52 protein-coding genes, 1 rRNA gene and 1 riboswitch (1 of these 54 only partly in view) are annotated in these 55,701 nt (G+C 64.1%); of the genes, 30 read left to right on the top strand and 23 right to left on the bottom strand.

The features are described from left to right. The 5 genes in view from JJE66_RS06570 to JJE66_RS06550 are tightly spaced (at most 29 nt apart) and all read left to right on the top strand, a layout consistent with a single transcriptional unit that may run on beyond the window. Positions 1-1,477, top strand: partial view of a peptide ABC transporter substrate-binding protein gene (locus JJE66_RS06570; RefSeq protein WP_200513268.1) — the 3' portion only. It extends 314 nt beyond the left edge of the window; the window shows 1,477 of its 1,791 coding nt (coding positions 315-1,791); its start codon lies beyond the left edge, outside the window; the stop codon is at positions 1,475-1,477. A 29-nt stretch (positions 1,478-1,506) separates the two neighbouring features. Next, entirely contained in the window at positions 1,507-2,466 is a 960-nt protein-coding gene (locus JJE66_RS06565; RefSeq protein WP_200513267.1) for an ABC transporter permease, read from the top strand. Beyond that, positions 2,432-3,349, top strand: a complete 918-nt coding sequence (locus JJE66_RS06560; protein WP_200513266.1) for an ABC transporter permease — start codon at positions 2,432-2,434, stop codon at positions 3,347-3,349. The genes JJE66_RS06565 and JJE66_RS06560 overlap by 35 nt, the downstream gene beginning before the upstream one ends. Beyond that, positions 3,349-4,344 carry an ABC transporter ATP-binding protein gene (locus tag JJE66_RS06555; RefSeq protein ID WP_200513265.1) on the top strand — a complete coding sequence of 332 codons (996 nt, stop codon included), beginning with the start codon at positions 3,349-3,351 and terminating at the stop codon, positions 4,342-4,344. The genes JJE66_RS06560 and JJE66_RS06555 overlap by 1 nt, the downstream gene beginning before the upstream one ends. Continuing rightward, positions 4,341-5,309, top strand: a complete 969-nt coding sequence (locus JJE66_RS06550) for an ABC transporter ATP-binding protein (protein WP_200513264.1) — start codon at positions 4,341-4,343, stop codon at positions 5,307-5,309. The genes JJE66_RS06555 and JJE66_RS06550 overlap by 4 nt, the downstream gene beginning before the upstream one ends. 21 nt (positions 5,310-5,330) lie before the next feature. On the opposite strand, the gene JJE66_RS06545 is transcribed toward JJE66_RS06550, so the two are convergent. Continuing rightward, entirely contained in the window at positions 5,331-5,552 is a 222-nt protein-coding gene (locus JJE66_RS06545) for a dodecin (protein ID WP_200513263.1), read from the bottom strand. Between the two features lie 235 nt (positions 5,553-5,787). On the opposite strand from JJE66_RS06545, the gene JJE66_RS06540 reads away from it, so the two are divergent. Continuing rightward, a complete protein-coding gene (locus JJE66_RS06540) occupies positions 5,788-6,369 on the top strand; it encodes a DMT family transporter (protein ID WP_246756107.1) in 582 nt (193 codons plus the stop codon). A 51-nt stretch (positions 6,370-6,420) separates the two neighbouring features. Here the strand turns inward: JJE66_RS06540 and JJE66_RS06535 are convergent, their stop codons facing one another. The 5 genes from JJE66_RS06535 to JJE66_RS06515 all read right to left on the bottom strand — a co-directional run bounded on the left by JJE66_RS06535 (position 6,421) and on the right by JJE66_RS06515 (position 11,861). Beyond that, positions 6,421-6,978: an HNH endonuclease gene (locus JJE66_RS06535; protein WP_018316280.1), complete on the bottom strand. Its 558-nt coding sequence runs from the start codon at positions 6,976-6,978 to the stop codon at positions 6,421-6,423. A gap of 213 nt (positions 6,979-7,191) precedes the next feature. Continuing rightward, positions 7,192-8,169 carry a peptidyl-alpha-hydroxyglycine alpha-amidating lyase family protein gene (locus JJE66_RS06530; protein ID WP_200513262.1) on the bottom strand — a complete coding sequence of 326 codons (978 nt, stop codon included), beginning with the start codon at positions 8,167-8,169 and terminating at the stop codon, positions 7,192-7,194. Positions 8,170-8,186: 17 nt separating this feature from the next. After that, a complete protein-coding gene (locus tag JJE66_RS06525; protein ID WP_200513261.1) occupies positions 8,187-9,956 on the bottom strand; it encodes an NAD(P)/FAD-dependent oxidoreductase in 1,770 nt (589 codons plus the stop codon). Between the two features lie 78 nt (positions 9,957-10,034). After that, positions 10,035-11,120 carry a DUF2855 family protein gene (locus JJE66_RS06520; protein WP_200513260.1) on the bottom strand — a complete coding sequence of 362 codons (1,086 nt, stop codon included), beginning with the start codon at positions 11,118-11,120 and terminating at the stop codon, positions 10,035-10,037. Positions 11,121-11,195: 75 nt separating this feature from the next. Then, complete coding sequence (locus JJE66_RS06515) at positions 11,196-11,861, bottom strand: DNA-3-methyladenine glycosylase (RefSeq protein ID WP_200513259.1); 666 nt, start codon at positions 11,859-11,861, stop codon at positions 11,196-11,198. Positions 11,862-12,049: 188 nt separating this feature from the next. Between JJE66_RS06515 and gluQRS the strand changes: the two genes are divergently transcribed. Continuing rightward, positions 12,050-12,922 carry a tRNA glutamyl-Q(34) synthetase GluQRS gene (gene gluQRS, locus JJE66_RS06510; protein ID WP_200515281.1) on the top strand — a complete coding sequence of 291 codons (873 nt, stop codon included), beginning with the start codon at positions 12,050-12,052 and terminating at the stop codon, positions 12,920-12,922. 104 nt (positions 12,923-13,026) lie between these two features. Next, positions 13,027-14,313 carry an ATP-binding protein gene (locus tag JJE66_RS06505; RefSeq protein ID WP_200513258.1) on the top strand — a complete coding sequence of 429 codons (1,287 nt, stop codon included), beginning with the start codon at positions 13,027-13,029 and terminating at the stop codon, positions 14,311-14,313. Here JJE66_RS06505 and JJE66_RS06500 read toward each other — a convergent pair. Then, positions 14,240-15,133 (bottom strand): YihY/virulence factor BrkB family protein, encoded by an 894-nt coding sequence (locus tag JJE66_RS06500; protein WP_200513257.1) that lies wholly within the window; start codon positions 15,131-15,133, stop codon positions 14,240-14,242. The genes JJE66_RS06505 and JJE66_RS06500 overlap by 74 nt on opposite strands. A gap of 281 nt (positions 15,134-15,414) precedes the next feature. Between JJE66_RS06500 and JJE66_RS06495 the strand changes: the two genes are divergently transcribed. The 7 genes from JJE66_RS06495 (at position 15,415) to JJE66_RS06465 (ending at position 19,606) form a co-directional block, all read left to right on the top strand. After that, on the top strand, positions 15,415-15,609 hold the full coding sequence (locus JJE66_RS06495; protein WP_200513256.1) for a twin transmembrane helix small protein: 195 nt from the start codon (positions 15,415-15,417) through the stop codon (positions 15,607-15,609). A 2-nt stretch (positions 15,610-15,611) separates the two neighbouring features. Next, positions 15,612-16,208, top strand: a complete 597-nt coding sequence (locus tag JJE66_RS06490) for a cob(I)yrinic acid a,c-diamide adenosyltransferase (protein ID WP_200513255.1) — start codon at positions 15,612-15,614, stop codon at positions 16,206-16,208. A 123-nt stretch (positions 16,209-16,331) separates the two neighbouring features. Next, positions 16,332-17,081: an electron transfer flavoprotein subunit beta/FixA family protein gene (locus JJE66_RS06485; RefSeq protein ID WP_200513254.1), complete on the top strand. Its 750-nt coding sequence runs from the start codon at positions 16,332-16,334 to the stop codon at positions 17,079-17,081. After that, positions 17,081-18,031 carry an electron transfer flavoprotein subunit alpha/FixB family protein gene (locus JJE66_RS06480; RefSeq protein ID WP_200513253.1) on the top strand — a complete coding sequence of 317 codons (951 nt, stop codon included), beginning with the start codon at positions 17,081-17,083 and terminating at the stop codon, positions 18,029-18,031. Before JJE66_RS06485 ends, JJE66_RS06480 begins: the two co-directional genes overlap by 1 nt. Before the next feature lie 192 nt (positions 18,032-18,223). Further along, a complete protein-coding gene (locus tag JJE66_RS06475) occupies positions 18,224-19,105 on the top strand; it encodes a 3-hydroxybutyryl-CoA dehydrogenase (RefSeq protein WP_200513252.1) in 882 nt (293 codons plus the stop codon). Then, positions 19,023-19,352, top strand: a complete 330-nt coding sequence (locus tag JJE66_RS38835; RefSeq protein ID WP_409362795.1) for an Imm27 family immunity protein — start codon at positions 19,023-19,025, stop codon at positions 19,350-19,352. Before JJE66_RS06475 ends, JJE66_RS38835 begins: the two co-directional genes overlap by 83 nt. 59 nt (positions 19,353-19,411) lie before the next feature. Further along, positions 19,412-19,606: a hypothetical protein gene (locus tag JJE66_RS06465; protein ID WP_200513250.1), complete on the top strand. Its 195-nt coding sequence runs from the start codon at positions 19,412-19,414 to the stop codon at positions 19,604-19,606. Here the strand turns inward: JJE66_RS06465 and tlpA are convergent. After that, a complete protein-coding gene (tlpA, locus tag JJE66_RS06460; protein ID WP_200513249.1) occupies positions 19,603-20,268 on the bottom strand; it encodes a thiol:disulfide interchange protein TlpA in 666 nt (221 codons plus the stop codon). The genes JJE66_RS06465 and tlpA overlap by 4 nt on opposite strands. Positions 20,269-20,372: 104 nt before the next feature. Here tlpA and argH point away from each other — a divergent pair, with 104 nt between their 5' ends. The 3 genes from argH (at position 20,373) to lysA (ending at position 23,444) form a co-directional block, all read left to right on the top strand. Continuing rightward, positions 20,373-21,770 carry an argininosuccinate lyase gene (gene argH, locus JJE66_RS06455; protein WP_200513248.1) on the top strand — a complete coding sequence of 466 codons (1,398 nt, stop codon included), beginning with the start codon at positions 20,373-20,375 and terminating at the stop codon, positions 21,768-21,770. A gap of 93 nt (positions 21,771-21,863) precedes the next feature. Further along, positions 21,864-22,154 (top strand): LPS translocon maturation chaperone LptM, encoded by a 291-nt coding sequence (lptM, locus tag JJE66_RS06450; RefSeq protein ID WP_200513247.1) that lies wholly within the window; start codon positions 21,864-21,866, stop codon positions 22,152-22,154. 24 nt (positions 22,155-22,178) lie between these two features. Continuing rightward, a complete protein-coding gene (gene lysA / locus JJE66_RS06445) occupies positions 22,179-23,444 on the top strand; it encodes a diaminopimelate decarboxylase (protein WP_200513246.1) in 1,266 nt (421 codons plus the stop codon). 43 nt (positions 23,445-23,487) lie between these two features. Here the strand turns inward: lysA and JJE66_RS06440 are convergent, their stop codons facing one another. From JJE66_RS06440 to JJE66_RS06430, 3 genes are all read right to left on the bottom strand, one after another. Further along, positions 23,488-25,227: a tannase/feruloyl esterase family alpha/beta hydrolase gene (locus tag JJE66_RS06440; RefSeq protein ID WP_200513245.1), complete on the bottom strand. Its 1,740-nt coding sequence runs from the start codon at positions 25,225-25,227 to the stop codon at positions 23,488-23,490. Between the two features lie 140 nt (positions 25,228-25,367). Continuing rightward, positions 25,368-26,258, bottom strand: a complete 891-nt coding sequence (locus JJE66_RS06435; protein WP_200513244.1) for an NAD(P)-dependent oxidoreductase — start codon at positions 26,256-26,258, stop codon at positions 25,368-25,370. 202 nt (positions 26,259-26,460) lie between these two features. Then, positions 26,461-26,844, bottom strand: a complete 384-nt coding sequence (locus JJE66_RS06430; protein ID WP_014491654.1) for a carboxymuconolactone decarboxylase family protein — start codon at positions 26,842-26,844, stop codon at positions 26,461-26,463. Between the two features lie 189 nt (positions 26,845-27,033). Here JJE66_RS06430 and JJE66_RS06425 point away from each other — a divergent pair, with 189 nt between their 5' ends. Continuing rightward, complete coding sequence (locus JJE66_RS06425) at positions 27,034-29,658, top strand: TIGR02302 family protein (protein WP_200513243.1); 2,625 nt, start codon at positions 27,034-27,036, stop codon at positions 29,656-29,658. A gap of 166 nt (positions 29,659-29,824) precedes the next feature. Here the strand turns inward: JJE66_RS06425 and JJE66_RS06420 are convergent, their stop codons facing one another. Then, positions 29,825-30,199, bottom strand: coding sequence for a response regulator (locus JJE66_RS06420; RefSeq protein WP_200513242.1), 375 nt, complete (start codon positions 30,197-30,199; stop codon positions 29,825-29,827). A gap of 50 nt (positions 30,200-30,249) precedes the next feature. Beyond that, complete coding sequence (locus JJE66_RS06415; protein ID WP_200513241.1) at positions 30,250-31,128, bottom strand: MJ0042-type zinc finger domain-containing protein; 879 nt, start codon at positions 31,126-31,128, stop codon at positions 30,250-30,252. Between the two features lie 160 nt (positions 31,129-31,288). Between JJE66_RS06415 and ftsE the strand changes: the two genes are divergently transcribed. From ftsE to JJE66_RS06395, 4 genes are all read left to right on the top strand, one after another. Further along, a complete protein-coding gene (gene ftsE / locus JJE66_RS06410) occupies positions 31,289-31,948 on the top strand; it encodes a cell division ATP-binding protein FtsE (RefSeq protein ID WP_200513240.1) in 660 nt (219 codons plus the stop codon). After that, positions 31,941-32,909: an ABC transporter permease gene (locus JJE66_RS06405; RefSeq protein ID WP_200513239.1), complete on the top strand. Its 969-nt coding sequence runs from the start codon at positions 31,941-31,943 to the stop codon at positions 32,907-32,909. The genes ftsE and JJE66_RS06405 overlap by 8 nt, the downstream gene beginning before the upstream one ends. 167 nt (positions 32,910-33,076) lie before the next feature. Beyond that, a complete protein-coding gene (locus JJE66_RS06400) occupies positions 33,077-33,781 on the top strand; it encodes a YdcF family protein (protein ID WP_200513238.1) in 705 nt (234 codons plus the stop codon). A gap of 22 nt (positions 33,782-33,803) precedes the next feature. Next, positions 33,804-34,577, top strand: a complete 774-nt coding sequence (locus tag JJE66_RS06395; protein WP_200513237.1) for a 1-acyl-sn-glycerol-3-phosphate acyltransferase — start codon at positions 33,804-33,806, stop codon at positions 34,575-34,577. On the opposite strand, the gene JJE66_RS06390 is transcribed toward JJE66_RS06395, so the two are convergent. After that, complete coding sequence (locus JJE66_RS06390) at positions 34,574-35,185, bottom strand: gamma-glutamylcyclotransferase (protein ID WP_200513236.1); 612 nt, start codon at positions 35,183-35,185, stop codon at positions 34,574-34,576. The two genes, JJE66_RS06395 and JJE66_RS06390, sit on opposite strands and share 4 nt — an antisense overlap. A gap of 110 nt (positions 35,186-35,295) precedes the next feature. Between JJE66_RS06390 and JJE66_RS06385 the strand changes: the two genes are divergently transcribed. Further along, entirely contained in the window at positions 35,296-36,480 is a 1,185-nt protein-coding gene (locus tag JJE66_RS06385; protein WP_200513235.1) for a DUF2125 domain-containing protein, read from the top strand. 104 nt (positions 36,481-36,584) lie between these two features. Here JJE66_RS06385 and JJE66_RS06380 read toward each other — a convergent pair whose 3' ends face one another. The 3 genes from JJE66_RS06380 to JJE66_RS06370 are packed head-to-tail and all read right to left on the bottom strand — an operon-like array spanning position 36,585 to position 39,496. Then, positions 36,585-37,520: a prephenate/arogenate dehydrogenase family protein gene (locus JJE66_RS06380; protein WP_200513234.1), complete on the bottom strand. Its 936-nt coding sequence runs from the start codon at positions 37,518-37,520 to the stop codon at positions 36,585-36,587. After that, complete coding sequence (locus JJE66_RS06375) at positions 37,517-38,611, bottom strand: histidinol-phosphate transaminase (protein WP_200513233.1); 1,095 nt, start codon at positions 38,609-38,611, stop codon at positions 37,517-37,519. The genes JJE66_RS06380 and JJE66_RS06375 overlap by 4 nt, the downstream gene beginning before the upstream one ends. 36 nt (positions 38,612-38,647) lie before the next feature. Then, entirely contained in the window at positions 38,648-39,496 is an 849-nt protein-coding gene (locus JJE66_RS06370) for a chorismate mutase (RefSeq protein ID WP_200513232.1), read from the bottom strand. A 205-nt stretch (positions 39,497-39,701) separates the two neighbouring features. Continuing rightward, a riboswitch (SAM riboswitch) is annotated at positions 39,702-39,781 on the top strand. A 91-nt stretch (positions 39,782-39,872) separates the two neighbouring features. Here JJE66_RS06370 and JJE66_RS06365 point away from each other — a divergent pair. The 3 genes from JJE66_RS06365 to JJE66_RS06355 all read left to right on the top strand — a co-directional run bounded on the left by JJE66_RS06365 (position 39,873) and on the right by JJE66_RS06355 (position 42,298). Continuing rightward, a complete protein-coding gene (locus JJE66_RS06365; protein WP_200513231.1) occupies positions 39,873-41,075 on the top strand; it encodes a homoserine O-acetyltransferase in 1,203 nt (400 codons plus the stop codon). A 15-nt stretch (positions 41,076-41,090) separates the two neighbouring features. Then, positions 41,091-41,756, top strand: coding sequence for a methionine biosynthesis protein MetW (metW, locus tag JJE66_RS06360; RefSeq protein ID WP_200513230.1), 666 nt, complete (start codon positions 41,091-41,093; stop codon positions 41,754-41,756). Between the two features lie 92 nt (positions 41,757-41,848). Further along, positions 41,849-42,298, top strand: coding sequence for a YHS domain-containing (seleno)protein (locus JJE66_RS06355; protein WP_200513229.1), 450 nt, complete (start codon positions 41,849-41,851; stop codon positions 42,296-42,298). A 98-nt stretch (positions 42,299-42,396) separates the two neighbouring features. Here JJE66_RS06355 and JJE66_RS06350 read toward each other — a convergent pair whose 3' ends face one another. Next, entirely contained in the window at positions 42,397-44,277 is a 1,881-nt protein-coding gene (locus tag JJE66_RS06350) for an adenylate/guanylate cyclase domain-containing protein (protein ID WP_200513228.1), read from the bottom strand. A gap of 240 nt (positions 44,278-44,517) precedes the next feature. Continuing rightward, complete coding sequence (locus JJE66_RS06345; RefSeq protein ID WP_200513227.1) at positions 44,518-45,381, bottom strand: alpha/beta fold hydrolase; 864 nt, start codon at positions 45,379-45,381, stop codon at positions 44,518-44,520. A 204-nt stretch (positions 45,382-45,585) separates the two neighbouring features. On the opposite strand from JJE66_RS06345, the gene JJE66_RS06340 reads away from it, so the two are divergent. Beyond that, positions 45,586-46,242, top strand: coding sequence for a TIGR02594 family protein (locus tag JJE66_RS06340; protein ID WP_200513226.1), 657 nt, complete (start codon positions 45,586-45,588; stop codon positions 46,240-46,242). A gap of 154 nt (positions 46,243-46,396) precedes the next feature. Here the strand turns inward: JJE66_RS06340 and JJE66_RS06335 are convergent, their stop codons facing one another. Continuing rightward, a complete protein-coding gene (locus tag JJE66_RS06335; RefSeq protein WP_200513225.1) occupies positions 46,397-47,200 on the bottom strand; it encodes an MOSC domain-containing protein in 804 nt (267 codons plus the stop codon). Between the two features lie 247 nt (positions 47,201-47,447). Here JJE66_RS06335 and clpB point away from each other — a divergent pair, with 247 nt between their 5' ends. Further along, the gene (gene clpB / locus JJE66_RS06330; RefSeq protein WP_200513224.1) at positions 47,448-50,087 is read left to right on the top strand and encodes an ATP-dependent chaperone ClpB; all 2,640 of its coding nucleotides are present in this window, start codon (positions 47,448-47,450) and stop codon (positions 50,085-50,087) included. Positions 50,088-50,164: 77 nt separating this feature from the next. Here the strand turns inward: clpB and JJE66_RS06325 are convergent, their stop codons facing one another. The 3 genes from JJE66_RS06325 to JJE66_RS06315 all read right to left on the bottom strand — a co-directional run bounded on the left by JJE66_RS06325 (position 50,165) and on the right by JJE66_RS06315 (position 53,211). Beyond that, positions 50,165-50,425: a hypothetical protein gene (locus JJE66_RS06325; RefSeq protein ID WP_200513223.1), complete on the bottom strand. Its 261-nt coding sequence runs from the start codon at positions 50,423-50,425 to the stop codon at positions 50,165-50,167. Positions 50,426-50,611: 186 nt separating this feature from the next. Further along, positions 50,612-50,974, bottom strand: a complete 363-nt coding sequence (locus tag JJE66_RS06320; RefSeq protein WP_200513222.1) for an SPW repeat protein — start codon at positions 50,972-50,974, stop codon at positions 50,612-50,614. Positions 50,975-51,132: 158 nt separating this feature from the next. After that, positions 51,133-53,211 (bottom strand): M23 family metallopeptidase, encoded by a 2,079-nt coding sequence (locus tag JJE66_RS06315; RefSeq protein ID WP_200513221.1) that lies wholly within the window; start codon positions 53,209-53,211, stop codon positions 51,133-51,135. Between the two features lie 991 nt (positions 53,212-54,202). On the opposite strand from JJE66_RS06315, the gene JJE66_RS06310 reads away from it, so the two are divergent. Beyond that, positions 54,203-55,691: ribosomal RNA gene (locus JJE66_RS06310) — 16S ribosomal RNA — on the top strand. Positions 55,692-55,701 lie beyond the last annotated feature (10 nt).

Below are 55,701 nucleotides of genomic sequence, written 5' to 3'. Positions count from 1 at the left end.
CAATCTCAACCCGATTCTCGCCGCTGAAATTCCGTCGACCGCAAATGGCGGCCTCGCTGCTGACGGCAAGTCGGTCACCTGGAAGATCAAGCCCGGCGTCAAATGGCATGATGGCAAACTCCTGACAGCCGACGATTTCGTGTTCACCTGGGCATATGCCAGCGATCCCGCCACGGCGGCCGTTTCCATCAGCACCTACGCCGACATGACGGTCGAGAAGGTGGACGACCTCACCATCCGCATCCTGTTCAAGAGCCCGACGCCGTTCTGGGCCAATGCGTTCGTCGGCGCCTACGGATGCGTCATCCCGAAACATCTGTTTGCTGACTACAAGGGATCGAAATCCCGAGAGGCGCCGGCCAATCTCGCCCCGGTGGGAACGGGCCCCTACAAATTCGTCGAGTTCAAGCCGGGCGATCTGGTCCGCGGCGCGCTCAATCCCGACTACCACATGCCCAACCGTCCGCATTTCGACACGATCGATATGAAGGGCGGCGGCGATGCCGTCTCTGCCGCACGGGCCGTGATCCAGACCGGCGAGTTCGATTTTGCCTGGAACATGCAGGTCGAAGATGACATCCTGTTGCGTCTGGAGAAGGGCGGCAAGGGCAAGACGGTCTACGCGACCGGCGGCGACATCGAGTTCATCGCGATCAACTTCACCGATCCGAACACCGAGATCGATGGCGAGCGCTCCTCGATGAAGACCAAGCACCCGATCCTCTCGGATCCGAACGTGCGCAAGGCACTCGCCCTGCTCGTCGACCGCGAGTCCGTCAAGAAGGCGATTTACGGTCGCGCCGGCCGCACTACGGCCAACTACCTCAACGGCCCCGAAAAATTCGTTTCGAAGAACACGTCGTGGGAGTTCAACATCGAGAAGGCGTCGAAGATGCTGGACGACGCCGGATGGAAAGTCGGCGCGGACGGCATCCGCGAGAAAGACGGAAAGAAGTTCAAGCTCCTGTACCAGACCTCGACCAACGGTCCGCGCCAGAAGACCCAGGCGATCGTCAAGCAGGCCTGCCAGAAGGCCGGAATCGAGGTGGAGCTGAAGTCAGTGGTCGCCTCTGTGTTCTTCTCGTCGGACGTTGCCAACCCCGACACCTACCCCAAGTTCTATGCCGACATCGAGGAATTCCAGATCCCGATGACGCAGCCGGACCCGGCGCTGCATATGCGCCGCTACATCTCGGCCAATGTGGCCACCAAGGAGAACAAGTGGCAGGGCCCGAACTTCCCGCGCTATGTCAACAAGGACTATGATGCGGCCATTGCCGCGGCCGAGACCGAGACCGATCCCGTCAAACGCGCTACGCTCTACATCAAGTGCAACGACCTCTTATGGCAGGACACCGTGTTCATTCCGGTGATGCACCGACTGAAGGTGGAAGCCGCCGCCAATACGTTGCGTCCGGCGCTCAGCGGCTGGGCGAACGAGACCGATAACATTCAGGATTGGTACCGGGAGGCATGATCGCGCGGGCATAGACGGGATTCTTCCCCATGAGCCAGTATGTCCTGCGTCGCCTCCTGATCGCCATTCCGAGCCTACTCGGCATCTCGGCGGTGCTGTTCTTCGTGCTGGCGCTCGCGCCCGGCGATCCTTTTTCGGATTTGGCGACCAATCCGAACGTTCCACCCGAAGTGCAGGCTGCACTTCGGGCCAAGTTCGGCCTCGATGATCCGATCTATCTTCGTTACCTGCACTGGCTTTCGGCCATGGCGCATGGTGATTGGGGCTTCTCCTTCGTCAGCCGCATGGACGTCGACAAGCTCATCCTCCAGCGCCTGCCGACCACGCTCTACGTGATCGGCTCGGCGCAGATCCTGGCGCTCCTGATCGCGATTCCCGTCGGCGTTTATGCGGCGACGAGGCCCTATTCCCTATTCGACCGAATCGCGAATACGCTCGCCTTCGTCGGCTTCTCGCTGCCGACCTTCTTCACCGGTATCCTGTTCATCCTGATCTTCTCGGTCACGCTGGATTGGCTTCCCTTCGTCTACACCACCGACATCAAAGCCACCGGCATCCACTATGCGCTGGAAATGATCCGGCAGGCGATTATGCCGGTGGCGGTGCTTGGCCTGTTCCAGGCCGCGTCGATGACGCGCTTCGTGCGCTCGGCGATGCTCGACGTGATCCGGCTCGACTATGTGACCACGGCGCGTGCCAAGGGCCTTGGACAGGCCAAGGTCATCGTCAAGCATGTGATGCGCAACGCCATGATCCCGGTCGTCACGCTGATCGCGCTGCAGTTGCCTGCCGTGTTCGGCGGCGCGATCGTCACCGAGCAGATCTTCCGTATTCCCGGCATCGGCTCGCTGCTGATCTCCTCCATCCTTTCCAATGACACCCCGGTCGTGATGGCCGTGACCTTTGTGTTCGCCTGTCTGGTGGTGCTCTTCAATCTCGTCGCGGATGTGCTGTATGGCTGGCTTGACCCTCGCATCTCCCTCCGCTGAGCGGCGCGTCTACTCGCCCTGGCGCGAGACGTGGCGGCGCTTCAGCCGCCACAAGCTTGCCGTGGTCAGTGCATTCCTGCTCCTGATCCTGATTCTGGCGGTGGTGGTCGGTCCCTTCGTCTGGCGGGTCAAGATCGACGACATCGATATCGTGGCCGGTCTCCAGGGGCCGTCGCTCGCCCATCCCTTCGGCACCGACGATCTCGGGCAGGACATCCTCGCCCGTATGATCTATGGTGGCCGCATCTCGCTCGCGGTCGGGCTCGCCGCGATGCTGGTTTCGGTGTTCATAGGCACGCTGATTGGTTCGCTCGCCGGCATGTCGCGCGGTGCGGTCGGGCACGGACTGATGTGGCTCACCGATCTCTTTTTGTCGCTGCCGCAGCTGCCGCTGCTGCTGTTGCTCATCTATCTCTTCCGCGACGGGCTGAAGCAGGTGTTCGGCCCCGAGGGCGGCATCTTCATCCTGATCGTTCTCGTGATCGGCGGCTTGCGCTGGATGCCGGTGGCGCGCCTCGTCCGCGCGCAGTTCCTGTCGATCCGCGAGAAGGAGTTCGTCGAGGCCGCGCGGGCGCTTGGCGCCAGCCCGGTGCGGCAGGTGGTGAAGCATATCCTGCCCAACGCGCTCGGTCCGGTGATCATCGCCGGCACCATCGACGTCGCCGCTGCGATCATCGCGGAATCGACGCTGTCTTTCCTCGGCCTCGGCTTTCCGCCTGATACCCCGACCTGGGGGCGGTTGCTGTATGACGCCAAGGATTTTCTCGACATCGGCCCGCACTGGGCGCTGTTTCCGGGCGGCGCGATCTTCGTCGCGGTGGTCGCCATCAACTTCATCGGCGATGGTCTGCGTGACGCGCTCGATGCGCGACGGGTGATCTGATGGCGCCGCTGCTACAGATCAAGGGACTCAAGACTCACTTCTCCACCGATGACGGCATTCTGCAGGCCGTCGACGGCGTCGACATCACCATCAACAAGGGCGAGACGCTCTGCCTCGTCGGCGAATCCGGCTGCGGCAAGACCGTGACCGCGATGTCGATCCTGAAGCTGATCGCGATGCCACCGGGCCGGATCGCTGCGGGCGAGATCATCTTCGAGGGCCGCGATCTGGTGCCGCTGACCAGCAACCAGCTCGACGAAATCCGGGCCAAGGAGATCGGCTTCATCTTCCAGGAGCCGATGACCTCGCTCAATCCGGTGCTCACGGTCGGCGAGCAGATCGCCGAGAGCCTGCGCCGGCACGAGGCGGTGACCAGGAAGCAGGCGCTCGAACGTACCATCGAGATGCTGAAGCTGGTCCAGATCCCCAATGCCGAGGGACGCGTGCACAATTATCCGCACCAGTTCTCCGGCGGCATGCGCCAGCGCGTGATGATCGCGATGGCGCTCGCCTGCAAGCCCAAGCTGATCATCGCCGACGAGCCGACCACCGCGCTCGACGTCACCATCCAGGCGCAGATCCTCGATCTGTTGCAGGACATGAAGGAACGCTTCGGCATGGCGGTGATGCTGATCACCCATGCCATGGGCGTCGTCGCCGAAACCGCGCAGCGCGTCGTCGTGATGTATGCCGGCAAGGTCGTGGAGGAGGCCGGCGTCGACGATCTCTTCGCCGATCCGGGCCATCCCTACACGCAAGGCCTCATTCGCTCGATCCCGCGCATTGATCTCGATAGTGAGCACAAGACGCGGCTCGAGGCGATTGGCGGCTCGGTGCCGATCCTGATCAATCCGCCAGTCGGTTGCCGCTTCGCGCCGCGCTGCAAGTTCGCCATGAACGTCTGCACCGAGAAGGAGCCGCTGCTGCGCGAGATCGCACCGGGTCACCGCATGGCCTGTCACTTGGGAGATTCGCATCTGGGAGACGCGGCATGAGTGAACCCCTGCTGCGCGTCTCCGGCCTGAAGAAATATTTTCCGGTACTCGGCGGCCTGTTGTCGCGCCAACTCGGCAGTGTCTACGCGGTCGATGGCGTGTCATTCTCGGTCAATCGCGGCGAGACGCTCGGTCTCGTTGGCGAATCGGGTTGCGGCAAGTCGACGACGGGGCGCTGCGTGCTGCGCCTGATCGAGCCGACCGACGGCGAGGTCACCTTCGACGGCCAGGACGTGCGCCAGCTCAGCGGCACCGATCTGCGCGCGATGCGGCGGAACATGCAACTGGTGTTCCAGGATCCGTTCGCCTCGCTCAATCCGCGCATGACGGTCGGCTCCATCCTCGGCGAAGCCCTCATTATTCACAAGCTTGGGTCATCGGCCAAGGAGCGTGAGGATCGCGTCGCAAGCCTGCTCGTGAAGGTCGGCCTCAAGGCCGAGCACATGCGCCGCTACCCGCACGAGTTCTCCGGCGGCCAGCGTCAGCGTATCGTGATCGCGCGCGCGCTCGCGGTCGAGCCGAAGCTGATCGTCTGCGACGAGCCGGTGTCCGCGCTCGACGTCTCGATCCAGGCGCAGGTCATTAATCTGCTGGAAGATCTGCAGGCCGAGCTGAACCTCACCTATCTCTTCGTTGCGCACGACCTCTCGGTGGTCGAGCACATCTCCGACCGTGTCGCGGTGATGTATCTAGGTCGCATCGTCGAGCTTGCGAAGGCAAGCGACCTCTATCGCAATCCGCAGCATCCGTATACCAAGGCGTTGCTCTCCGCCGTGCCGGTGCCGGATCCCAAGCTCAAGCGCAATCGCATCCGCCTCAAGGGCGACGTGCCGAGCCCGATGAAGCCGCCGTCAGGCTGTCACTTCCACACCCGCTGCCCGATCGCCCAGCCGCGCTGCTCGGAGAGCGCGCCGGAGCTGAAGGAAGGCGCGGGCAGCCACTTCGTGGCGTGTCATCTGGCGTGAGGCTGCGGCGAGTGAGCGGGCTCACCCCTCCAGCGTGAACCCGACGCGCAATGTCACCTGGTAGTGCCGCACCGCGTTGCCCTCGATGTGGCCGCGGGTTTGCACCACCTCGAACCATTTCATGTCGCGAACGGTCTTGGCGGCGCGGCTGACCGCGTTCTTGATCGCATCCTCGATCGAGGTCTCGGACGATCCGACCAGTTCCAGGATCTTGTAGACGTGGTCCTTCTCGGCTGTCGGCATGGCGGGCCTCCCTTGCATGTGCCGCGGCACCTGCCGCCGCGTGGACTTCCACTTGAACGGGCGGCCTGCCTATCCGGTTCCGTTGTGCACCATACCCATCATACGTCAGCCGCGGTGGAGCGGACGCCGTCCGCCTGTTAAGCGCTGTCCATGGATTCGGCGCGGCGGCGACAGGACGATCGGCTTTCTCTGTCTTGCTGTGACGGCGGTCGGCTGGGCGCTGAACTGGCCGCTGATGAAGCTGTTGCTCCAGCAATGGCCGCCGCTGTTCGCGCGCGGCCTCGCCGGCATCTGTGCCTTGCTCATCCTCGCCACCCTGGCGCTCGCCCGAAAAGAGCATCTTGCCGTTCCGCGCGAAGCGATCGCGCGGCTGCTGTTTGCAACTCTGACAAACGTGTTTGCCTGGATGGGCCTCGGCACCGTCGCCATGAAATATGTCAGCGTAGGTGAAGGCGCCCTGCTCGCCTACACGATGCCGATCTGGGCCATGCTGTTCGCTTGGCCGGTGCTGCATACGCGCCCGACCGTCCGGGACATTTTTGGACTCGTCCTCGTCCTCGGCGTCGCCGGCGTGGTGCTGCTGCTGAGTGGCAATGGCTTTGCGTTCGGCGCCGACAAGCTGCTCGGCATTGGACTCGCACTGTCCTGCGCCATCCTGTTTGCGCTCGGCAACGTGCTCAACCGCAAGCCGCTGCCGATGCCGCCGCTCGTCGTCGTCGCCTGGCAGGTCGGCCTCGGCTGCGTCGTCATGCTGATCCTCGGCGTTCTCTTCGAACATCCGGATGTCACGGCAATCACCCCGCTGGGGCTCGGCTAGAAAACCGTTCTGACCGCAGCCGATCGTGATCAGCCTCGGGCTTATCAGCCCCTACGGATCCAGCTCGGTATCCCAGTAGAGATAGTCGAGCCAACTGTCGTGCAGATAATTCGGCGGGAACAGGCGGCCGTTGCGATGGAGCTGGTGCACGGTCGGGGCGAAGGCGTGCTGGCGCGGAAACATCTTGGCTTGCACCGGCGTCAAATTGCCCTTGCGCAGATTACAGGGCGAGCACGCCGCGACCACGTTTTCCCAGGTGGTCTGGCCGCCTTTGCTGCGCGGGATGATGTGATCGAAGGTGAGGTCTTCCGGCGAGCCGCAATATTGGCAGGCGAACCGATCGCGCAGGAAGACATTGAATCGGGTGAAGGCGGGATGGGTGGTCGGCTTGACGAAGGATTTGAGCGAGACCACGCTCGGCAGCTGCATTTGCAGCGTGGGGCTGTGAACCGCCTGATCGTAATGCGCGACGATGTTGACGCGGTCGAGAAACACCGCCTTGATCGCGTCCTGCCACGACCACAGAGACAGTGGGTAGTAACTCAGCGGCCGGAAGTCCGCGTTCAGGACCAGCACCGGCCAACTGCCTTGCGAGACATGTGCGTTCAAGTAACGCTCCCGGCCTCCAATATACGCTGCGAAGCAGCATGTATTGACATACTACATGCAGCGTGACGGGATTGTGAAGCCCGTTGAGCGACTTATTCAGGCGCAGGCAATGCGGCGGCCGGGTGGCAAACGCGCAAAAACGCCGCGATTTGGGGGGCGGGGAGCCGGCGCGGAACTACCTTTTGGCTGTGTATGGCGGCTTTGCCGTGACAGCTACTCCCTTACCCGCTCCAGCTTCTGCAAACACCGCGTCGCGCGGACTGCGGCCGGCATCTCCTCGTTCGGGAAGCTGGTCGTCCAATTGGTGACGCCGACTTCGCCGACGTAGATGTCGCCGCGTGAATCCAGCGCGACGCCGTGCGGTGCCAGGAATTTGCCACTCGCAACGCCGGGGCCTGCTTCGCCGCCGAGCCGCGCGATGCGTTTGCCCTGCGCGTCGACGATCGAGAGCCGCGGGCCGAGGTTGGGCACCTTGCGGTTGATGTCGAGGCCGGGGCCGAGTTCGCCGATGACGAAGGTCGGGCTCTTGGCCCCGCCGCAATAGCACAGAGCGCAAGGACGGTGCAGATTGTTCCACTGCGTCTCGTATTTGCCCTCGCCGTTGAACACCTGTACGCGGTGATTCTCGCGGTCGGCGACATAGACCCAGCCGTCGGCATCAGTGGCGATGTTGTGCACGATGTTGAACTGGCCGGGGTCGGTGCCGGGCTCGCCCCAGCTGTTCATCAGCTTGCCGTCGGGCGTGTATTTGTGCACGCGCGCATTGCCATAGCCGTCGGAGACGTAGATCTCGCCCTGCGGCGACAGCGCGGTGTGGGTACAACGATGAAAGGGCTCGCCACTCATGAACGGCGCGGGTTTTGTCGGGATGCCGATCGTCAGCAGCACGTTGCCGTCGGTGGTACATTTGCGCACGGTGTGGTCGCCGTCATCGGTGCAATAGAGATTGTCATCGGCATCGATATGCAGGCCGTGCGCGCGCGAGAACAGGCCCTCGCCGAAACTGCGCAGGAAATTGCCTTCGCGATCGAGCACCACCATCGGATGGACGCCGCGGTTGAAGACGTAGAGGCGGTCCTTGCTGTCGACCGCGACGGAAGCGACGTCGGTGAGCTGCCAGCCATCGGGAAGCTTCGCAAAGTTTTCGATGACGCGGTAGCGGTGCTCGCCGGTGCCGAGAATGGCTGGCATTGGTTCTTCCCCTCTCGTCATTCCGGGGCTCGCTCCAATATCCCTTCCTCGATCGCCTTGATCTGGAGTGCAAGATATTTCGAGTTGATCCGGCACTGCGCCAGGCTGCCGGCGATGAACCACAGGCCGGGCTGCTTGGTGCGGGCATACATGTTGCGCAGCTCGAGCCCGTCGCCAAAGCCCCAGACCGGGCCGACGCGGTCGGCGATGCCGTCGCCGAACAATTTCCGCACCAGATATTCCTGCGGCTTGTAGCCGGTCGACAGCACGATCAGATCGGCAGCGATGGTCGAGCCGTCCGTCATCCGCGCGCCATCGGCCGTGAAGCCTTCGATGTCCTCGAACTGCTTGAGTTTGATGGCGCCCTCGACGATCAGGTTGGAGCAGCCGACGTTGAAATAATAACCGCCGCCACGGGTGAGGTATTTGAACTGCCAGCCGGTGCCGGCCTCGCCGAAGTCGAGCTTGAAGCCGACGCGGCGGAGGCCGTCGAGCAGCTCCTTGTCGAGCTCCTTCGACTGCGCGGTCAGCATCACATGGGTCTTCTTCGCGAGCGGCGTCGGTATCGAGGTCGCGATCAAATCGTTGTCCTCGAGCGTGCCCTCATTGTAGGTCGCGTAAGCCAGCTGTGCCGACGGCTCGATATTGGTGACCAGCGTGGCTGAGCGCTGCACCAGCGTCACCTCGGCGCCGCTCGAATAAAGATCCTGCGCGATGTCGTGGCCGCTGTTGCCGGTGCCGATGACGACGGCGCGCTTGCCCTGCCAGCTTTCGCCGTCCTCGTAGCGGCTGGAATGCAGCAGCGTGCCCTTGAAATTCTCCAGCGTCGCAATATCAGGCATGTTGGCGATGCCGCTGACGCCGGTCGCCATCACCACATGGCGCGGATGCATGGTGCGCTTGCTGCCATCGGCGCGCCGCAGCGTCACGGTCCAGTGGCCCTCGGCCTCGTCATAGGTGCCGCCTTCGAACTCGATGCCGGTCCAGAAATTCAGCTCCATTGCATCGACGTAAGCCTCGAACCAGTTGGCGAGCTTGTCCTTGGGAATATAGGTCGGCCAGCTCGGCGGGAACGGCATGTAGGGCATGTGATTGACCTGCACCTGATTGTGCAGGGTGAGCGCGTGATAGCGCTTGCGCCAGACGTCGCCGACCCGCGTCCCGCGATCGACGATCAGCGTGTCGATCTGCAACTGCTTCAGCCGCGCCGCAATCGCAAGCCCGGCCTGGCCGCCGCCGACCACCAGCACGGTGGGGTCGCGGTCGGAATAGTCGCGCGATGCGTTGCGCAGATCGAGCCAGTTCGGCCCGCGGAAATCGCGCGAGTACGCCTGGCCACGTGGCCGCGATGTGCCGAGCCGTTCCTCAAATCCCTTGAGCTCGTCGAGCGCGGTGAGCAGCGTCCACGCCTTCAGGCAGTCGCGGTCGGCGGCATCGGGCACGAGCCGCACGATGCCGCCGCCGCGGCCGAACGTGGTCTCGAAATCGAAGATCGCCTCAACAGAGTTGGTGCCGGCGCGCATCACCCCGCGCGGCGGGGCGCGGTTCGGCGCGATCCTGAAGCTCGTTGGAGTAGCCTTGGGTGCAAGCGCTGCCAGCGCTTGTACAATGTCGTCGCGACCGGCGACGGTTTGCAGGTTCCAGCTCAGCGCCAGTACGTCGCGCCAGAACCCTTCTGCGACGAACAGGCGGTTGAGCGCGGTTGGCTCGGGCTTACCCAGCGTGCGCTCGAATTCGTCGAGCCACGCCTGCACGGCGACGGAAATATCCTGCGTCTTGTCCAGCATGCGCGACCTCGGGCCGTCTTCGCGGCGTTTCCTCTGAGATCGAAACGCTATACTGGATCGACGGACGTCAAAAGCGCTTTACCCGAGCAGCGAGAGCATGTGGCCCTGCTCAGGCGGAATGCGCCCCTTCAGCGTGTCGAGATAGACCTGTCGTACTGCCTCGGGCCCGCGGCTCTCGACCACGGTCAGACGCTTGTCCAGCGTCGGCGCAAATCCAGACCATGCCGCGCCAAAGCGTTGTTCGATGCCGCCCGGACCCCATTCCTTGGCGCGCTTGCGGATCTGATCGGGCGCGAAGAACCAGCGCGGCTTTGCGCCGGGCAGCTCGCCTTCATCGGCGTCGGTGGCGCGATGCGTCAAACCGACGCGCACCGAGCATTTCATCTGGTCGCCAAAATGCCGGTGCAGTCCGGCGCGCAGCGCGCTGTTGCCGGCCATGTCGACGAAAGCGACCGGTGCGTCCGCAGGCATTGACGTCGCGCGGTCATAGGTGACGACCTCGTCATAGCAGCCGAGTGACGTGACGAAGCCGGTATTGCCCGCTGATGTCAGTCCGATCACCTTGCGTCCGCGCGCGTGCAGCAGATGGGCGAGCCCGAACGCGGTCTTGCTCGAGGCGCTCGACAGCAGCACGGTGCGTGCGCCAAAATCGTCGTTCTCGGCCAGGACATCATCGACCAGGAACGACAGCATGAACAGCGGCCGCAGCAGCGCCTGGTAGTCGCCCTGCCGTCCCGCATAAGTGGGATCGCCGCCGACGCGCGCATAGGCATTGTAGACCGGTGCCACGCCCTGCCGATGCGCGGCGCCATCGCGCAGGCTGCGTTTGCTGACGTCAGTCGCTTCGATGATGAGATGTGTCGCCATCGGGAAATAGCCGAACAGGCGTTCGCCGACGGGCACATTCGGATGCGTAGAGGCGATGGCCTCGCCAAACCCCCACACCGGAATGTTGCCGAAGCCCTGCGGCGCCGGAAACAGCTGCCAATATTTCAGCTCGTCGCCGAGCACGGCATAGGTGATGTTGTTGGCGGTCAGCGCAAAGCGGTCGACCTTCACCAGCAGGGCATCCTGCGGCAGCGCGTCCACCGCCGGAAGTTCGGTTGCGATCGTCTTGCACTGCTCAAAATCGTCTCGCGCAACGATGAAGTCTGAGGATGTCATGACGTTGATCCCGGCTTGTGCCCGCGCCGGCATCTCATCAAGCACCCGTGTGTCGTTTGCAACAGCAACATAGTTTTAAACGTTGTTCGTCGGCTTACCCGGGATCACGCCTTCGCGGTTCTTGATCGCGCGATAGTAGCTCCACCACAAGTGCGCTGCGGCGCCGCGCAGGGGCCGCCACGGTTCTGCAAGCGGCGCCATCTGTTTTTCAGTTGGCCGCGTCTTCAGCCCGAGGCCAACCTTGATCCCCTCCTGCACGGCGATGTCGCCGGCCGGCCAGGCATCGCCATGGCCGAGGCAGAACAGCAGATAGACGTCGGCTGTCCACGGTCCGATGCCCGGCAGCGCGATCAGCGTGTGGTGCGCGGCCTCGGCGTCCTCTTCCGCGAGCACGTCGAGGTTCAGCCGCGCTGCGGTGATCTCGCGCGCGAGATGTTTCAGCGTCTTGATCTTGGCGGCGGAGAGGCCGAGCCGCCCCAGTCGGTCGGTGCGGGCGCGGCGCACCGCGTCATGGTCGAACGGATCGAAGGCGGCGGACAGCCGTCCCCAGATCGCCGCTGCGCTCGCGGTCGAGAGCTGCTGTCCGCAGACGATATGGGCAAGCCCCGCAAACCCCGGCTCGCGCCGCCGCAAGGCGGGCATGCCCGCGATCTCGAACACGGGCTTGAGCCGCGGGTCCCGCTTGACCAGCGCGTGGATGGCTTCTTCGAGATCGGACTGGGTTTCGAGGTGGATGGTCATTTGTGGCTCGGCAACTCTCTCCGGCGTCATGGCCGTCCTGTCCCGGCCATCCACGTCTTTCTAACCGCAGATTACTGTCTAGCATGAGCGACGGACGTCGTATTTATCCGCGACCTTGACACGATCACCGAATGGCACCGAAGAACGTGGATGGCCGGGACAAGCCCGGCCATGACGAGATCCGTCTGATGGCAACACCCGTTTTCCGATTTGCCCCGAGCCCCAACGGCCTCCTGCATCTCGGCCACGCCTATTCGGCACTGCTCAATTTCGACCGCGTGCACGAAGCCGGTGGGCGGCTGTTGCTACGGATCGAAGACATCGACGCGACGCGCTGCCGGCCGGAATATGAGGCGGCAATCTATGAGGACCTCGCCTGGCTGGGGATCGTCTGGGAAACGCCGGTGCGGCGGCAGTCTGAGCATCTTGCCGACTATCGCGCCGCGCTGGAGAGGCTGACTGCGCTCGGGCTCGTCTATCCCGCCTTCGAAAGCCGCGCCGAGATCGCAAAGCTAGTGGCCGCGCGCGACGCCGATGGATCATGGCCGCGGGATCCCGACGGTGCGCCGCTCTATCCCGGCGACGCGAAATCATTGCATGGCGAAGAGCGAGCACGGCTGATCGACTCGGGCGCGCCCTACGCGTTGCGCCTCGACACGACTGCGGCCTGTCGGCGGGTCTCCGGCCTGACCTGGAACGAGTTGGGTGCGGGCCCCGACGGCGAGCACGGCATGGTCGCTGCGCGGCCCGAGGCTTGGGGCGACGTGATCCTGGCCCGCAAGGAGACGCCGACCAGCTACCATCTGTCCGTGGTGGTCGACGACGCGCATCAGGGTGTCAGCGAGATCGTGCGCGGCCGGGACCTGTTTCATGCCACCTCGGTGCATCGCCTGCTCCAGGCGTTGCTCGACCTGCCCCAGCCCGTCTATCGCCACCACGCCCTAATTCGCGACGCGGCCGGCCGCAAGCTGTCGAAATCGGACCGCGCGACCGGCCTGCGGGAGTTGCGCGCGGCCGGCACCTCGCCCGCCGCTATCCGCCAGTTGGTGGGATTAGGCTAAGTTTCTCTGGGGGTTAGCCAAACGCCGCCGTGACTCCAGGGGTTCCGCCGTGTCATGCTTGGGCCAGGAGCCCGGGGTTCGAAGGGATACTTCGAAGGGGAGTTATGGCGGCGAAAACGCGGGCAGCGCGCACCACGCGAAAGTCCAGGCAACCGCCTCGGAAGCGATCCGGGGCGGATAGCAAGGCGCGCAAGCGCAGCACCAAGGTCGGCGTAAAGCCCGCCGGGACGGACGTGGTTCAGGCTGCGCTTGCCGCCTTCGCCCACGAGGTCCGCACGCCCCTGACCGGCATTCTGGCGATCAGCGACCTGCTTGCGACCTCCGATCTCGGCGAGCGGGAACGGCGCTGGGCCGACACCATTAAGGCTGGCGCCGAGCATCTGGCGAACCTTGCCACTCTGTTCGTCGACGCCGCCAAAACCGGGAGGGGGGCCGGGAAGGGCGGAAGCTCCCTGCGGCAGGATTTGTTCGACCTGCGGGCGCTCGCCCGCAGTACCGGCGATTCGCTCGCCGGCCGCGCCGCGGCCAAGGGTCTCCAGGCCCAAGTCGAGATATCCGAGAAACTTGCGGGCTTGGTGGTCGGCGATCCCGTCCGCCTGCGTGCCGCGCTCGAAAACCTGATCGACAATGCGGTGAAGTTTACCGACCAGGGTGGTGTGGCGATCTCGGCCATGCCTTGGCATCCGGCCAAAGGCAAAGGAAAGGCATCGGCCAAGGACAAGCGCCGGGTCGGCGTTGCCTTCGCGGTGTCGGACAGCGGCATCGGCCTGACCATGGCCGAAATCAAGCGGCTGTTCCGCCCCTTCACCCAGGCCAACGTCACCATCGCCTCGCGCTTCGGCGGCGCCGGCCTCGGGCTGTCCTCGGTAAAGCAGCTGGCGCGCGCGATGGGCGGTGACATCACGGTCTCTCCGCGGCGCGGGGGCGGTGCCACCTTCACGCTGACGGTCTCTCTCGATGGCGCGGGACCGGCGAAGTCGCGCAAGTCTGGCGGCGAGGCGGATACGCTGGCGACGTTGCGCGTGCTCAGCGTCGAGGACAATCCGTTCGGCCGCGTCGTGCTCAACACCATTTTGACCGAGCTCGGCCATCACGCCGAGTTCATCGGGCGCGGCGAGGAGGCGGTGAATCGGCTCGCGCAAGGCGCCTTCGACGCGGTGCTGATGGACATGGTTTTGCCGGGCATCGACGGCGTCGAGGCGATCAGGCAGATCCGCAAGATGCAGACGCCACTCGCTCAAATCCCCATCATCGGAGTCTCGGGCCGCGGCGAAGACGAGGCGGCTTCGCGCGAGGCCGGCGCCGACGCCTTCCTGGTCAAACCTGTGTCTCCGCGGGCTTTAGCGACTGCGCTGCTTGAAGCGACACGCCGTGAGGAAGCCGCAACTTGATAATCGCGGCGTTGAGTTCGCCGCCGTAAACGAAGATCGCGGCGATGAAATACAGAAACACCAGGGCGATGATCACCGAGGCGAGCCCCGCATACATCGTCACGTAATTGTTGGCGAAGCGCGCCAGATATTGTCCAAACACGATGCCCGAGATCAGCGAGGCCACCATGGTGAAGACGATGCCGGGCAGGATCTGGAGAAAGCCGCGCCGTCCCGCCGGCAGCCAGGCGTGCAGGATCAGCAGCGCCACCACCAGCGCGCCGATGGTGATGCCGTAGCGCAGCCAGGTCAGGATGCTCTCGTTGGATTCAACGACCAGCGGAACATAGCGCCGCGCCGCCTCGATGAAGAGCGGCCCGAGCACGATCAGGAACGCCATGGCCAGCGCGGTGAACGCCGCGACCAGCGTGTAGCCGATCGATTCCAGCCGCAGCCAGTACCAGCGCCGCATCTCCACCACCGCATAGGCGCGGTTGAGTGCGACCCGCAGTGCCTCGACGCCATTGGAGGCGAAGTAAACCGACAGCACCGCGCCGATTGTGAGCACGCCGGATCGGGTGGTGGTCAGGACGTCGTGGACTTCGCCCGAGATCGAATCGGCAACCTGCTTAGGCCAGACCTGGAGCATCAGCCCGGCCGCCTGGTCGGCGAGCTCCTTGGAGCCGAAGAAGCCGGCGAGCGAGGTCAGCACGATCAGGAACGGGAACAGTGCCATCAGCGTCGACAGCGCAATGTGGCTCGCGATCGCCCAGCCGTCGTCCGCCAGGAACGTGTAGAACGCATCCATCGCGACGATGTAGATGGTGCGGATTGCCTTCACGGCTTGCCCCGGGCTGCCCCTTCTCCCCGCTTGCGGGGAGAGGGTTGGGGTGAGGGGGGCTCTCCGCGGAGACGGTGACAGAGGGGCTCGCGGAGACTCCCCCTCACCCGGAATCCGCGCTGCGCGCGCATTCCGGCCTCTCCCCGCAGGCGGGGAGAGGCGAAGAAGGCCGGCGACGGGCGCAAATCGAAAATCATCGACCCAGCTTCTGATATTATTGGCTTAAAAGCCAGATTGGGAACGCCATAGCGGAGCGCCGCACACGGTGTTATCTACCCCTGATGGCATCCCTTTTGAGTACCTTCATCCTGCCGGTGGCAGCCGGCGCCGTGGCTTTGGTGCTGCTGCTCGGTCTCGTCAACATGATGCGCGGCGGCTCGCCCAACACCTCGCAGAAGCTGATGCGCTTGCGCGTGCTGCTTCAGTTCGTGGCGATCGTCGTGGCCATGCTCGCGGTCTGGGCGATGGGGCGTTAAACATGGTCGTGCTCAACCGCATCTATACGAAGACCGGTGACGACGGCACGACAGCGCTCGGAACCGGCGAGCGCCGTCCAAAATATGATCTGCGCATCGCGGCCTACGGCACGGTCGATGAGACCAATGCCGCGATCGGCGTGGTGCGCCTTCACACCATGGATGCCCCGGAGCTCGATGCGATGCTCGGCCGAATCCAGAACGATCTGTTCGATCTCGGCGCCGATCTCGCGGTGCCTGAGCGCGAAGGCAAGGAAACTAACAAAGAAACTAAAAAGGCGGAGCGGCTGCGGGTGGTGGCGAGCCAGGTCGAGCGGCTCGAGCGCGACATTGACGCACTCAACGACAAGCTTGCACCGCTCACCTCCTTCGTGCTCCCGGGTGGCACGCCGGCCGCCGCCTACCTCCACGTCGCCCGCACGATTTGCCGTAGGGCGGAACGGGTGATGGTGGAACTGGCAGCCCAGCCCAATGAGACGGTCGGCCCAGCTGGCATCCAGTATATGAATCGCCTGTCGGACTTCCTGTTTGTGGCCAGCCGTGCCGCCAACCATAACGGCGCCGGTGACGTGCTCTGGGTTCCGGGCCAGAATCGCTGACCCATTGAGGTCAGCATTTCTGAGGTCTAAAATTAGGCCCCTTCGCGCGTTGACCGGGCCGGATCAGGCCTTTAGGTTCCGCGCCAGTTGATACCCCCTCCCAAATTGAGTGAAAGAGGATCGATGAAGGTCTTGGTGCCGGTAAAGCGGGTGGTCGATTACAACGTCAAGGTCCGCGTCAAGAGCGATGGATCGGGCGTTGAACTCGCCAACGTCAAAATGTCGATGAACCCGTTCGACGAAATCGCGGTCGAGGAAGCGCTGCGTCTGAAGGAAGCCGGCAAGGCGACCGAAGTCGTCGTGGTCTCCATCGGACCGGCGCAGGCGTCGGAGACGATCCGCACTGGTCTTGCCATGGGCGCCGATCGCGGCATCCTGGTGAAGGCCGACGGCATTGTCGAGCCGCTCGCTGTCGCCAAGATCCTGAAGAAGGTCGCTGACGAAGAGCAGCCCGGCCTGATCATCCTCGGCAAGCAGGCGATCGACGACGACAGCAATCAGACCGGCCAGATGTTGGCCGCGCTGCTCGGCTGGTCGCAGGCGACCTTCGCTTCCAAGCTCGAAGTCGAAGGCTCCGACTTCAAGGTCACCCGCGAAGTCGACGGCGGCTTGCAGACCGTCAAGCTGAAGGGACCGGCGATCGTCACCACCGATCTGCGTCTCAACGAGCCGCGCTATGCCTCGCTGCCCAACATCATGAAGGCCAAGAAGAAGCCGATCGCGGACAAGACCGTCGCCGATTACGGCGTCGATGTCACCGCGCGCCTCGAAGTTCTGAAGACGACGGAGCCCGCGGACCGCAAGGCCGGCGTCAAGGTCAAGGACGTCGCCGAGCTGGTGTCGAAGCTCAAGAACGAAGCCGGGGTGCTCTGATGACGACGCTGCTGATTGCCGAACACGAACACGAGGTCCTCAAGGATTCCACCAACAAGGCGCTGACTGCAGCCTCCCAGCTCGGTGGCGATGTCCATGTGCTGGTCGCCGGCGGCGGCCAGGGCACCAAGGTTGCGGCCGAGGCGGCCTCGAAGCTTGCCGGTGTCGCCAAGGTGCTGGTCGCCGAGGGCGAGCCCTACGCGCACGATCTCGCCGAACCGCTGGCCGCGCTGATCGTCTCGCTGGCGCCGTCCTATGACGCGATCGTCGCGCCCGCGACCTCGCGCTTCAAGAACGTGATGCCGCGTGTCGCCGCGCTGCTCGACGTCATGCAGGTCTCGGAGATCACCAAGGTGGTGGCGCCCGATACCTATGAGCGTCCGATCTATGCAGGCAACGCCATCCAGACGGTGAAGTCGAAGGACGCCAAGAAGGTCATCACGGTCCGCACCTCGACTTTCGCGGCGGCAGCTGCCGGCGGCAGCGCGCCGGTCGAGAGCGTTCAGGTTGCGGCCGATCCGGGCCTGTCGTCCTTCGTCAGCGAGGAAGTCGCCAGGAGCGACCGTCCCGAGCTGACCTCGGCCAAGATCATCGTCTCCGGTGGCCGCGCCATGCAGAGCCGCGAGAATTTCGCCAAGTACATCGAGCCGCTCGCCGACAAGCTCGGCGCCGGTGTCGGTGCCTCGCGCGCGGCGGTCGACGCCGGCTATGCGCCGAACGACTGGCAGGTCGGCCAGACCGGCAAGGTCGTGGCCCCCGAGCTCTATGTCGCCGTCGGCATTTCCGGCGCGATCCAGCATCTGGCCGGCATGAAGGACTCCAAGGTGATCGTCGCGATCAACAAGGACGAGGACGCGCCGATCTTCCAGGTCGCCGATTACGGCCTGGTTGCCGACCTCTATCAGGCGGTTCCGGAGCTGACAGCCGAACTCGGCAAGCTCGGCAAGTAAAACACGTTCAAAACACCGGCCGGAGGTATAAACTCCGGCCGGTTTTTCTTTTTCGAGGCGTTTTCTTTGGCGCGGGGCACGCCGGGGGAGCGATCCAATCTAGGTTTCGAGCCAAGGTTCTGATTAAATCGGATCTCCCGGCTCGGGGAATGAGGCTGGCGCGACATGCGCGCCGTTCCGGTGGATGATATTATGGCGGCAGTGATCAAGAAGGTCGGCGTGATCGGCGCGGGGCAGATGGGCAATGGCATCGCGCATGTCGCGGCCTTGGCCGGCTTCGACGTGGTGCTCAACGATGTCTCGGCCGACCGCCTCAAGTCAGGGATGGCCACCATCAACGGCAATCTGGCGCGACAGGTCTCCAAGCAGGCCGTCAGCGAGGAAGAAAAGGCCAAGGCGATCGGGCGCATCACGCTCGCCGAACAGCTGGACGGCCTCGCCGACTGCGATCTCGTGATCGAGACCGCGGTCGAGAAGGAAGAGGTCAAGCGCAAGATCTTTCACGAGCTCTGCGCGGTGTTGAAGCCGGAAGCGATCGTCGCCTCCGATACCTCCTCGATCTCGATCACCCGGCTTGCGGCCGCCACCGACCGGCCCGAGCGCTTCATCGGCATTCACTTCATGAATCCGGTGCCGCTGATGGAATTGGTCGAACTGATCCGCGGCATCGCCACGGACGATTCGACCTTCGAGGCATCCAAGGAATTCGTCGCCAAGCTCGGCAAGCAGGTCGCGGTCTCCGAGGATTTCCCGGCCTTCATCGTCAATCGCATCCTGCTGCCGATGATCAACGAGGCGATCTACACGCTGTACGAAGGCGTCGGCAACGTCGAGGCGATCGACGCTGCGATGAAGCTCGGCGCGCACCATCCGATGGGCCCGCTGGAGCTTGCCGATTTCATCGGGCTCGATACCTGCCTGTCGATCATGCAGGTGCTGCACGAAGGGTTGGCCGATTCCAAATACCGACCGTGCCCGCTGCTGGTGAAATATGTCGAGGCCGGCTGGCTCGGCCGCAAGACCCAGCGCGGCTTCTACGACTACCGCGGCGCCAAGCCGGTTCCGACGCGCTAGTCTGGTGTCCCCAAAGGGCCCAATTGTCATTGACGAGGGGCACCCCAACTTCGACGAGATGTTGAGCAGGCTCGTTCCGGTCAAGACCAGCAATTGGGCTGTGCTGTACCAGGACGCGAACGGGACGCTTTGGGACGTGACCTTCCCGCAGGGCGAGCTGCAAGGCGGCGGCCCTCGGAGGTTGCGGCGCTTACCTGATACCAATCCGGATGTATGGGACCCCTACGGTCGGACGACCGCTTCGTGACAATTCATGTCGCGTTAACCCACTCCGCCTAGGCTCTCGCCGGTACGAGGGTTTGCGTAATGGACACGATGGCGATGATCAGCACCATGCTGGCCTCTCAGCAAGGCGCGCTGCAGTCGAACATTTCGGCGACGCTGATCAAGCAGAACGCGGATGCGGAGAAATCCGCTGTCCTGACGCTGCTCGGTGCCGGTCAGCCCTCGCTCGCGAATGTCGGCCAGGGCGTCGGCGGCAATCTCAATATTTCGGCTTAAAGCGATGCAGCGGCCGGCCCCAGCGCGGCCCGGATCAGCTTGAGCGCGTCGTCGCTCGCCCATTCCGCCGGCCCCGCGATCGTCGCGATCTCGCAGCCCTGCGGGTCGACCAGCACCGAGGTCGGCATGCCCAAAGCCCGGCCTATCGACTTAAGATCCTGGAAAACCTTCGCTTTTTGGTCGGTGAAATAGCCGAGCCGGGTCAAATTGGCGTCCTTCAGGAAATTCTTGGGCTTTTCGGGGTCGCGGGTGTCGATATTGATCGCCACCACCTCGAAACTCGGGCCGGAAAGCTTGGCCTGGAGCTGGTCCAGTGCCGGCATTTCCTTGCGACAGGGGACGCACCAGGTGGCCCAGAGGTTCACCAGCAGGGTCTTGCCGCGGAAGTCGGACAGTTTCTTCGGCTTGCCGTCGGAATCCTCGAAGGCGAGGTCGGGCAGCCTCAGGGGCGTGCTTGCCATGGTCAGCGCCGCCACCTCGCCATGGGCGAGCGGAGCGATCTTTTGGGCCGTGGCTACCGCAGCCCGGCAGGCCGGATCGCCGGCGGGGGTCCGGCTCAGGCCCAGCCCGTACAGCGCGGCGAAGCCGGCCAGTCCTCCGATCGCCACGGTGGCGATGACGATCGGGATCCGGTGCGTGGCGGAGGGCTTCTTGTCGAGCATATCGTTTGTCATCCGGTCGCAGATATGGCTATCAGGGGCCTCTTAATACGGCTGGCGCCAGCCAGCAAACGTGCGGCAAAGAAGCAAGGCGTGAGCAGGGGATCATGAGCAACAAGATGTGGGGCGGCCGGTTCTCGGAACGTCCCGATGAGATCATGGAAGAGATCAATGTCTCCATCGACGTCGATCGTCACCTCTTTGCCCAGGACATTGCCGCGTCCAAGGCCCACGCCGCGATGCTTGCCAAGCAAGGCATCATCACGGCCTCTGATGCGAAAAATATCGGCAAGGGTCTAGACACGATTTTGTCAGAGATCGGCACGGGCGACTTCACGTTCAAGCGCGCGCTCGAAGATATCCATATGAATGTCGAGAGCCGTCTGTCGGAGCTGATCGGCCCAGCCGCCGGCCGCCTGCACACCGCGCGCTCGCGCAACGACCAGGTCGCGACCGATTTCCGTCTCTATGTCCGCGATGTTCTCGATGAGACCGACGCCGCGCTTGCCGCGTTCCAGGCATCGCTGGTCAATCGCGCTCTCGAACATGCCGCGACCGTGATGCCCGGCTTCACGCATCTGCAGACCGCGCAGCCCGTGACCTTCGGCCACCATCTGCTCGCCTATGTCGAGATGGCCGGGCGCGACCGCGGCCGTTTCCAGGACGCCCGCAAGCGGCTCAACGAATCGCCGCTCGGTGCCGCCGCGCTCGCCGGCACTTCGTTCCCGATCGATCGCCACGCCACCGCCAAGGCGCTCGGCTTCGATCGCCCGATGGCGAACTCGCTCGACGCCGTCTCCGACCGCGATTTCGTGCTGGAGACGCTGTCGGCGGCCTCGATCTGCGCCGTGCACATGTCGCGCTTTGCCGAGGAGATCGTGATCTGGACGTCGCCGCTGGTCGGCATGATCCGGCTCAGCGACAAGTTCACCACGGGATCCTCGATCATGCCGCAGAAGCGCAATCCCGATGCCGCCGAGCTCGTGCGCGCCAAGACCGGCCGTGTCATCGGCGCGCTCAATGGTCTCCTGATCGTGATGAAAGGCCTGCCGCTCGCCTATCAAAAGGACATGCAGGAGGACAAGCAGGGCGCGATGGAGGGCTTTGCCGCGCTGTCGCTGGCGATCCGCGCCATGACCGGCATGGTCCGCGACCTCGTGCCCGACGAGGCCAAGATGAAGGCCGCCGCAGGCGAGGGCTATGCCACTGCAACCGACCTCGCCGACTGGCTGGTACGGACGCTGAAGATGCCGTTCCGCGACGCCCATCACGTCACCGGCCGCATCGTCGCCAAGGCCGCCGAGGGCGGTGTGGCGCTGCACGAGCTGCCGCTCAAAGAGATGCAGGCGATCGAGCCCAAAATCACCAAGGACGTGCTCGGCGTACTCTCGGTCGAATCGTCGGTGAAGAGCCGCACCAGCTTCGGTGGTACCGCGCCGAAGAACGTGGCGTCGCAGGCCAAGGCTTGGGCGAAGCGGCTGGAAAAAGAGCGAAAGTTGGGCTGAAGGCAAAATTTCGCTTATGTTTCATGGTCATCCGGCTCTCGCCAGAGCGTGCCAATCTCTGTATGGTGCGGCCCGCGTAGTGGGGATTTCGTCGTGACGTCAAAGTTTCGCCCGGCCGGATCGGGGTGGGCCATCATTGTCTTGAGCCTGAGCGCGCTTGCGCTCGCCGGCTGCGGCCGCAAGGGTCCGCTCGATCTGCCGCCGACCGCCTCCAACGCATCCACGGCCAACATCGCCGCGCCGACCGACACCGAGACCGAAGCCCAGAAGACGCCGAGCGTGTTCAATCCGACCTATGGCGCGGACGCAGCTCCAGCGGCGACCAAGGGCCGGAAGAAACCGTTTATCCTCGACCCGCTTCTGGACGAAAGACCCAGCAAATAGGCTGGGGTAACTGAGCCAAACGCCATGAACCATTTCGACTACCGCAACGGCGTGCTGCACGCCGAGGCGGTGAATCTGTCCGAGCTGGCCGCAACCGTCGGCACGCCGTTCTATTGCTATTCGACCGCGACGCTGGAGCGGCACTACCGCGTCTTCGCCGATGCCTTCGCCGGCGAGAAGGTGCTGGTCTGCTACGCCATGAAGGCGAACTCCAACCAGTCGGTGCTGCGCACGCTGGCCAAGCTTGGTGCGGGCGCCGACGTCGTCTCCGGCGGCGAGTTGAAGCGTGCGCTGGCCGCCGGCATTCCCGCAAGCAAGATCCTGTTCTCCGGCGTCGGCAAGACCGAGACCGAGCTGCGCGCTGCGCTCGCCGCCGACATCTTCTGTCTCAACGTCGAATCCGAGCCCGAGCTCGAATTGCTGTCGCGGCTCGCGACCGAAATGGGCAAGACCGCGCGCATCTCCATCCGCGTCAATCCGGACGTGGATGCCGGTACGCATGCAAAGATCTCCACCGGCAAGTCCGAGAACAAGTTCGGCATTCCGATCGTCCACGCCCGCGAGGTCTACGCGCGTGCCGCGAAGTTGCCGGGAATCGAAGTGACCGGCACCGACGTGCATATCGGCAGCCAGATCACTGATCTCTCGAAGATGGAGACGGCGTTCCGCATCCTCTCCGAATTCGTGCAGACGCTGCGCGCCGACGGCCACAACATCAGCCACGTGGATTTCGGCGGCGGCCTCGGCATTCCCTACTACATGGACCGCGAGGCACCACCGGCGCCGGACGCCTATGCCGCCATGGTCAAGCGCGTCAGCCATAATCTCGGCTGCACGCTGATGTTCGAGCCGGGCCGCATGATCGTCGGCAATGCCGGGATCCTGGTCGCCAAGGTGATCTATGTGAAACACGGCGACGGCAAGAATTTTGTGATCATCGACGCCGCCATGAACGACCTCATTCGCCCGACGCTGTACGAGGCCCATCACGACATCCTGCCGGTGGCGCAGCCGGCCAAAGACGCAGCGACCATCATGGCCGACGTCGTCGGCCCCGTCTGCGAGACCGGCGACTATCTCGCATTGGATCGCACGCTGCCGACCCCGAAGCCGGGCGATCTCATCGCCATCATGACCGCCGGCGCCTATGGCGCGGTGCAGGCCGGCACCTACAACACGCGGGCGCTGGTGCCGGAGGTGCTGGTGAAGGGCGATCAATACGCGGTGGTACGTCCGCGCATCGAGGTCGAGCAGCTGATCGCGATGGACACGCCGGCGCCGTGGCTATGAGCAGGACGCCGGCGAGCCAATGCTCGCCGGCGCCGCGCGTTCGTCACGGCCCGTATTTGGGCGCCGGCTTCTGGTTGAAATCGTTCTCATCGGTGACGCAGGTGAAGTTCGCCGCGTTGTTGGTGTCGCCGCTGCCGTTGTACTTCGCGACTTTGGGGAAGACGCAGAGCGGCCGGGTCATCTGAACCGCAGGCGGCGTATCGGCCACGAACTTGGTGGCGAGGATCGTGTCCGGCGCAACGCCAGCCTCGACCCATTTGACGAGCGGTGTGAGCGCATCGAAGGTGTTGGGGCCGGGCCCGCCGGAGCAGTGGTACAGCCCCGGCACCATGAACAGACGCGCGTAGCTCTGGGTTCGTCGCAGCGCCGGATTGCCAGGTCCGTTGTCGTGATCGAAGAAGGCAACCGGTTGGGCCCCCCGGCCCTCATTCCCCACCAAGGCCAGGAAATAGTTGATACTGCTTTGTGACGGGATCAGCGGGTCGGCCCAGCCGTGATACATCAGCAGCTTGCCGCCATGCCCCCTGAACTCGCCGAGATCGGTGCTGGTCGCATTGAGCACCGCCGCAAGCTGATCATCCACCTTGTCGACGTCGCGGTGGAAATCAAAATTGGCAAAATTGACCGGGCTCGAGGGGTAGCCGAAGCTCGGGCCGAACACCCAGTAGAACAGGCCGTCGAACGCCGGTTCCGGAAATTGCTCCTGGAGGGCAAGACCGAGGGCGAGGATGTCGTCGGTCTCGTTGCCGCGCTCGGAGCCCGGATTGATGAGCTGTCCGTTCACCGGGTCGATCGTGCCGCCGTAATAGCGCTGCATGGTCGTGACCTGATCGGAGGTCAGGCAGGCCGGCGGCGCACTGCCACCTTTGCAGAGCAGGACCTTCGGATCGAAACGACAATCGCGCGGATCGGTCAGGAACTGATCCGTGCTGGCGCCGCCGTCCTGGCCGACGCATTGCTTGAGCACGGCCTGGTTGATCAGCGTCATTTGGCCGGCCTGGATGAGCCGGCCGGGACTCGCATGCGTGTTCTGCCAGCTATAGAGCCCCGCCATGTGCAGATGGGTGCGGTTGAATGCGGCAGCGCCGGCAAGGATGCCGTCATAATCGTTGGGGAAGCGCTGCGCCTCCATCAAAGCGTTCTGGCCGCCGGTGGAGCAGCCGGCGAAATAGGCCCGCTGCGATCGCTGGCCGTAAAACGCGTTGGCGATCTCCTTGCCGTGCTCGGTCATCAAATGGATCGCCCGGTAGCCGAAATCCTTGATCCGCTCGGGATGCCCGAACAGGCCCGTCGATGGCGCCGTCGGGTCGCCGAAGTCGATGGCGAGCGGATTGCCCATGTTGCCGGCCGAGCCGCAGAACAGCGGATTGCAACCCGATGACCCCGTGCCGAGATCGCTGTTGGTCGCGGCAAAGCCGGCCTGAATGCCGATGGCGAGCTCAGTGTAGGTGATGGTGCCCTGAAAGCCGCCGCCGCCGGTGCCGAGAAACCTGCCGTTCCACGTGCTCTCGGGCAGCCAGACCTCGATCTTGATGCTGGAGTCAGAGCTGGGAATTAGCGTTGCGGTGACGCGGCAGAAAGCGGGAAGACCAGTGATCGGGCTCGAACCAGGCGGGACGAAGGTGCCGGTCGTGTTGTCGTCCGCCGAATTGATCACCGTGTGTTGCAGTTGCAAGGATCGAAGATTGGTGCACGGCGTCGCCATTGCGGGCGAAGCACCGAGTGCGACACAGGCAAACAGGGCCGTGGTCGCACCGACAAGTAAGTGTCGATGACGTTTCATTCCGTCCTCCCTGATTTTTTTGCAGTCGTCGTGTAGGGAGGACAGGATAACTCACAAAGACTACAACTCAAGGATGATTCAGCGCATCGCGAACTGGCAGGCCGGCTCGCGCCTTGGTTGCGAGGGCGACGAGACTGGCGCTATCTCTTCCCGCCGACCACGACGCCGGCCTTCTTCTCGATCGGCTTGATCGCCGCGGTGAAGTCGGACTCGGCGCCTTCCGCGCTGATCACGGTCTCCCACAGCCGCCCGACCGCATCCGCGACCTCCATCGACAGGCCGAGCTGCTTCATCTCCTCCAGCGCCAGTCGCACGTCCTTCACCATCAACCCGGTGGCGAAGCCGAAGTCGAAGCTGCGAGGCAGCACCGAGCGCGGAAACTTGTCGCGGCTCGCGGTGTTCATGCCTGAGCCTGAATTGATGACGTCGATCATCACGGCGGGATCGAGCCCGGCTTTCACGCCCATCACCACCGCTTCCGACGTCGCCACCATGGCGGTGGCTGACAGGAAATTGTTGGCGAGCTTCATGGTCTGCGCCGCACCCGGTTTCTCTGCGATGAAGAACACCTTTCCGATTACGTCGAGCGCCGGCTTGAGCAGTTCGAACTCGGCCTTCGGCCCCGACACCATCACCGCCAGCGTGCCTTTCTCTGCGCCGCCGACGCCGCCGGACACCGGGCAATCGATCTGCACGATGTTGCGCTTGGCCAGGAGGCCGTGAATCTTCGTCGCCATCGCCGAGCCGACAGTGGAGAGATCGATGAAGCGTTTTGCGCGGCTCCCTTCGATCACGCCATTCGCGCCGGTGGCGACCTCGAGCGAGGCTTGCAGCGAGGGCAGGCTCGCCATCACCGTCTCGACCTTATCGGCAACGTCCTTTGGCGAAGTCGCAGCCGTGGCGCCGCGCGCCACAAGTTTGTCGACGACCTCCTTGCGGGTGTCGAACACGACGAGCTTGTTGCCGGCCTCGACCAGGCGCCGCGCCATCGGGAAACCCATGTTTCCGAGGCCGATGAATCCGATGTCCATGGTGTTTCCTTGTTTAGCGTTTCGTTGTTGGACGAGCTGCGCGCCAAATCCTCCGCTGTCGTCCCGGCGAAGGCCGGGACCCATCACCCCAGGGAGGAGTCGTTGTGCGAAGGCGGCAACTCCGAGTCCCCATAATCACATCCGACGGTGGTTATGGGTCCCGGCCTTCGCCGGGACGACGTTGAGAGGGCTTGCCGCCCCTTCAAGCCTTCCCGTCGATCTCCGCGAACACCTCGCGCGCGATGCGGAAACTGTCGACCGCGGCCGGCATGCCGCCATAGATCGCGACCTGCATCAGGATCTCGCGGATCTCGTCGCGGCTGACGCCGTTGGTGAGCGCGCCTTTCAGGTGTGCGCGAAACTCGTGCTGGCGGTTGAGGATCGCGATCATCGCGATGTTGAGCATGCTGCGGGTCTTGCGCGGCAGCTCCTCGCGGCCCCACACCGTGCCCCAGCAATATTCGTTGAGCATCTCCTGGAACGGACGGTTGAAATCGTCGACGTTCTTCAGTGCGTTGTTGACATAGGCTTCGCCCAGTACCGCTTTGCGGACTTCCAGGCCTTTGTCGTGCATCTTCTTGTCCATGGCGTTCCTCTGTTTTCCTTGCATTCCCCTTGGGATGGCGCCGCGGAAACTACGGGGTTGTGCGGGGCCAGTCACGTCCTCGTGTTATGCGGGAAAAGGGGTGTCTCCCGTACAGGAACGGATGCCTCAGTGCTGCCGTTGTGATACGCTCCACTCTGCCGGGTAACTTCGGGTAACTTGGAGAGTTGATTGAACGGCGTCACCCCCGACCCGTCAGACCCGATCCGTGATGGCGAGACTCTATCGCGGTTGAAGCTGGCGCAGGCCCTCGCGCGGTCCACCTATGCCATCGCGTGGGAGCGTGCCTGGCCCAGTCTGGCGCGCATTCTGACCGTTATCGGCCTTTTTCTGGTGGTGTCCTGGGCCGGCCTCTGGCTGGCGCTGCCCTTTGTTGCCCGCGCCATCGGCCTCGTCATTTTCGCCGGGCTTGCGGCTGGCGCCCTGTTCCCATTGATTCGGTTTCGCTGGCCGAGCCGGGAGGAGGGGCTTGCCCGGCTCGACCGCGGTTCGGGTATCCGGCACCGCCCTGCCACGACGCTCACGGACACGCTGACCTCGCAAGACCCCGTTGCGCAGGCGCTGTGGCAGGCGCAGCGCGAGCGTACCCTGGCTTCGCTCAAGCGGATCCGCGCCGGTTTGCCGCACCCACGCCTCGCCATCCACGATCCCTGGGCGCTGCGCGCGCTGGTCATGGTGATGCTGGTCGCGACCTTCTTTGCCGCCGGCGACGAGCGCGCGTTTCGGCTGGGTGCTGCCTTCGACTGGAATGGCGTGCTGGCGCCGACCAATATCCGCGTCGACGCCTGGATTGCGCCACCGCTCTACACGGGAAGGCCGCCGGTGATCCTGTCGGCCGCGAACAAGGAGGCTGCGGCACTTCCTGCCAGCGGCCCGCTCGCCGTTCCCTCCGGTTCGACCCTGATCGTGCGCTCCTCCGGCGGCAACCTGGATGTCGTCGTCTCCGGCGGCCTCAAAGAAGTCGCGCCCGCTGAAGCCACGCCCAAGGGCACCAACGAGAAGCATTTCACCATCACCGGCGACGGCACTGCGCATGTCCGCGCGCCCTCGGGCCAACCGCAATGGGCCTTCGCGGCGACGCCGGACCACCCGCCGACGATTGCGCTCGCCAAGGATCCCGAGCGCCAGGCGCGCGGCGCACTCCAGCTCGTCTACAAGATCGAGGACGATTACGGCGTCACCGGCGCCGAGGCGCAGATTGCCCCCCGTTCCGCCGATGCCGGCAACGGCAAGATCGATAGCAAGCCCGATAGCAAGACCGCGGCGAGGCCACTGTTCCAGCCGCCGCAATTCCCGCTGGTGCTGCCGAACGCCCGCACCCGTAACGGCGTTGGCCAGACCGTGAAGGATCTCAGCGAGGATCCCTATGCCGGCGCCGATGTCACGCTCACGCTCACGGCCAAGGACGAGGCCGGCAACGAGGCGAAGAGCGAACCGTTCAACATGCGCCTGCCCGAGCGGCTCTTCACCAAGCCGCTCGCGCGCGCGCTGATCGAGCAGCGCCGCATCCTCGCGCTCGACGCCAACAAGAATTCCGACGTCTACACCGCGCTCGACGCGTTGATGATCGCGCCGGAACTGTTCACGCAGGAAACCGGGCAGTATCTCGGCCTCTACAACGTCGCGCGCCAGCTCGAGGCGGCACGCACCGATGATTCACTGCGCGAGGTCGTGGCCAGCCTGTGGGCGCTCGCGGTGACGATCGAGGATGGCAACATCTCCGACGTCGAGAAGGCGCTGCGCGCGGCGCAGGACGCGCTGAAGCAGGCGCTCGAGCGTGGCGCCAGCGACGAGGAAATCAAGAAGCTGACGCAGGACCTGCGGGCCGCGCTGGACAATTTCATGCGCCAGCTCGCCGAGCAGTTTCGCAACAACAAGGACGCCCAGCAGCTCGCGCGTCCGCTTGATCCCAACACCAAGATCCTGCGCCAACAGGACCTCCAGAACATGATCGACCGCATGGAGCGCCTGTCGCGCTCGGGCGACAAGGACGCCGCCAAGCAGTTGCTCGACCAGCTCCAGCAGATGCTGGAGGGCCTTCAGATGGCGCAGCCGGGACAGTCCGGCGAGAGCGACATGGAGCAGGCGCTGAACGAGCTCGGCGACATGATCCGCAAGCAGCAGCAATTGCGCGACAAGACCTACAAGCAGGGCCAGGACTCCCGGCGTGACCGCATGCGCGGCAAGCAGCAGCCGGGCGACCAGTCGATGTCCGACCTCCAGCAGGACCAGCAGTCGCTGCGCGACCGCTTGAAGAAGCTCCAGGACGAAATGGCCAAGCGCGGCCTCGCGCAGAAGGGGCAGAAAGGCCAACAGGGGCAGAAGGGCCAGCAGGGTGACCAGGGCCAGCCCGGCCAGGATGGCGATCAGGACGCCGACCAGGGTGATGATGACGGCGGGCTCGATTCCGCAGACAACGCCATGGGCGATGCCGGCTCGAAGCTCGGCGACGGCAATGCCGATGGTGCGGTGGACTCCCAGGGCAAGGCGCTGGATGCGATGCGCAAGGGTGCGCAGAAGATGGCCGAAGCAATGCAGCAGGGCGATGGCGACGGCCAGGGCGACGGTCCCGGCAATCGCGCCGGCCGTCAGCAGAGCGGCGGCAACCAGACCGACCCGCTCGGCCGGCCGCTGCACGGTCGCGAATTCGGCGACGATTACACGGTCAAGATTCCCGGCGAGATCGACGTCCAGCGCGTCCGCCGCATCCTCGAAGAACTCCGCCGCCGCCTCGGCGACCCCTCGCGCCCGCAGATCGAGCTCGATTATATCGAGCGGCTGCTGAAGGATTTTTAGAGGGGCGGGCTGTCTCCCCCCGATGTCGTCCCGGCGAAGGCCGGGACCCATACCCAGGGAGATGTTTGGCGAAGACTCGTTGTCCGGTATTGCTATCGAGCCCTACAGATAGATCACGCGGTATGGGTCCCGGCCTTCGCCGGGACGACACCGAAAGTGTCTCGGGCTATCCCTTCTTCGCCGCAAGCGCGTCCGCCACCGCCGTGCGGATGTCCGCGACCGAGAACGGCTTGGTCACGACGTCATGCACCAGCGCGTTGAGGTTCGAGGCGCGCTCGCGCTGGTCGGCGAAGCCGGTCATCAGCAAAATGGTCAGCTCGGGAAAGTCGCGGGCGGCGGAAAGCGCGAGCGCGATGCCGTCCATCACCGGCATCTGGATGTCGGTGAGCAGCAGGTCGAACGCGCCGTCTTCGCGGATCAGGATCTCCAGCGCCTCGGCACCGTCTTGCGCGGTGACGATCTCGTGGCCGTCCATGGCGATGGCGCGCGCCACCAGCTGGCGCATCGAATCCTCGTCATCGGCAATCAACACTTTCGGCATGACACCAACCTCGGGACCAACCTCCTGTGCGGCACTCGACGGCGCCTTGATTACACGCTGCCGCCGGCAATGTCGCGCCGGGTGAAGAAGCGAACATCGATATTGCGGCCTTCCGGCGGCGGCGAGGCCAGGCGCGACCTGAAGAAGGCGCGCTCGCCGGGTTGCAGCACGGTCTGCTCCAGCACTGAATTCCAAGCGTAGATCTCCGCGCCTTGCGCGTCGCGCACTGCAAAGCGCAAGCGCGGAATATCGAGCGGCTTCTTGCCCTGGCCGACAATCACGCCCTCGATCACCAGCACCTGTTTGCCGTCCACGGTCTCGCTGGAGAGCTTGACGTCCTTGAAGGCGAGCCCGCGCAGATTCACCTCTAACCCGACCATCTTGTAGAACGCCGCGGTCTGCGGCAGCAGCCGGACCATGTCGCCGCGCCAGATCACCAGCGCCAGCACCAGCGCGCCCATGGCGGCGCAGGCGGTCGGGAGGCCGAAATAGGATTTTCGTCGCGCCACGACGGGGGCTGGGCGGCTAACCTTTGCCCCGCGGCGGCTGAACAGGCTGCTGAACCAGGACTGGTGCTGCGCGCCGACGGCCTCGTCCTCGGCGACCCTGGCTGCCGCGGACCACTCGTCCTCCGTCTCTGCAGTGTCCTCGGTCGGCCAGTCGCTGGCGATCGAAGGGCTTTCGACCACCGGGGTCTCGTCGGCTCCGTCGTCCTTGGCGTAGGAGTTCCACTGCTCGGCGAGGTCGGACTGGTCGTCAGCCTGGCTGGCCACGGCCATGGCCGGCACGGCCGCCTCCTCGATGGCATCCTCCGGATGCGCCATCCAGGTTTCCTTGCAGCGGGAGCAGCGGACCGTCCGTCCGTTGGCCCCAAGGCTCGCAAGCTTGATGGCGTAGGATGTCGTACAATGGGGGCAGACGATATGCATGGAGGGCCTCGACGATGACCCGGTCGCGCGGAACCGGGCGGTCAGGATGCTACAGAGCGACCGTTAACGAACCGGAAACCATAACGGTCGCAAAACTCGTGGAACATCTGTGGCGGTGCGTCGCGGCCCGGCCATCGTCCCCTCTCGAACGGAGCTGAGCTTGGTTCGGTTCGAAAATGTCGGATTGCGTTATGGCCTGGGGCCGGAGATCCTGCGCGACCTCAATTTCCAGATCCCTGCGCATTCCTTCCAGTTCCTCACCGGCCCGTCGGGCGCCGGCAAGACGTCGTTGCTGCGCCTGCTGTTTCTGTCGCACCGGCCGACGCGGGGCCTCGTCAATCTGTTCGGCCACGATATCTCGCAACTCGGCAAGGACGAGATTGCGGACTTGCGCAAGCGCATCGGCATCGTGCTTCAGGATTTCCGCCTGCTCGACCACATGACGACCTACGAGAATGTGGCGCTGCCGTTCCGCGTCATGGGCCGCAGCGAATCGAGCTATCGCAAGGAGGTCATCGATCTCCTGCGCTGGGTCGGCCTCGGCGAGCGCATGGACGCGCTGCCGCCGATCCTGTCGGGCGGCGAGAAACAGCGCGCGGCGATCGCGCGCGCCGTGATCTCGCGGCCGCAACTGCTGCTCGCGGACGAGCCGACCGGCAGTGTCGATCCCACGCTCGGGCGACGATTGCTGCGGCTGTTCATCGAGCTCAACAAATCAGGCACGGCCGTGATCATCGCGACCCACGACATCGCGCTGATGGACCAATACGAAGCGCGCCGCTTCGTGCTGCACCAGGGACGGTTGCACGTCTATGAGTAGGAGCGACGAGCGCGGCGTGTTGGTCGACCTCGGACAGGAGCGTCCGCAGCTCCCCGCGCGGGCGCGTAATATGTCGCCGATCGTGCCGCGCGCCTCTATCCACGGCCGCGCGCTGGTCGCGGTCGTCGCCATCATGACCTTTCTCGCCTCGATGACGACGGGCGCGGTGCTGCTGGTCAGCGCCTCGGCCGCGGAATGGCAGTCGGACGTCGCAAGCGAAATCACCATCCAGGTCCGTCCGCAATCCGGGCGCGATCTCGAGCGCGACACTGCGGCGGTCACCGAGGCAGTGCGCGCGCAGGCCGGCATCGTCGAGGTCAAGCCGTTCACCAAGGAGGAGAGCGGCAAGCTGCTCGAACCCTGGCTCGGCACCGGGCTCTCGATGGATGATTTGCCGGTGCCGCGCATGATCATCGCGCGCGTGCAGCCCGGCACGGCGCTCGATCTCGGTGCCCTGCGCGCCCGTGTGACCCAGGTGGCGCCAAGCGCCAGTGTCGACGATCACCGCGCCTGGATCGAACGGATGCGCTCAATGACCAATGCCACCGTGCTCGCCGGCATCGGCATCCTCGCGCTCGTCATCGTCGCGACCATCATCTCGGTCTCGTTCGCGACCCGCGGCGCGATGGCGGCGAACCGACCGATCGTCGAAGTCCTGCATTTCGTCGGCGCCGGCGACCGCTACATTGCCAATCACTTCCTGCGGCATTTCCTCAGGCTCGGCCTCGAAGGCGGCGTCATCGGCGGCGGCGTCGCAATGCTGCTGTTCGGCTTCTCCGAGTCGATCGCGGGCTGGTTTTCCGGCACCCCGGTGGGTGACCAGTTCGCGGCGCTGCTCGGCACCTTCTCGCTGCGGCCCTCGGGCTACGTCGTGCTCGCGGTGCAGGCCGTCCTGATCGGCGCGATCACCGCGGTGGCCTCGCGCCAGACCCTGTTCGCGACGCTGAATGACGTCGATTGAAGATGCACATGCTTGCGTTTCTTCGCCTCTCGCCGCAAGCGGGGCGAGGGAGCGCACTGCCGGCGCGGATGAGTAGCATTCCGTCGCGTTGATAAGCCCGATAAACCAGACTCCACTTCGCCTCAAAACGTCCTAAAATCATCCCGGGAAGGGATCGCCGACATCGCATGACCTCGCCGACCGACGATCAATCGCCGAACCTGCCGCGCGGCTGGCTGCGCGCGACCGTAGTGTCGACGGTCGCGTTCGTTTTCGTGGGCGCGGCGGCGGGCTTCATTGCATTCCTGTCGCAATTGCGGGGCGCCGAGATCGCGCCGGACCGCAAGGCTGACGGCATCGTGGTCTTGACCGGCGGTTCCTCACGCGTATCGGACGCGATGGAGCTCCTGGCGGCCGGCTATGGCAAGAGGCTGCTGATCTCGGGGGTGCACCCGACCTCGAGGGCGAGCGACATCTCCCGGACCTTGCCGGAGAACCAGTCCTTCATGACCTGCTGCGTCGATCTCGATCGCACCGCGCTCACGACCCGCGGCAACGCGGCGGAGGCGCGGCGCTGGGCCGAGGGGCGCGGGTTCAAATCACTGATCGTGGTCACCTCGAACTACCACATGCCGCGCGCGCTGGTGGAATTCTCGCACGCGATGCCGGAGACGGCACTGATTCCGTTCGCCGTGGTCGGCGACAAATGGCGTGAAGAGCCGTGGTGGACCTCGGCCTCGACGCTGCGGTTGCTGATGTCCGAATATGTCAAGTACATCGCCGCCGAGCTCAGGGTGCGGCTGGAAGATTTCGGGATTGACCTTTCCCCCGAAGTGTCGGAGCAGCCTGCGGGCCTGCAATCCAGGCGGCCCGCCACCGCACAGGCCAATTGATCGGCAATTGATCGGATCGTCGATGTTCCTGATTTTTCTGCGTTCGCTCGTCTTCAACGTGCTGTTCTACGCCGTGCTGGTGTGCCTCGCGATCGTGGCATTGCCGACCTTCGCGTTGCCGCCGCGCGCCATGTTGACGATCGCCGGATGGTGGGCGAAGGCGACGCTGGTCCTGATGCGCGTGGTCTGCAACATCAAGGTGGAATTTCGCGGTGTCGACAAGATCCCGCAGGAGCCGCTGGTGGTCGTGGCGAAGCACCAGTCGTTCTGGGAGACCTTCGCGCTGCTGCCTTTCTTCGATCGCCCGATCTTCATTCTCAAACGGCAGCTCGTGAACATTCCTGTGTTCGGCCAGTTCCTGATCAAGACGGGCATGATCGCGATCGACCGCGGTGCCGGCGTCAAGGCGCTGCTGGACATGACGCGGCGCGCCCGCGAGGCCGTGCGCTCGGGCCGCCAGTTGGTGATCTTCCCCGAAGGCACGCGACGTCCTCCCGGCGCGCCGCCCGACTACAAGACCGGTTTCGCGCAGATTTATTCCACCTGCGGCGCACCCTGTCTGCCGATCGCCCTGAACTCCGGCCTGTTCTGGCCGCGGCGTACCTTCATGCGTTATCCCGGCACGCTAGTGGTGGAATTCCTGGATCTCCTGCCACCGGGGTTGCCGAAGGACGAGTTCCTGGCCCGGGTCGAAACCGCGATCGAGGACGCGACCGGTCGCCTCGTCGAGGCCGGACGGAAAGAGCAGGAACAGTTGATCGGCGCCGCGCCGAGCTACGCGGCCTCGGGCAGTTAGCGGCTGTCTCTATTTTCGTCGGGAGCCGGCGCATGCAGCGAATGCGCGTCGCCATGCAGCATCGTGGCGAGCTGATGCAATTGCGTGTCGCGAAAACCTTCGGCCTCGATCGCCTTCACGGTTGCCGTCACATAGTCGCGGTTGGCACCGGATTGGCCGTGGCCCTGGAGCACATGGCGGTGCTGGTCGGCGAGCGACAGTCGGCCGGCATATTGCACATGGCCGCGGTCAACGACATAAGCGAGCGCGGAGACGCGCTGTCGCGCGTCGTTCTCCAGCCACACCGAGCGCATCACCTCGCGATAGACCGACGTCACCTGCTCGCGGGCCCGCAAATAGGCGACGACGTCGGCACGGTCCTTTTCAGCGACGCGGAAGGCGATGCCGCGGCAGGCGCCGCCGCGGTCGAGCCCCAGCACCAGGCCCGGCTGCTCCGGCGTGCCGCGATGCACGAAGGAATAGACGCAAAGCGCGCGGTGCTCGCCGACAAGCCGGGCAGGAACGCGCTCCTCGAACGCAAAGCCCGGCCGCCACATCAGCGAGCCGTAGCCGAACACCCAGAGGTCGCCCTTGGCTGATGTGACAGTGGGAAGGGTGATTTCCGACATTTCGGGCACGGCTAGCAGAACCGCGCGCGCAAGCGAAGCGAATTCTCCGCCTTTCGTCGCAGGCGAACCTCGCTTACATTTGACAAAATCTGGGGTCAAAGGGTCGCCGCATGTCCGATATGACCATTGCCACAGGCCGCCGCTCCCGTTGGGGCATTTTCATCGCACCCGTTCTCCTCCTGATCCTTGCGGTCGCCTGGAGCGGCTTCTGGTTCTATGCGGCGTCGCAGGCCGAGGTGGCCGCAGACGCCTGGCGCGCGCAGGAAGCCAAATCCGGCCGCATCTATGACTGCGCCAAGCGCTCGATCGCGGGATTCCCGTTCCGCTTCGAGGTCCAGTGTTCCGGGGCCAGCGTCGCGCTGGTTTCGCAGAATGCGAGCAAGACGCCGTTCACCGCCAAGCTCGACAACATCCTGGTCGTCGCCCAGGTCTACGATCCCAGGCATGTCATCGCCGAATTCTCCGCGCCGGCAACGCTAACCGACGGCGTCACGCAAAACACCTTCGTGGTGAACTGGAGCAAGGGCCGCAGCAGCGTGATTGGGTTGCCGGCCATCCCGGAGCGCGCCTCCATCGTGTTCGACGATCCCAGCATCAATCGCGTCGATGGCTCGGTGCAGGTGCCGCTCGCGCGCGCCAAGCAGATCGAGCTGCACGGGCGTCTCGCCGACGGATCGTCATCCGATCATCCCGTGATCGAGACCGTGCTCCAGATCGCGCAGGGCAGCATCCAGGGCGTTCATCCGCTGCTCGCCGAACCGTTCGACGCCGACACGCGCGCGAAGATCACCGGGCTCTCCGACCTGACCCCAAAGCCCTGGCCGCAGCGCTTTCGCGAGATCCAGGCCGCCGGCGGCCATATCGAGATCGTACAGTCGCGGATCCAGCAGGGCGAGATGATCGCGGTCGCCGCCGGCACGCTCGGACTCTCGGCCAATGGTCGATTGGATGGCGAATTGCAGATGACCGTGACTGGGCTCGAGCGCGTGATCCCGGCGCTCGGCATCGAGAAGATGCTGGAGGAGGGCGTGCCGCAGGCAACGCTCGATCGCGTCGCGCCCGGCGTGAAGTCGCAGGATCTCAACAATCTCTTTGGCGCGCTCGACCGCGCCGTTCCCGGCCTCGGCAAGGTCATCAAGCAGAACGCCAACGCCGGCGTCGCCGCCGGCATCAATTCGATCGGCACCGAGAGCACGCTCGAAGGCAAGAAGGCCCGCAGCTTTCCGCTGAAGTTCGTCGACGGCGCCGTGCTGCTCGGCCCGGTCAAGGTCGGCCAGATTCCGCCGCTGTATTAGCTAGACTAGCTCCCGTAGCCCGGATGGAGCAGCGTAATCCGGGTTCTTGGCCAAGCTCGCACTGTCCCGGATTTCGCTGCGCTCCATCCGGGCTGCTCGCGAAGCTATGGCTTCGTCAGCGCCGCATGCGGCCGGCCAAAGTCGGGTGCCGCCGAATCCTGGCCGATCTCGACGATGCCGCGGCGGATGGCGCGGGTGCGGGTGAAGTGGTCGAACAGCGCTTCGCCGTCGCCGCGGCGGATCGCGCGGGTGAGCTTTGCGAGATCCTCGGTGAAGGTGCCGAGCATCTCCAGCACGGCGTCCTTGTTGGCGAGGAAGACGTCGCGCCACATCGTCGGATCGGAGGCCGCGATGCGGGTGAAGTCGCGGAAACCGCCGGCGGAGAATTTGATCACCTCCGATTCCGTCACCTGCTGCAGCTCGTCGGCGGTGCCGACGATCGTATAGGCGATCAGATGCGGCAGATGGCTGGTGATCGCGAGCACGAGATCATGATGATCCGGCGTCATCACCTCGACCTTGGCGCCCATCGCCGCCCAGAAGGCGCGTAAGTGCGCGGTGGCTTCGGCATCGACACCTTCCGGCGGCGTCAGGATGCACCAGCGGTTGATGAAGAGCTCGGCGAAGCCGGAATCCGGCCCCGAATGTTCGGTACCCGCGACCGGATGCGCCGGTACGAAATGAACCGTTTTCGGCAGATGCGGCGCCATGTCCCTGACGATCGCGCCCTTCACCGAGCCGACGTCGGAGACGATTGCGCCGGGCTTGAGATGCGCGGCGATCTCCTGCGCCACGGGCCCGCAAGCGCCGACGGGAATGCAGAGGATGACGAGATCGGCATCCTTCACCGCTTCCGCATTGGTCGCCAGGACCCGATCGACGATGCCGAGCTCGAGCACCCGCGCGCGCGTCTTTTCCGAACGTGCGGTGGTGACGATCTCGCCAGCCAAGCCCTGGAGCTTCGCAGCGCGCGCGATCGAGCCGCCGATCAGGCCGAAGCCGATCAGCGCGACGCGCTGGAAGTGCGGGTCAACACTCATTTGCCGGCCATGAAGTCGCGAAGGCCGTCGACGACGAGGCGGTTGGCCTCCTCGGTGCCGATGGTCATGCGCAGCGCATGCGTGAGGCCGTAATTCTTCAGCCCGCGCAGCACGAGGCCTCGCTTGGTGAGATACGCGTCGGCCGCATCCGCGGTTTTGCCGGATTCCGGAAAGTGGATCAGCACGAAATTGGCGACGCCCGGGGTCACCTTCAGTCCGAGCTTGCCGATCTCCTCGGTGAGCCAGTTGCGCCAGGTCTCGGTGAACTGCTTCGACATCGCCTGGTGCGCGGTGTCCTCGATCGCGGCGACTGCGGCATACATCGCCGGCGTCGACACGTTGAAGGGACCGCGGATGCGGTTGACGGCGTCGATTATGTGCTCGGGGCCGAACATCCAGCCGACGCGCAGCGCGGCCAGACCGTGGATCTTGGAGAAGGTGTGCGTCACCACCGTATTCTCGGTGGTGGCGACGAGCTCGATCCCCATCTCGTAGTCGTTACGAGACACGTAGTCGGAATAGGCGGCGTCGAGCACCAGCAGCACATGCGACGGCAGGCCGGCGCGCAGGCGCTTGACCTCGTCGAACGGGATATAGGTGCCGGTCGGGTTGTTGGGGTTGGCGAGCCAGACCAGCTTTGTCCGCGGCGTCACCGCCTTGAGGATGGCGTCCACGTCGCAAGTGAGGTTTGTCTCGGCCGCGATCACGTTCTTGGCGCCGACCGCCATGGTCGCGATCGGGTACACCAGGAAGCCGTGCGTGGTCGAGATCGCCTCGTCGCCGTGGCTGAGATAGGTGTGGGCGAGCAGATTGAGGATCTCGTCGGAGCCGGCGCCGCAGATGATGCGGTTGGGGTCGAGCCCGAAGGAGCGGCCGATCGCCTCGCGCAGCACGCGCGAGGTTCCTTCGGGATAGTCTTCCAGATGATCCGCGACGTGCTTGAAGGCCTCGATCGCCTTGGGCGAGGGTCCGAACGGCGTCTCGTTGGCCGAGAGCTTGAACACCTTGCGGCCCGGCTCCGCGACCGGGCTCTTGCCGGGCGTGTAGGGCGCAATATCGAGAATGCCGGGATTCGGCACGGGGCGGGACATCTTCAACTCCGAAAGTGGCTTCAAGCGGTTCGCGATCTACGATTTCGACCCGGTCGGGGGCACCGTATAGCGCGTTGCGTGGCTGCCGACGAGGGCCGTGGAGCGCACCGAGGCCCCCGCTTCGATCAGGGCAGCCTTGATTTTGTCGATGCTGGTGGCGCCCGTCACCGAGATCAGCAAGGCCGCGCCGTCGAAGGCGGTATCGGGCACCGCCACGATCTCGGCGAGCGGCGACAGGGCGCGTGCGACGTCGGCGTTCCACCCTGATACGCGCACGCTGAAGGTTTCGACCTCCGTCACCACGGCGCTGTCGGCGACGCGCGAGATCGCGAACACCGGCAGTGCGGCCGGATGGTCGGCACGCTCCACGAAGGGCAGCCGCGCGATGATCTTCGGCGCGCCGTCTGCTTCCAGCTCCAGCCACCATGGCGTGCGGCTCGAGGTCGCCGAGACCAGCGCCAGATCGCCCTTGGATTTCGCGACGGCTTCGACCGCGGCCTGCGCGCTGAAATGCGCGACGTAAGGAACCGTGAAGCCAAAATGGAAGCGCACGGAATCGCGCATCGCCGGCTCGCTCACAGAGATGTCGGCATGCACCGAGAACGGCGCCTGGACATAGGTGAAGGTCGAGATGATGACGCGCCAGATGCTCTCGACCGTGTCGAGCGGCAGGATGCCGCGATGACGCTGCACGATGTCGCGCATCATGGAAGCCTCGCGCGCCGGACGGAACGCGGAGCCGACCTCCTGGGTCTGCTTCACCTGGATCAGGCGGTCGATGATGTCGCCGCGCTGCATCAGCAGGCGATGCATGCCCTCGTCGATCGCGTCGATCTCCTTGCGCAATTCCTGGAGCGATGGTGGCGCGGGTGGACGTTGGGACATATCTGATAAGGGCTGTTGAGAGGCGTTCCAGGGCGGACCGACCCGGAGACGGGTTGCTACGATCGATGTCCTGATTAGGCAGTCGGGGCCGCGAAAGCAAAGAGAAATGCAGAGCGAAATTGGCCCCTTCTCCGCTGAGGGCGCAGAGACGAATTTGGTTAATCCGGACCGCGGCTTGACGAAAACAGCCCAGGCCGATAGGATTCGCCCGTTCCGTGGTCATTTGAGCCGGCCGGCTTGCAGCCACGTTAAAAAACTCGCTAAACAGGCCGGGGACGCTTTCGATCCCGGCCGAACCTATCGTTCAGGCCGGGTTTTTTATGGCCTGATGTCAGTAGCGGTCTGAAGTCCGATCGCAAACGAGGTCGATGGTCAGATGGTTGGCGTCAAATCGATTCCGAGTCCCGCGATCAGTGCCGACGATCGGTCGCATGAGGTGGATCATCCGAGCTCGCCGGTAGCGCATTTCGGTGCCGATCAGCCGCTGCGGCTCGATTGCGGCGTCGATCTCTCGCCGTTTCAGATCGCTTACCAGACCTATGGCGAGCTCAATGCGGATCGCTCCAACGCGATCCTGATCTGCCATGCGCTGACGCTCGATCAGCACGTCGCCAATGTGCATCCGCTGACCGGCAAGCCGGGTTGGTGGGAAATCATGGTCGGCCCCGGCCGCCCGCTCGATACCGACAAGTATTTCATCATCTGCTCGAACGTGATCGGTGGCTGTATGGGCTCGACCGGCCCGGCCTCGACCAATCCGGCGACCGGCAAGGTGTGGGGGCTGGATTTCCCGATCATTACGATTCCCGACATGGTGCGGGCGCAGGCCATGCTGCTCGACCGCCTCGACATCGACACGCTGCTCTGTGTTGTCGGGGGCTCTATGGGCGGGATGCAGGTGCTGCAATGGACTGCGGCCTATCCGGAACGCGTGTTCTCCGCACTTCCGACCGCGTGCAGCACGCGCCATTCGGCGCAGAACATCGCGTTCCACGAGCTTGGCCGGCAGGCGGTCATGGCCGACCCGGATTGGCACGGTGGGCGCTATGTCGATCAGGCAACGCATCCGCATCGCGGCCTCGCGGTGGCGCGGATGGCCGGGCATATCACCTATCTTTCGGACGCGGCACTGCATCGCAAGTTCGGACGGCGCATGCAGGACCGCGAGCTGCCGACCTTCTCGTTCGACGCCGACTTCCAGGTCGAGAGCTATCTGCGTTACCAGGGCTCGTCCTTTGTCGAGCGCTTCGACGCCAATTCCTATCTCTATCTGACCCGCGCGATGGACTATTTCGACATCGCCGGCGACCATGGCGGCGTGCTGGCGAAAGCGTTCGCAGGCATCGAGACGCGCTTCTGCGTGGTCTCCTTCACCAGCGACTGGCTGTTCCCGACCTCTGAATCGCGCGCACTGGTCCATGCGTTGAACGCGTCGAGCGCGCGAGTGTCGTTCGCCGAGATCGAGACCGATCGCGGCCATGACGCGTTCCTGCTCGACGTGCCCGAATTCTTCGACATCTCCCGCGCCTTCCTGCAATCGGCGGGCAAGGCACGCGGGCTCACCGGCAAGAACGGCTGACAAGGACGGCTAGCGATGTCTGTACAGGAAATGCTGCCGCTCGATGGCCTCGCCTCGGAGCAATCCGGCCCATTTCGCGCCGACCATCTGCTGGTCGCCGAGATGGTCAAGCCGGGCTCGAAAGTGCTCGACGTCGGCTGCGGTGACGGCGATCTGCTTCAGTTGCTGGAGACCCGCGGCATCGATGGTCGCGGTATCGAATTGTCGCGCGAGGGCGTCAACCGCTGCGTGGCAAAAGGCCTCGCGGTGGTGCAGGGCGACGCCGACACCGATCTCGTCAACTATCCCGACGACGCCTTCGATTACGTGATCCTGTCGCAGACGCTGCAGGCGACGCGGCAGCCCAAGGTCGTGCTGGAGAACCTCCTGCGCATCGGCCGCCGCGCCATCGTGTCGTTCCCCAATTTCGGCTTCTGGAAGATGCGGCTCCAGCTCCTGGTCGGCGGCCACATGCCGCGCACGGAGAATTTGCCGGCAAGCTGGTACGACACCGCCAACATCCATTTCTGCACCATCAAGGACTTCGTCGAGCTCTGCGACGCCATCGGCGTCAAGATGGAACGCGCCGAAGCCCTCGACCTCTACGGCCGTCCGCTGCGGCTGCGATTGCCCTGGTGGGTGTGGAATCTGTTCGGCGAGCAGGGCGTTTTTCTGCTGAGCCGCGGCGGGAGGAAGTCATAGCCGCCTCGAACCGGTCCGGTTGCCGGAGTTCACAGAGGATCACGGCCCGTGCTAGGTTGAGTTAGGTGGACAGGGCTTTTGGGGGAGCAAGCATGGACGAATTGGCACGTCGGTCTTTTGTCGCGGCGGTCCTCGGGGCCGTGTTCTTTGGCGGCCCAGCCGTGGCACAGAACACGACGGCGGGGGGCGTCACGCGCGTCGCGCTCAAGGGGTACGATCCCGTGTCGTATTTCACGGACGGCGTACCACAACAAGGCTCGGCCGAATTCACGTTCGCTTTTGACGACACCACCTATTGGTTCAAGAGTGCCGAACACCGTACCACATTTGCGGCGGACCCCGAGCATTACGCACCGCAGTTTGACGGTTTCTGCGCCGTGCTACTCTCACGCGGCCGCAAGGTGGAAGCCGACCCGGAAGCTTGGACCATCAACAATGGCAAGCTGTACGTGTTTTCCGGAAAACGCGGAGTGCTGAGCTTCAACGAACGTCCGATCGATATAGCCCAAAGGGCCGGCGAAAATCTGAAACAACTTCGCTAGAGAATGATCCGGAAAGGTGTGAAGCGGTTTTCCGGATCATGCTCAAACGACAACCTAAAGCGCGATGACGATCTATCCTGATCTCATCGCGCTTTAGACTAGAGCCCCGCCTTCTTGAGTGCGGCAACGAGTTTCCCCTGCAATTCCGGTTTGCGGAGCAGTGTGCCGAACTCGGCGCTGTCGAAGCGCGCGTCGAGCCGCCGCACTGTCTCGGCTTGCCGGGCGGCGTCCGGCTGCCGCCCGGCTTGCGCGTAGGCGGCCGCCAGGATCGCATTGGTGTAAGGATCGGTCTTGTTGCGTTCGATCGAGCCTTCGAGCGTGCGGATGGCGTCGTCATTGCGATCCGCCAGGACATACGCGGTGCCGAGAATGAACGTGTCGTTCGCCGAGGCGATGAGTCCCAGCTTGCCCGAGATCTCGAAGTTTTTCACCGCTCCCTCGACATCGCCGGACCACAGCAGCGCCGTCGCCAATCCGGCATAGCTGGCCGGATCGCTGCTGTTCAACTCGACCGCGCGCCGCATCTCGTCCAGCGCCCGGTCGTAATCCGCATACCGGATGTAGATGCTTCCAAGCAGCGAGTGAGCGCCGGCGCTGGTCGAGTCGATCGCGGTTGCCTTCTGGCCGAGACTCGCGGCGCGCTGCAGGGCGGCATCAGGGTCGGCGGTCCATCCCTGCGTGACGGCGTTCAGCTCGACCCGGCCGAGGCCGACGTAAGCCGGGCCATAACCGGCATCGAGCTCGATCGCCTGCTTGAACAGCGCGCGCGCCTGCGAGTTCGCCGTGCGGTTGACGCGGCTGAGAAGATCGCGGCCGCGCAGAACCGCATCGTAAGCTTCCATATTGCTTGGTGGCTTGGTCGCAGCCTTGGCCAGCTCCAGGTTGGTCAATCTGCCTGCCAGCGTTCCCGCGATGCGCCGCGTGATCTCGTCCTGCACCGAGAAGACCTCGTTCGGCGCCACATCGTAATTCTCCGACCACAGCAGGGCGCCGCCTCTGGCGTCGGTCAGACGAATCGAAATGCGCATGCGCTCGGGGCTGCGGCGGACGCTGCCTTCCACGATATAGCGCACGTCGAGATCGCGGCCGATTTCATCGGGGCGCGGCGTCTTGCCTTTGTAGGCGAACGTGGCATTGCGCGAGCGGACGATGAATTCCGGAAATCGCCCGAGTGCCGAGATCAAATCTTCGGTCAGGCCATCGGCGAAATAGTCCTCCTTGCCGGCATCCGCCAGCGTCACCAAGGGCAGCACCGCGATCGATGGACGCGCAGCCGATGGCATCAGCGTGCTGGCGACTTGCACGGATGACGGCGCGCGCATTGCCCACCAGGCTGTCGTGGCGGCCACGCCGAGCAGTAGCACCAGCGCGCCTGCCACCAGTGCGCCACGGCGCGACCTCGGCGACGCAATGCGGCCGGCCGACAGTTCGGGAGCCTCGGCGATTGCCTGTGGTGACAGGGCGAAGACGCGCACGGGGCGGGCAATGTTCTTGACCTGCTGCTCGCCGCCGTCCACAAACCTCAGCGGCAGCTTGCCGCGGACCTGATCGCAGGCAATCTCCGAGACGCACAGGCCACCCGGTTCGCAGATCGATTCCAGACGGGCCGCGATATTCACGCCGTCGCCGAAGATGTCCTTTTCGTCGATGATGATATCGCCGATATTGATGCCAATGCGGAAAACAATTCGCTTATCGTCCCCGATGTCACCATTGCGCCGGATCATGCCGCGCTGAATCGTGACGGCGCAGGCCACTGCATCGACGACGCTTGGAAAATCCACCAGCAAGCCGTCGCCCATGGTCTTGACGATGCGCCCGCCGTGCGCGGCGATGGTGGCGTCGACGAGGTCCTTGCGGACGGACTTGATGGCACGCAAAGTGCCGACTTCATCCAGTCCCATCAGCCGGCTGTAACCGACGATATCTGCCGCCAAAATCGCGGCAAGTTTACGCTCAACGTGCTCGTGCTTTCCCAAGGACAAACTTTCATCGAAGCAATGATATTGAGGTTATCTTATCCCGAAAAATCCGCACCGGTGCGAAATAAGTGTCGTCGGTTTCCGGGCCGGGGTGAGGTCCGCGGGCGTCGTTCTGCGGCTCGCATAGGTTCGTCGGCCTGGACGCCGGTTGTCGGCCCGGCCTTCGTGGACCTCATGATGTCCGTTTCCGCGTCCCGGCTACGGCGAAGCGGCCATCGGGATGGAAGAGGAAGTGACCTAATTGGCCGCCACCGACCGCGGATCGCGCACCGGCCACCGTCCCGCTTCGACCAGCCTCACGAACCGCTCCACCGTCTCGTTGAACAGCGCCGGCTCTTCGAGATTGAGCACGTGGCCGGACTTCGGAAACATCGCGAGCCCCGCCGCTGGCAGATGCTTCTTCAGGAACAGGCTCGGAGCGATGCAGGGATCGTCCTCGTCGCCGCAGATGATCAGCGCCGGCGTTGCTACCTGCTTGATCGCGTCCGTCATCGCAAAGATCGACGGGCGGCCGCCCTGGAAGCCGCGCATGGTATTGGCCGAGCCTTTTGCATCATGCCGCGACAGCGCGGCGTAGAAATCGGCGTGACCACGCGGGTCCTTGACCATGAACGGAATCCGGCTCGGCGCCTCGCGCGTGACTTTTGCGACCTCGGCGGAGCCGAGGGTCTCGAACTGCTCGGCATTGGCGCGGCATTGCTTGCGCCAGGCGTCGAGGTTCTCGATCTCCGAACCTGAGCCGACGCCGGCGAGCGTCATCGACAGTGCGCGCTGCGGCGCGTTCAATCCGATCTGAAGCGATGAATAGGCGCCCATCGAGAGGCCGACGAGATGCGCGCGCTCGATCTTGAGATGATCGAGCACCGCGAGAGCGTCGGTGTAGAAGTGTTGGTAGGTGTAGACCTCGCCCGCTGGTACGTCCGACGGTGTGTAGCCGCGTGCGGAATAAGTGATGCAGCGGTGGCCGCGCGAGAAGTAGCGCATCTGCGGCTCCCAATTGGTGTAGTCGGCCGCGAACTCGTGCAGAAAAAGTATCGGCGTTCCCTGACCCGCCTCTTCGAAATAGATGCGGACGTCGTCCCAGGTCGTGGCGTGGGGCATTAACTGTTTCCCTCTCTTCAAGCCGTGACTTCAGGATCGCAGTTAATGCTGTTGTCCGCAATGCGGCAGCATCAACACAAAATCATCGCAGCTATTCGCCGGCGCGGCGTCTTTTTCTCGCCACATCGGACGGCTTAACGGCCAGACGGATGTCGGCCACCGCACGGGCCGACTGGGAAGTGGGGTGTCAACGAAGGATGAAGAATGTTCGAGTTGTTTGCGTCTCGCCTGTCGCGTCGTGTGATCGCGCTGGCGATCTTCTTCGCGGCGATTGCCGCGTTGGTTTCTCCGGCCTCAGCGCGGCCGCATCATCGTCATAGCGCGGAGCGGCACGCTTACGTGCATCACGCCAGACATCATCATTATCGCCACCATGCACGCGGATCGCGCTTCGAGCGCAGCGCGGCGCAGTTGCAGGCGGGCGGCTTTGCCCACACGCAGGCGAGCTACAATCCCAACGCCAATAGCGGTGGCATGGCCAATAGCGGCATGGCTGCAAGCGGTGGCTTCGGTGGTGGATCTGGTCTCGTCTCAGAGGCGCGCCGCTATCTCGGCGGCAATCCGACCGGCCGCGGCAGCCTGTGGTGTGCGCGCTTCATGAACATGGTGCTGCAGCACACCGGCCATCAGGGCACCGGCTCCGACATGGCGAGCTCGTTCGCACGTTACGGCACGCGTGTCTCCGGTCCGCAGGTCGGCGCCATCGCGGTGATGGGACGGCGCGGCGGCGGCCATGTCGGTATCATCACCGGCATCGACGCGCAGGGTAATCCGATCATGATCTCCGGCAACAACGGCAACCGCGTCCGCGAGGCGCCGATCTCGCGCGGCCGGATCTATGCGTATGTGATGCCGAATTAGGGTAGCGGTGCGTAGGGTGGGTTAGCTCGCGGTCGCGCGAAGCGCGGTCCGTGGGCGTAACCCACCTCTTTGGTCGCCGCGGTGGCAGAAGTGGTGGGTTACGCGGAGCGGATCGCGCCTTGCGCATCCGTTCCGCTAACTCACCCGACGAAGCTCACACCAGCTTCGGCGCGTCCACCGCAATCGCATCCCCGACACCGATCTCACCGTCGGCGATCACCTCGGCATAGATGCCGCAATCCATGTGGCCGAGACGGCGCGAGAGCGTGGGCGGGATTTCGAGATCGCGCGCGGCGGTCTCGGGGTCGACGTTCGTGGCTGCGCAGCGCTTGATGCGCTTGACCACCTTCAGCCGGGCTTGCCCGATCGCGAGGGTCTGGCCGACGAGGTCGAGCTCGGACCAGGCCGGCCAGCCCTGGACGTAGAGATTGGCGCGGAAGCGCAACGGATGGACGGCCGCCCCGCCGAGCAGGGCCTCGAGCGCGCGGACGCTGCCGAGATTGATGATGGACACGACCTTGCTGGCGACGTCGGAAAAGCTGTGGTCGCGACCGGACAGCAGCTTAGGCGGCCCCGTCAGCTCCGGCTGAAAGTTTTCGGTGAAGTAATCCTCGATGGCGGAGCGTCCGGCGGCGGTCTCGAGATCGCCGCTGGCAACGACCTGGCCACCCTTGCGGATGGTCAGCAGATTGGTGGGGTCCTCGAACCGGCTCTCGAGCGACGCCAGCCGCTCATTGCGCATCAGCATCAGGAATTGGGTCTTGGGCATCCATGAGGGCGCCTCGGGATCGAACCCGCTCGGGCCGTTCTCGATGGCGTATCGGCGGTCGGCGGGCAAGGTCTCCCCTCGCCGCAAGGAGACGCGGGGCAGGGGCTCCGGCGACAGGCCCTTGATCGGGTAGCGGTAGAGGCCGGTGATCTCGGCGGTCTGGCTGGATGTCGTTGCACTGGATGTCATAAGTTGCTCCTTAGGGGATTCGGCGGGTCGGCGCCAAGTGCGTCAGTTGACGCACGAAATTGTGAACTCACCTCTTCCGATCCGAGGCCACGCTTCCCACATCTGGCTCGGGCCGGCGTCAGCGCCGGCTGATTGATGACGACCGTTGCTGGTTGACGAAAGTCAACGCACCCAGCGGAAACCCAATGAAGATGCCGTTTGGAGTGCCTGAGAGGGCTCCAGGGGCAGGCCGAGGGAAAGAAAAGACATGAACATCGACAAATATACCGAACGATCCAGGGGCTTCGTCCAGTCCGCGCAGTCGCTTGCGGTGCGCGAGGGGCATCAGCAGTTTTCGACCCTGCACGTCCTGAAAGTGCTGCTGGACGACAACGAGGGCTTGGCTTCCGGCCTGATCGACCGCGCCGGCGGCAATTCCCGCGCAATTCTGAAGGCGACCGAGGACGCCCTCAACAAGGTGCCGAAGGTCAGTGGCGGTGGCGCCGGCCAGATCTATCTGGCGCCTGAGCTCGCCCGTACCTTCGACGCCGCCGAGAAGGCCGGCGAGAAAGCCGGTGACAGCTTTGTCACGGTCGAGCGGCTGCTGCTCGGCCTCACGCTGGAGAAGACCAGCGACGCCGGCGCGATCCTGGCCAAGGGCGGTGTCACTCCGCAAAATCTCAACGCGGCCATCGAGGCGCTGCGCAAGGGCCGCACCGCGGATTCCGCGACCGCGGAAAACGCCTATGACGCGCTGAAGAAATATGCCCGCGACCTGACCCAGGCGGCGCGCGACGGCAAGCTCGATCCGGTCATCGGCCGCGACGAGGAGATCCGCCGCACCATCCAGGTGCTGTCGCGCCGGACCAAGAACAACCCCGTCCTGATCGGTGAGCCCGGCGTCGGCAAGACTGCCATCGCCGAAGGACTTGCTCTGCGCATCGTCAACGGCGACGTGCCCGAGAGCCTCCAGGACAAGAAGCTGCTGTCGCTCGACCTCGGCGCGCTGATTGCGGGTGCAAAATACCGTGGCGAGTTCGAGGAGCGGCTGAAGGCCGTGCTTCAGGAAGTCACCGCGAGCGACGGCAATTTCATCCTGTTCATCGACGAGATGCACACGCTGATCGGCGCGGGCAAGGGCGACGGCGCGATGGACGCCTCCAACCTGCTCAAGCCGGCGCTGGCCCGCGGCGAGCTGCACTGCATCGGCGCCACCACGCTCGACGAATACCGCAAGCACGTCGAGAAGGACGCGGCGTTGGCGCGGCGCTTCCAGCCGATCTTCGTCAGCGAGCCCTCGGTCGAGGACACGATCTCGATCCTGCGCGGGCTGAAGGACAAGTACGAGCAGCACCATGGTGTGCGGATCACCGATTCCGCGCTCGTGGCGGCCACGACGCTGTCCAACCGCTACATCACCGACCGTTTTCTCCCGGACAAGGCGATCGACCTCATGGACGAGGCGGCTGCGCGGCTGAAGATGCAGGTGGATTCCAAGCCGGAAGAGCTGGATTCGCTCGACCGCGAGATCATCCGGCTCAAGATCGAGCAGGAAGCGCTCAAGAAGGAGAGCGACCTCGGCTCCAAATCCCGCCTCGAGACGCTCCAGAAGGAACTCGCCGAGCTCGAGGAGAAATCTGCGGCGCTGACGGCGCGCTGGAGTTCGGAGAAGAACAAGCTCTCCAACGCCCAGAAGCTGAAGTCCGAGCTCGACGCCCTGCGCGTCGATCTCGCCGACGCGCAGCGGCGCGGCGAATTCCAGAAAGCTGGCGAACTGGCCTATGGCCGGATCCCGCAGCTCGAGAAGCAGCTGGCCGACATCGAGGCGCGCGAAGGCTCCGGCGAGATGATGGAGGAGGCGGTCACCGCCAACCACATCGCGCAGGTGGTGTCGCGCTGGACCGGCGTGCCCGTCGACAAGATGCTGGAGGGCGAGAAAGAGAAGCTCCTCAAGATGGAGGAGCAGCTCGGACAGCGCGTGGTCGGCCAGGCCGAGGCCGTGCGCGCGGTCGCGACCGCCGTGCGCCGTTCGCGTGCAGGCCTGCAGGATCCGCACCGGCCGACCGGCTCGTTCATGTTCTTAGGCCCCACTGGCGTCGGCAAGACCGAGCTGACGAAAGCGCTCGCCGAGTACCTCTTCAACGATGAGACCGCGATGGTTCGCCTCGACATGTCCGAGTACATGGAGAAGCACTCGGTCTCGCGGCTGATCGGCGCGCCTCCGGGCTATGTCGGTTACGACGAGGGCGGTGCGCTCACCGAAGCGGTGCGGCGCCGGCCTTATCAGGTGGTGCTGTTCGACGAGATCGAGAAAGCGCATCCGGACGTCTTCAACGTCCTGTTGCAGGTGCTCGACGACGGCCGCCTGACCGACGGCCAGGGCCGTACCGTCGATTTCCGCAACACGCTGATCATCATGACCTCGAACCTCGGTTCGGAATTTTTGGTGAATCAACCGGAGGGTGAAGACACGTCCGCCGTGCGTGAGCAGGTGATGGGGATGGTGCGGGGACATTTCAGGCCTGAGTTCCTGAACCGCGTCGACGAGATCATCCTGTTCCATCGTTTGCAGAGGAGCGAGATGGGGCGGATCGTCGAGATCCAGTTCGCGCGGCTCCAAAAGCTTCTGACCGATCGCAAGATCGTGCTGACGCTCGATGCCGCTGCGCGCGACTGGCTCGCCGTCAAGGGCTGGGATCCCGCCTACGGCGCAAGGCCGCTGAAGCGGGTGATCCAGCGTTACGTCCAGGATCCGCTCGCCGAGATGATTCTGGCCGGCGACATCAAGGACGGCGATGCGGTCGCAATCTCGGCCGAAGGCAATGTGCTGACCTTCAACGGCAAGGCGCCGCAGACCGCGGAGATTGCCCAGTTCGAGGCGCCGGTGTCGAAGCGCAAGCTGAACTGATCTCGCAGCCGCTACAGACAATCAGTTGCTCCGGAGGGGTCCCTCCGGAGCAATCTGTTCGCGGGCCATATGGCTAGCTAGCTCGCCTTGGGAGCCAGATTCGAGTCGGTGTCCTCGTCTCCGTTCTCTTCGAACTCCGAGAGGATATCCACGAGGTCGCGCGCCCGGCCGTGCGCAAGCGGACGGAGATCGTTGATCAGCGGCTCGTCATTGGCGAGCCAGGCCTTTGCCTCGGCAAGCTCATCGACGGTCGCGCCGGTGCCGATGATCTTCGCGATCGTGACATCGTCCGCGCCGCTGATCGCATTGATGACGTCGTCGCGTGAAATGCGCTTCATGGTTCGGCCTCCTCTTGGCTGCTCACCTTGGAATCGACCAGGGCAATCGGGATGACCATCGATCGGAGCGACCTTTCTGATCGTGCGGGCGTCGGCGCCTTCGTCGGGCGATCGACAAACTTGTTCGATCTTGTTCTATCTGGCCCCCGCCCGCGCAGCGCACGCGAGGGCCAGTTGCTCCATCTGCTAACCGCTCGCGGTCAGCCGTGGCGGGTTCTGGGACATCATCCAGAGCTCGATGGCGGCGAGTGCGGCGACGGCAATGCCGACCACCACGTGGATCGTCATCGCGGTCCTGTTACCCTGGAACCCGAGGACCCAGGGCGCTATCAGCGTCCAAAGGCCAACGATCAGGTTCAGCCATTCTTCCCACACCGCGAAGGCCGCAAGCGCCGCGATCGCCAGGATCGCGATTGCGATGCCCGCAACATAGGCGTTCCGGGAAGCTGCTCCGGCGTCGAAACCGAACATCCAGGGCGAAGCGAACAGGAATGCGCCGAGGACCAGGTTTGCGACGTCGCACCATTTTGCGTTCGTCCAATTCTCCATGGCAGACTCCGTTAAGCCCCTGCCTCGTGGTCAAATAACCGGGCGGCGCCCCGTCGGGTTCCCAGGAGTTCCGGCAAAATTGAGCGGAAGAGGAGCGGGCGGTGCGCTGGTCGCGATGACCGAAGGTGCCGCGCCGATCGCGGCCAGCCCTTACCGGTTTACCGGTTCGTCACCTGCAACGGCCCGCCTGTCGCATCCGACATTCGCGCAATCGCGCCGTTGCGGCCGCTCATCATGCCGTCGAGCCGGTCGCGCTCCTTTTCGAAGCCGGCGAGCATCGGACCTTCCAGCGAACGGCCGCGCGGCAGTTTCACGCGCATCGGGTCGACGAAGCGGCCGTTGACGAGGATTTCGTAGTGCACATGGGGGCCGGTCGACTGGCCGGTTGAGCCGACGAAGCCGATGACCTGGCCCTGCCGCACCTTCTTGCCGGGCTCCATGCCTTTGGCGAAGGCCGACATGTGGCCGTAGGCGGTCTCGTAGCCGTTGTTATGCTTGATGCGGACGTATTTGCCGTAGCCGCCTTCGAGCTGGGCCTTCTCGATCACGCCGTTGCCGGCGGCAAAGATCGGCGTGCCGTAGGCGGTGGCCCAGTCGACGCCGGTGTGCATCTTGATGTAGCCGAGGATCGGATGGCGGCGGCCGCCGAAGCCGGAGCGCATGATGGCGCTGTTGACGGGCTTGCGGACCAGGAACTTCTTCGCGCTCTTGCCGGTCTCGTCATAGTAGTCGACGACGCCGTCGTCCGGGCTCTGGTAGCGATAATATTTCTTGGTCTCGCCGCCGACCGTGAGCGAGGCGAACAGCACTTCGCTCTTGTCGACCGCCGCCGAGCCCTCGTCCTCGCCGGCGTAGAACACGTCGAACGAGTCGCCCGGCGCGACCTTGCGCTGGAAATCGACGTCGTAGGAGTAGATCTTGATCATGTCGTCGATGACCGGCATCGGCACTTTGTTGCGCATCGCGGTCTCGTAAATGCTCTGGTAGAGCCGCACGCCGGTGCCGTCGTCGTCGTCATCATCGTCGCTGTTGGCGTTGGCCGTGGCCTCAGTGACGGTGTTCATGCTGGAGACGTCGACCGCGACGTATTTGCCGAGATCGGACAGCGCTGCGATCGCCTCGACCGTGGTGTCGTTGGCGACGACGACGCGATAGGGCTGCAGCCTGGCGCCGGGGCTTGCGGGCGCCATCAGGATGCGAAGCTTCTCGCCTTCCTTGATGCCGCCGTCGCGACCGCGCGGGCCGAGCGTGGCGGCGATTGCCTTGATTTCGTCCGGCGTGGCGCCGAGATCGCGCAGCACGGAAGAGACCGAGTCGCCCTTCTTGACGACATGGATGCGCTCGCCGTTGGGGTTGCCCCCGGTGATCTGCTCCTTGGTCTTGGGCAGCAGCGTGACGTTTTCCGGCACCACGCGGGTCTCGAAGCCGGCATAGGGATCGGACGGCGACACTTCGCTGGCGTAGGCGCTTCTGATGTCGGACTTGTTGATATCGGATTTACCGGTGGCGCCGGAGACGTCGGCTGCGGCATTGGCGAGCGAGGCGTAGCGCACCCCGCCATTGCCGCGCCAATTGGCGGCATCGCGCACCCGCATCAGGATGTCGTCGAGCGCGACCACCGCGGATATCTTAGCCTTCGGCAGTATCGGCGAGAGGTCCTTGGTGACGAAGGAGACCTCGGCGTCGGGCTCGACGGCCTCGGGATTGTTCGGATCGTCGGCGGCGGTCTTCGGATCGGAGCCGACGTCGGTGAGCAGACGCTGCGCGTTGAACGGCGGGATCTTCGCCGACAGGTCGCTTGTCGTCATCGACAGATTGCCGGCGATCCGGATGAAGGGGCGCACGCGCATCACGTCGCGGTTGCCGACACGCGCCACCGTCGAGACGCGGACGATGTTGCGCGAGGCGGTGGAGTCGCTCGGCGGCGGCAGGCGGTCGCTCTTGTGCAGGGTGGCGGTGCGATCGGCGGTGCCGAATGCACCACGCAGCGCGCCTTCGACCCGCTCAGGAACCTTGGCGAAGGTCATTTCGCCATCGAGAGATGCGAAAACGGCGCCGCCGATCAGGGCCGCGCCGCAGAGTCCCGTCAAAATTGTGCCGCTGAACCATTGCACCGAGACGCGACGGCGATCGATGACGGCGGCCTCGGAACCATCGACCGACAGCGGCGGCTCGTGGCCGAGATCGATGATCCCGGTCTCACGCCCGTAAGCGCCGCGTGACGTCCTCTGGTTCAATCCAAGTCCCCCAATCAACGACCCGAGACCCCTTCGCTTCGTGCCACTCCCTGGTCGCCCTCTTGAGGGGGATCGCGGAAAAAGCCGTGCCGCACAGGTGCTCGCGCTCAGTAGGCCCCGGATGAGGGCCCGGCCGAAATTACGAACAGCAAGGCAGGTGAAGGTCTCTCGATGTGTTTCGAATGTCCGAAGAAGGCCGCGTCATCATCAGATCGCCTTCTCTGAACCCCATGAAAATCGCCGGCAGCCCCCACTGGCATCCCCGCGATTCAAGCTTGTGTCTTATCAGAACGCCGCGGGATTGTGGCTCTAGTACGGCGCCTAACATGGAAAAAGTTTCCTGAACGACCGGGCGCAGAGGGCTTGGCCAGAGCGGCGTCGCAAGCCGCTTCCGGAGCCCCTCTGGAGCGCACTGAGGCCCAAATTTTTTTCAGATTTTTTGCCGCGCCGTTTCGCCCCGCTCAATCACCGTCGCTCTAATCGACTGGAATCATTGAAATTTTTACGCCAATCCACTGTGCGACGTTTTGTTGACGATGGGCGTTGACAATCCCGGGCGGGGGGGCCTATAACCCGACCACTGAGCGCGGCGCCGCCGGGTCACTGACCAAGGCGAGCGAACGCGCCACTGATGCTCCTCACCTCGTTGAGTGCACAACAGCCGACACAAATCGGTTGGAGTTCATTCGTCGCCGGTAAGGGTGTCGGAACCCTTCCAGTCTGGAAGGTTGGGGCCTCCTGGTCCCGGGCTGTTTGACAAGTGAAGATGAAGAAAGAGAAACGTGGACGGCGGAGTCCTTGCGGGTCTCGCATTTAGAAAGCTTCGGCTTTTTGGATCGGGACCGGACGAAAGACTTCGGCGGTACACGTTTTCAAGGAAACACCATCGTTGCCAGCGATGTGAATCGCGGGCAGCAACGTCGACTTCGGTCGATGAAAAAATGGTGGGACCTCGTCAAACGTTGTGATCAGCCGGTTCAAAGTTCAAGTCCAACTTGAGAGTTTGATCCTGGCTCAGAGCGAACGCTGGCGGCAGGCTTAACACATGCAAGTCGAGCGGGCGTAGCAATACGTCAGCGGCAGACGGGTGAGTAACGCGTGGGAACATACCTTTTGGTTCGGAACAACACAGGGAAACTTGTGCTAATACCGAATAAGCCCTTACGGGGAAAGATTTATCGCCGAAAGATTGGCCCGCGTCTGATTAGCTAGTTGGTAGGGTAATGGCCTACCAAGGCGACGATCAGTAGCTGGTCTGAGAGGATGATCAGCCACATTGGGACTGAGACACGGCCCAAACTCCTACGGGAGGCAGCAGTGGGGAATATTGGACAATGGGGGCAACCCTGATCCAGCCATGCCGCGTGAGTGATGAAGGCCCTAGGGTTGTAAAGCTCTTTTGTGCGGGAAGATAATGACGGTACCGCAAGAATAAGCCCCGGCTAACTTCGTGCCAGCAGCCGCGGTAATACGAAGGGGGCTAGCGTTGCTCGGAATCACTGGGCGTAAAGGGTGCGTAGGCGGGTTTTTAAGTCAGGGGTGAAATCCTGGAGCTCAACTCCAGAACTGCCTTTGATACTGAAGATCTTGAGTCCGGGAGAGGTGAGTGGAACTGCGAGTGTAGAGGTGAAATTCGTAGATATTCGCAAGAACACCAGTGGCGAAGGCGGCTCACTGGCCCGGTACTGACGCTGAGGCACGAAAGCGTGGGGAGCAAACAGGATTAGATACCCTGGTAGTCCACGCCGTAAACGATGAATGCCAGCCGTTAGTGGGTTTACTCACTAGTGGCGCAGCTAACGCTTTAAGCATTCCGCCTGGGGAGTACGGTCGCAAGATTAAAACTCAAAGGAATTGACGGGGGCCCGCACAAGCGGTGGAGCATGTGGTTTAATTCGACGCAACGCGCAGAACCTTACCAGCCCTTGACATGTCCAGGACCGGTCGCAGAGATGTGACCTTCTCTTCGGAGCCTGGAACACAGGTGCTGCATGGCTGTCGTCAGCTCGTGTCGTGAGATGTTGGGTTAAGTCCCGCAACGAGCGCAACCCCCGTCCTTAGTTGCTACCATTTAGTTGAGCACTCTAAGGAGACTGCCGGTGATAAGCCGCGAGGAAGGTGGGGATGACGTCAAGTCCTCATGGCCCTTACGGGCTGGGCTACACACGTGCTACAATGGCGGTGACAATGGGACGCTAAGGGGCAACCCTTCGCAAATCTCAAAAAGCCGTCTCAGTTCGGATTGGGCTCTGCAACTCGAGCCCATGAAGTTGGAATCGCTAGTAATCGTGGATCAGCACGCCACGGTGAATACGTTCCCGGGCCTTGTACACACCGCCCGTCACACCATGGGAGTTGGTTTTACCTGAAGACGGTGCGCTAACCAGCAATGGAGGCAGCCGGCCACGGTAGGGTCAGCGACTGGGGTGAAGTCGTAACAAGGTAGCCGTAGGGGAACCTGCGGCTGGATCACCTCCTTTCTAAGGATGA

The sequence above is a fragment of the Bradyrhizobium diazoefficiens genome (genome assembly GCF_016612535.1).
Classification (GTDB): domain Bacteria; phylum Pseudomonadota; class Alphaproteobacteria; order Rhizobiales; family Xanthobacteraceae; genus Bradyrhizobium; species Bradyrhizobium diazoefficiens_C.
Note: the sequence above shows the minus strand (reverse complement) of the source record. Positions and strands in the feature narration are given on the sequence as shown.

Excerpts from the sequence above, each read along its gene's own strand:
- JJE66_RS06565 (WP_200513267.1), top strand. The coding sequence starts at position 1,507 with ATGAGCCAGTATGTCCTGCGTCGCCTCCTGATCGCCATTCCGAGCCTA.
- JJE66_RS06560 (WP_200513266.1), top strand. The coding sequence starts at position 2,432 with ATGGCTGGCTTGACCCTCGCATCTCCCTCCGCTGAGCGGCGCGTCTAC.
- JJE66_RS06555 (WP_200513265.1), top strand. The coding sequence starts at position 3,349 with ATGGCGCCGCTGCTACAGATCAAGGGACTCAAGACTCACTTCTCCACC.
- JJE66_RS06550 (WP_200513264.1), top strand. The coding sequence starts at position 4,341 with ATGAGTGAACCCCTGCTGCGCGTCTCCGGCCTGAAGAAATATTTTCCG.
- JJE66_RS06545 (WP_200513263.1), bottom strand. The coding sequence starts at position 5,552 with ATGCCGACAGCCGAGAAGGACCACGTCTACAAGATCCTGGAACTGGTC.
- JJE66_RS06540 (WP_246756107.1), top strand. The coding sequence starts at position 5,788 with ATGAAGCTGTTGCTCCAGCAATGGCCGCCGCTGTTCGCGCGCGGCCTC.
- JJE66_RS06530 (WP_200513262.1), bottom strand. The coding sequence starts at position 8,169 with ATGCCAGCCATTCTCGGCACCGGCGAGCACCGCTACCGCGTCATCGAA.
- JJE66_RS06525 (WP_200513261.1), bottom strand. The coding sequence starts at position 9,956 with ATGCTGGACAAGACGCAGGATATTTCCGTCGCCGTGCAGGCGTGGCTC.
- JJE66_RS06520 (WP_200513260.1), bottom strand. The coding sequence starts at position 11,120 with ATGACATCCTCAGACTTCATCGTTGCGCGAGACGATTTTGAGCAGTGC.
- JJE66_RS06515 (WP_200513259.1), bottom strand. The coding sequence starts at position 11,861 with ATGACCATCCACCTCGAAACCCAGTCCGATCTCGAAGAAGCCATCCAC.
- gluQRS (WP_200515281.1), top strand. The coding sequence starts at position 12,050 with ATGGCAACACCCGTTTTCCGATTTGCCCCGAGCCCCAACGGCCTCCTG.
- JJE66_RS06505 (WP_200513258.1), top strand. The coding sequence starts at position 13,027 with ATGGCGGCGAAAACGCGGGCAGCGCGCACCACGCGAAAGTCCAGGCAA.
- JJE66_RS06495 (WP_200513256.1), top strand. The coding sequence starts at position 15,415 with ATGGCATCCCTTTTGAGTACCTTCATCCTGCCGGTGGCAGCCGGCGCC.
- JJE66_RS06490 (WP_200513255.1), top strand. The coding sequence starts at position 15,612 with ATGGTCGTGCTCAACCGCATCTATACGAAGACCGGTGACGACGGCACG.
- JJE66_RS06485 (WP_200513254.1), top strand. The coding sequence starts at position 16,332 with ATGAAGGTCTTGGTGCCGGTAAAGCGGGTGGTCGATTACAACGTCAAG.
- JJE66_RS06480 (WP_200513253.1), top strand. The coding sequence starts at position 17,081 with ATGACGACGCTGCTGATTGCCGAACACGAACACGAGGTCCTCAAGGAT.
- JJE66_RS06475 (WP_200513252.1), top strand. The coding sequence starts at position 18,224 with ATGGCGGCAGTGATCAAGAAGGTCGGCGTGATCGGCGCGGGGCAGATG.
- JJE66_RS38835 (WP_409362795.1), top strand. The coding sequence starts at position 19,023 with ATGTCGAGGCCGGCTGGCTCGGCCGCAAGACCCAGCGCGGCTTCTACG.
- JJE66_RS06465 (WP_200513250.1), top strand. The coding sequence starts at position 19,412 with ATGGACACGATGGCGATGATCAGCACCATGCTGGCCTCTCAGCAAGGC.
- tlpA (WP_200513249.1), bottom strand. The coding sequence starts at position 20,268 with ATGCTCGACAAGAAGCCCTCCGCCACGCACCGGATCCCGATCGTCATC.
- argH (WP_200513248.1), top strand. The coding sequence starts at position 20,373 with ATGAGCAACAAGATGTGGGGCGGCCGGTTCTCGGAACGTCCCGATGAG.
- lysA (WP_200513246.1), top strand. The coding sequence starts at position 22,179 with ATGAACCATTTCGACTACCGCAACGGCGTGCTGCACGCCGAGGCGGTG.
- JJE66_RS06440 (WP_200513245.1), bottom strand. The coding sequence starts at position 25,227 with ATGAAACGTCATCGACACTTACTTGTCGGTGCGACCACGGCCCTGTTT.
- JJE66_RS06435 (WP_200513244.1), bottom strand. The coding sequence starts at position 26,258 with ATGGACATCGGATTCATCGGCCTCGGAAACATGGGTTTCCCGATGGCG.
- JJE66_RS06430 (WP_014491654.1), bottom strand. The coding sequence starts at position 26,844 with ATGGACAAGAAGATGCACGACAAAGGCCTGGAAGTCCGCAAAGCGGTA.
- JJE66_RS06420 (WP_200513242.1), bottom strand. The coding sequence starts at position 30,199 with ATGCCGAAAGTGTTGATTGCCGATGACGAGGATTCGATGCGCCAGCTG.
- JJE66_RS06415 (WP_200513241.1), bottom strand. The coding sequence starts at position 31,128 with ATGCATATCGTCTGCCCCCATTGTACGACATCCTACGCCATCAAGCTT.
- JJE66_RS06405 (WP_200513239.1), top strand. The coding sequence starts at position 31,941 with ATGAGTAGGAGCGACGAGCGCGGCGTGTTGGTCGACCTCGGACAGGAG.
- JJE66_RS06400 (WP_200513238.1), top strand. The coding sequence starts at position 33,077 with ATGACCTCGCCGACCGACGATCAATCGCCGAACCTGCCGCGCGGCTGG.
- JJE66_RS06395 (WP_200513237.1), top strand. The coding sequence starts at position 33,804 with ATGTTCCTGATTTTTCTGCGTTCGCTCGTCTTCAACGTGCTGTTCTAC.
- JJE66_RS06390 (WP_200513236.1), bottom strand. The coding sequence starts at position 35,185 with ATGTCGGAAATCACCCTTCCCACTGTCACATCAGCCAAGGGCGACCTC.
- JJE66_RS06385 (WP_200513235.1), top strand. The coding sequence starts at position 35,296 with ATGTCCGATATGACCATTGCCACAGGCCGCCGCTCCCGTTGGGGCATT.
- JJE66_RS06380 (WP_200513234.1), bottom strand. The coding sequence starts at position 37,520 with ATGAGTGTTGACCCGCACTTCCAGCGCGTCGCGCTGATCGGCTTCGGC.
- JJE66_RS06375 (WP_200513233.1), bottom strand. The coding sequence starts at position 38,611 with ATGTCCCGCCCCGTGCCGAATCCCGGCATTCTCGATATTGCGCCCTAC.
- JJE66_RS06370 (WP_200513232.1), bottom strand. The coding sequence starts at position 39,496 with ATGTCCCAACGTCCACCCGCGCCACCATCGCTCCAGGAATTGCGCAAG.
- JJE66_RS06365 (WP_200513231.1), top strand. The coding sequence starts at position 39,873 with ATGGTTGGCGTCAAATCGATTCCGAGTCCCGCGATCAGTGCCGACGAT.
- metW (WP_200513230.1), top strand. The coding sequence starts at position 41,091 with ATGTCTGTACAGGAAATGCTGCCGCTCGATGGCCTCGCCTCGGAGCAA.
- JJE66_RS06355 (WP_200513229.1), top strand. The coding sequence starts at position 41,849 with ATGGACGAATTGGCACGTCGGTCTTTTGTCGCGGCGGTCCTCGGGGCC.
- JJE66_RS06345 (WP_200513227.1), bottom strand. The coding sequence starts at position 45,381 with ATGCCCCACGCCACGACCTGGGACGACGTCCGCATCTATTTCGAAGAG.
- JJE66_RS06340 (WP_200513226.1), top strand. The coding sequence starts at position 45,586 with ATGTTCGAGTTGTTTGCGTCTCGCCTGTCGCGTCGTGTGATCGCGCTG.
- JJE66_RS06335 (WP_200513225.1), bottom strand. The coding sequence starts at position 47,200 with ATGACATCCAGTGCAACGACATCCAGCCAGACCGCCGAGATCACCGGC.
- clpB (WP_200513224.1), top strand. The coding sequence starts at position 47,448 with ATGAACATCGACAAATATACCGAACGATCCAGGGGCTTCGTCCAGTCC.
- JJE66_RS06325 (WP_200513223.1), bottom strand. The coding sequence starts at position 50,425 with ATGAAGCGCATTTCACGCGACGACGTCATCAATGCGATCAGCGGCGCG.
- JJE66_RS06320 (WP_200513222.1), bottom strand. The coding sequence starts at position 50,974 with ATGGAGAATTGGACGAACGCAAAATGGTGCGACGTCGCAAACCTGGTC.